58 protein-coding genes (2 of these 58 running past the window's edge) are annotated in these 54837 nt (G+C 66.8%); 32 read left to right on the forward strand and 26 right to left on the reverse strand.

Translation table 11 applies throughout. The features are described from left to right. From ACQKLX_RS14605 to ACQKLX_RS14620, 4 genes are all read left to right on the forward strand, one after another. Positions 1–201: the 3' portion of an AzlC family ABC transporter permease gene (locus ACQKLX_RS14605; RefSeq protein ID WP_427362285.1), read on the forward strand. It extends 528 nt beyond the left edge of the window; 201 of the gene's 729 nt are visible here — the last part of the coding sequence; its start codon lies off the left edge, out of view; it ends in the stop codon at positions 199–201. Continuing rightward, on the forward strand, positions 188–505 hold the full coding sequence (locus ACQKLX_RS14610) for an AzlD family protein (protein WP_427362286.1): 318 nt from the start codon (positions 188–190) through the stop codon (positions 503–505). The genes ACQKLX_RS14605 and ACQKLX_RS14610 overlap by 14 nt, the downstream gene beginning before the upstream one ends. Before the next feature lie 167 nt (positions 506–672). Then, on the forward strand, positions 673–1539 hold the full coding sequence (locus tag ACQKLX_RS14615) for a branched-chain amino acid aminotransferase (protein WP_427362287.1): 867 nt from the start codon (positions 673–675) through the stop codon (positions 1537–1539). A 6-nt stretch (positions 1540–1545) separates the two neighbouring features. Beyond that, positions 1546–2526, forward strand: coding sequence for an NAD(P)H-dependent flavin oxidoreductase (locus ACQKLX_RS14620; RefSeq protein ID WP_427362288.1), 981 nt, complete (start codon positions 1546–1548; stop codon positions 2524–2526). Between the two features lie 156 nt (positions 2527–2682). Here ACQKLX_RS14620 and murJ read toward each other — a convergent pair whose 3' ends face one another. Continuing rightward, positions 2683–4209, reverse strand: coding sequence for a murein biosynthesis integral membrane protein MurJ (murJ, locus tag ACQKLX_RS14625; protein ID WP_427362289.1), 1527 nt, complete (start codon positions 4207–4209; stop codon positions 2683–2685). A gap of 136 nt (positions 4210–4345) precedes the next feature. After that, complete coding sequence (locus tag ACQKLX_RS14630; protein ID WP_427362290.1) at positions 4346–5344, reverse strand: glycosyltransferase family 2 protein; 999 nt, start codon at positions 5342–5344, stop codon at positions 4346–4348. 127 nt (positions 5345–5471) lie between these two features. On the opposite strand from ACQKLX_RS14630, the gene ACQKLX_RS14635 reads away from it, so the two are divergent. Together ACQKLX_RS14635 and ACQKLX_RS14640 are read left to right on the forward strand one after the other, a co-directional pair. Next, entirely contained in the window at positions 5472–6299 is an 828-nt protein-coding gene (locus ACQKLX_RS14635) for a ChbG/HpnK family deacetylase (RefSeq protein ID WP_427362291.1), read from the forward strand. A 122-nt stretch (positions 6300–6421) separates the two neighbouring features. Next, positions 6422–8128, forward strand: a complete 1707-nt coding sequence (locus ACQKLX_RS14640; RefSeq protein ID WP_427362292.1) for a methyl-accepting chemotaxis protein — start codon at positions 6422–6424, stop codon at positions 8126–8128. Positions 8129–8194: 66 nt separating this feature from the next. On the opposite strand, the gene ACQKLX_RS14645 is transcribed toward ACQKLX_RS14640, so the two are convergent. After that, positions 8195–8794: a superoxide dismutase gene (locus ACQKLX_RS14645; protein ID WP_427362293.1), complete on the reverse strand. Its 600-nt coding sequence runs from the start codon at positions 8792–8794 to the stop codon at positions 8195–8197. Positions 8795–9078: 284 nt separating this feature from the next. Between ACQKLX_RS14645 and ACQKLX_RS14650 the strand changes: the two genes are divergently transcribed. Further along, on the forward strand, positions 9079–10512 hold the full coding sequence (locus ACQKLX_RS14650) for a hypothetical protein (protein WP_427362294.1): 1434 nt from the start codon (positions 9079–9081) through the stop codon (positions 10510–10512). A gap of 39 nt (positions 10513–10551) precedes the next feature. On the opposite strand, the gene ACQKLX_RS14655 is transcribed toward ACQKLX_RS14650, so the two are convergent. After that, positions 10552–12702 carry a S9 family peptidase gene (locus ACQKLX_RS14655; protein WP_427362295.1) on the reverse strand — a complete coding sequence of 717 codons (2151 nt, stop codon included), beginning with the start codon at positions 12700–12702 and terminating at the stop codon, positions 10552–10554. Between the two features lie 396 nt (positions 12703–13098). On the opposite strand from ACQKLX_RS14655, the gene ACQKLX_RS14660 reads away from it, so the two are divergent. From ACQKLX_RS14660 to ACQKLX_RS14670, 3 genes are all read left to right on the forward strand, one after another. Further along, on the forward strand, positions 13099–13515 hold the full coding sequence (locus ACQKLX_RS14660) for a Ros/MucR family transcriptional regulator (RefSeq protein ID WP_427362296.1): 417 nt from the start codon (positions 13099–13101) through the stop codon (positions 13513–13515). Positions 13516–13796: 281 nt separating this feature from the next. Further along, complete coding sequence (locus tag ACQKLX_RS14665; protein ID WP_427362297.1) at positions 13797–14165, forward strand: helix-turn-helix domain-containing protein; 369 nt, start codon at positions 13797–13799, stop codon at positions 14163–14165. Continuing rightward, on the forward strand, positions 14162–14971 hold the full coding sequence (locus ACQKLX_RS14670; RefSeq protein WP_427362298.1) for a DUF6456 domain-containing protein: 810 nt from the start codon (positions 14162–14164) through the stop codon (positions 14969–14971). The genes ACQKLX_RS14665 and ACQKLX_RS14670 overlap by 4 nt, the downstream gene beginning before the upstream one ends. Here the strand turns inward: ACQKLX_RS14670 and ACQKLX_RS14675 are convergent. Together ACQKLX_RS14675 and ACQKLX_RS14680 are read right to left on the reverse strand one after the other, a co-directional pair. Continuing rightward, the gene (locus tag ACQKLX_RS14675) at positions 14968–15393 is read right to left on the reverse strand and encodes a SufE family protein (RefSeq protein ID WP_427362299.1); all 426 of its coding nucleotides are present in this window, start codon (positions 15391–15393) and stop codon (positions 14968–14970) included. The two genes, ACQKLX_RS14670 and ACQKLX_RS14675, sit on opposite strands and share 4 nt — an antisense overlap. A gap of 92 nt (positions 15394–15485) precedes the next feature. Then, positions 15486–15767, reverse strand: coding sequence for a hypothetical protein (locus tag ACQKLX_RS14680; protein ID WP_427362300.1), 282 nt, complete (start codon positions 15765–15767; stop codon positions 15486–15488). A 350-nt stretch (positions 15768–16117) separates the two neighbouring features. Between ACQKLX_RS14680 and ACQKLX_RS14685 the strand changes: the two genes are divergently transcribed. The 3 genes from ACQKLX_RS14685 to ACQKLX_RS14695 are packed head-to-tail and all read left to right on the forward strand — an operon-like array spanning position 16118 to position 18831. Continuing rightward, on the forward strand, positions 16118–17923 hold the full coding sequence (locus ACQKLX_RS14685; protein ID WP_427362301.1) for a sensor histidine kinase: 1806 nt from the start codon (positions 16118–16120) through the stop codon (positions 17921–17923). 19 nt (positions 17924–17942) lie between these two features. Beyond that, a complete protein-coding gene (locus tag ACQKLX_RS14690) occupies positions 17943–18479 on the forward strand; it encodes a hypothetical protein (protein WP_427362302.1) in 537 nt (178 codons plus the stop codon). 16 nt (positions 18480–18495) lie between these two features. Beyond that, positions 18496–18831 (forward strand): DUF1491 family protein, encoded by a 336-nt coding sequence (locus ACQKLX_RS14695; RefSeq protein WP_427362303.1) that lies wholly within the window; start codon positions 18496–18498, stop codon positions 18829–18831. A 3-nt stretch (positions 18832–18834) separates the two neighbouring features. On the opposite strand, the gene ACQKLX_RS14700 is transcribed toward ACQKLX_RS14695, so the two are convergent. Next, entirely contained in the window at positions 18835–19962 is a 1128-nt protein-coding gene (locus tag ACQKLX_RS14700; protein WP_427362304.1) for a hypothetical protein, read from the reverse strand. 181 nt (positions 19963–20143) lie between these two features. Between ACQKLX_RS14700 and ACQKLX_RS14705 the strand changes: the two genes are divergently transcribed. The 4 genes from ACQKLX_RS14705 (at position 20144) to ACQKLX_RS14720 (ending at position 23006) form a co-directional block, all read left to right on the forward strand. Next, the gene (locus tag ACQKLX_RS14705; protein WP_057187747.1) at positions 20144–20344 is read left to right on the forward strand and encodes a hypothetical protein; all 201 of its coding nucleotides are present in this window, start codon (positions 20144–20146) and stop codon (positions 20342–20344) included. 95 nt (positions 20345–20439) lie between these two features. After that, on the forward strand, positions 20440–21210 hold the full coding sequence (locus ACQKLX_RS14710; RefSeq protein WP_427362305.1) for a hypothetical protein: 771 nt from the start codon (positions 20440–20442) through the stop codon (positions 21208–21210). A 134-nt stretch (positions 21211–21344) separates the two neighbouring features. Continuing rightward, positions 21345–22400, forward strand: coding sequence for a magnesium/cobalt transporter CorA (gene corA / locus ACQKLX_RS14715; protein WP_427362306.1), 1056 nt, complete (start codon positions 21345–21347; stop codon positions 22398–22400). Positions 22401–22685: 285 nt separating this feature from the next. Then, positions 22686–23006 (forward strand): type 2 periplasmic-binding domain-containing protein, encoded by a 321-nt coding sequence (locus tag ACQKLX_RS14720; RefSeq protein WP_427362307.1) that lies wholly within the window; start codon positions 22686–22688, stop codon positions 23004–23006. 41 nt (positions 23007–23047) lie between these two features. Here ACQKLX_RS14720 and ACQKLX_RS14725 read toward each other — a convergent pair whose 3' ends face one another. The 7 genes from ACQKLX_RS14725 to ACQKLX_RS14755 form a co-directional block, all read right to left on the reverse strand. Continuing rightward, the gene (locus tag ACQKLX_RS14725; RefSeq protein WP_427362308.1) at positions 23048–23698 is read right to left on the reverse strand and encodes a hypothetical protein; all 651 of its coding nucleotides are present in this window, start codon (positions 23696–23698) and stop codon (positions 23048–23050) included. Continuing rightward, positions 23695–24270 carry a DUF1214 domain-containing protein gene (locus ACQKLX_RS14730; protein ID WP_427362309.1) on the reverse strand — a complete coding sequence of 192 codons (576 nt, stop codon included), beginning with the start codon at positions 24268–24270 and terminating at the stop codon, positions 23695–23697. The genes ACQKLX_RS14725 and ACQKLX_RS14730 overlap by 4 nt, the downstream gene beginning before the upstream one ends. A gap of 30 nt (positions 24271–24300) precedes the next feature. Further along, a complete protein-coding gene (locus ACQKLX_RS14735; protein ID WP_427362348.1) occupies positions 24301–26508 on the reverse strand; it encodes a transglycosylase domain-containing protein in 2208 nt (735 codons plus the stop codon). A gap of 163 nt (positions 26509–26671) precedes the next feature. Beyond that, positions 26672–27466, reverse strand: coding sequence for a class I SAM-dependent methyltransferase (locus ACQKLX_RS14740; RefSeq protein ID WP_427362310.1), 795 nt, complete (start codon positions 27464–27466; stop codon positions 26672–26674). A 31-nt stretch (positions 27467–27497) separates the two neighbouring features. Further along, a complete protein-coding gene (locus ACQKLX_RS14745; protein ID WP_427362349.1) occupies positions 27498–28295 on the reverse strand; it encodes an ABC transporter ATP-binding protein in 798 nt (265 codons plus the stop codon). Then, complete coding sequence (locus ACQKLX_RS14750) at positions 28292–29362, reverse strand: FecCD family ABC transporter permease (RefSeq protein ID WP_427362311.1); 1071 nt, start codon at positions 29360–29362, stop codon at positions 28292–28294. Before ACQKLX_RS14750 ends, ACQKLX_RS14745 begins: the two co-directional genes overlap by 4 nt. A 29-nt stretch (positions 29363–29391) precedes the next feature. After that, on the reverse strand, positions 29392–30513 hold the full coding sequence (locus ACQKLX_RS14755) for an ABC transporter substrate-binding protein (protein WP_427362350.1): 1122 nt from the start codon (positions 30511–30513) through the stop codon (positions 29392–29394). A 203-nt stretch (positions 30514–30716) separates the two neighbouring features. On the opposite strand from ACQKLX_RS14755, the gene ACQKLX_RS14760 reads away from it, so the two are divergent. The 3 genes from ACQKLX_RS14760 to ACQKLX_RS14770 all read left to right on the forward strand — a co-directional run bounded on the left by ACQKLX_RS14760 (position 30717) and on the right by ACQKLX_RS14770 (position 31941). Then, positions 30717–31211, forward strand: a complete 495-nt coding sequence (locus tag ACQKLX_RS14760; protein ID WP_427362312.1) for a YcgN family cysteine cluster protein — start codon at positions 30717–30719, stop codon at positions 31209–31211. Positions 31212–31282: 71 nt separating this feature from the next. Then, on the forward strand, positions 31283–31522 hold the full coding sequence (locus ACQKLX_RS14765) for an AbrB/MazE/SpoVT family DNA-binding domain-containing protein (RefSeq protein WP_326873335.1): 240 nt from the start codon (positions 31283–31285) through the stop codon (positions 31520–31522). Next, entirely contained in the window at positions 31519–31941 is a 423-nt protein-coding gene (locus ACQKLX_RS14770; RefSeq protein WP_427362313.1) for a type II toxin-antitoxin system VapC family toxin, read from the forward strand. The genes ACQKLX_RS14765 and ACQKLX_RS14770 overlap by 4 nt, the downstream gene beginning before the upstream one ends. A gap of 18 nt (positions 31942–31959) precedes the next feature. On the opposite strand, the gene ACQKLX_RS14775 is transcribed toward ACQKLX_RS14770, so the two are convergent. Beyond that, a complete protein-coding gene (locus tag ACQKLX_RS14775) occupies positions 31960–33105 on the reverse strand; it encodes an alpha-hydroxy acid oxidase (protein ID WP_427362314.1) in 1146 nt (381 codons plus the stop codon). Between the two features lie 314 nt (positions 33106–33419). On the opposite strand from ACQKLX_RS14775, the gene ppdK reads away from it, so the two are divergent. The 8 genes from ppdK (at position 33420) to ACQKLX_RS14815 (ending at position 41223) form a co-directional block, all read left to right on the forward strand. Next, complete coding sequence (gene ppdK, locus ACQKLX_RS14780; protein ID WP_427362315.1) at positions 33420–36104, forward strand: pyruvate, phosphate dikinase; 2685 nt, start codon at positions 33420–33422, stop codon at positions 36102–36104. 77 nt (positions 36105–36181) lie between these two features. Continuing rightward, entirely contained in the window at positions 36182–36676 is a 495-nt protein-coding gene (locus tag ACQKLX_RS14785) for a cytochrome c oxidase subunit II (protein WP_427362316.1), read from the forward strand. Between the two features lie 58 nt (positions 36677–36734). Then, on the forward strand, positions 36735–37436 hold the full coding sequence (locus ACQKLX_RS14790) for an HAD family hydrolase (RefSeq protein WP_427362351.1): 702 nt from the start codon (positions 36735–36737) through the stop codon (positions 37434–37436). 55 nt (positions 37437–37491) lie between these two features. Continuing rightward, positions 37492–38361: an endonuclease/exonuclease/phosphatase family protein gene (locus ACQKLX_RS14795; RefSeq protein ID WP_427362317.1), complete on the forward strand. Its 870-nt coding sequence runs from the start codon at positions 37492–37494 to the stop codon at positions 38359–38361. Positions 38362–38579: 218 nt separating this feature from the next. Next, the gene (locus ACQKLX_RS14800; RefSeq protein WP_427362318.1) at positions 38580–38789 is read left to right on the forward strand and encodes a cold-shock protein; all 210 of its coding nucleotides are present in this window, start codon (positions 38580–38582) and stop codon (positions 38787–38789) included. 198 nt (positions 38790–38987) lie between these two features. Further along, complete coding sequence (locus ACQKLX_RS14805; protein ID WP_427362319.1) at positions 38988–40493, forward strand: DEAD/DEAH box helicase; 1506 nt, start codon at positions 38988–38990, stop codon at positions 40491–40493. A gap of 185 nt (positions 40494–40678) precedes the next feature. Beyond that, positions 40679–40948, forward strand: coding sequence for a translation initiation factor IF-1 (infA, locus tag ACQKLX_RS14810; RefSeq protein WP_057187732.1), 270 nt, complete (start codon positions 40679–40681; stop codon positions 40946–40948). Positions 40949–40953: 5 nt separating this feature from the next. Then, a complete protein-coding gene (locus ACQKLX_RS14815) occupies positions 40954–41223 on the forward strand; it encodes a hypothetical protein (RefSeq protein WP_427362320.1) in 270 nt (89 codons plus the stop codon). Positions 41224–41440: 217 nt separating this feature from the next. Here ACQKLX_RS14815 and ACQKLX_RS14820 read toward each other — a convergent pair whose 3' ends face one another. From ACQKLX_RS14820 to ACQKLX_RS14840, 5 genes are all read right to left on the reverse strand, one after another. Continuing rightward, positions 41441–42061 carry a hypothetical protein gene (locus tag ACQKLX_RS14820; protein WP_427362321.1) on the reverse strand — a complete coding sequence of 207 codons (621 nt, stop codon included), beginning with the start codon at positions 42059–42061 and terminating at the stop codon, positions 41441–41443. 245 nt (positions 42062–42306) lie between these two features. Next, positions 42307–42627 (reverse strand): hypothetical protein, encoded by a 321-nt coding sequence (locus tag ACQKLX_RS14825; protein WP_427362322.1) that lies wholly within the window; start codon positions 42625–42627, stop codon positions 42307–42309. Between the two features lie 123 nt (positions 42628–42750). Next, positions 42751–43794: a phosphate ABC transporter substrate-binding protein PstS gene (gene pstS / locus ACQKLX_RS14830; protein WP_427362323.1), complete on the reverse strand. Its 1044-nt coding sequence runs from the start codon at positions 43792–43794 to the stop codon at positions 42751–42753. Positions 43795–43973: 179 nt separating this feature from the next. Continuing rightward, positions 43974–44180, reverse strand: coding sequence for a CsbD family protein (locus tag ACQKLX_RS14835; RefSeq protein WP_284168656.1), 207 nt, complete (start codon positions 44178–44180; stop codon positions 43974–43976). Between the two features lie 104 nt (positions 44181–44284). Then, positions 44285–45199, reverse strand: a complete 915-nt coding sequence (locus ACQKLX_RS14840; RefSeq protein WP_427362324.1) for a LysR family transcriptional regulator — start codon at positions 45197–45199, stop codon at positions 44285–44287. A gap of 130 nt (positions 45200–45329) precedes the next feature. Here ACQKLX_RS14840 and ACQKLX_RS14845 point away from each other — a divergent pair, with 130 nt between their 5' ends. Both ACQKLX_RS14845 and ACQKLX_RS14850 read left to right on the forward strand, forming a co-directional pair. Next, positions 45330–46298 (forward strand): MBL fold metallo-hydrolase, encoded by a 969-nt coding sequence (locus ACQKLX_RS14845; RefSeq protein ID WP_427362325.1) that lies wholly within the window; start codon positions 45330–45332, stop codon positions 46296–46298. Between the two features lie 197 nt (positions 46299–46495). Then, entirely contained in the window at positions 46496–46777 is a 282-nt protein-coding gene (locus ACQKLX_RS14850) for a hypothetical protein (protein ID WP_427362326.1), read from the forward strand. A 22-nt stretch (positions 46778–46799) separates the two neighbouring features. On the opposite strand, the gene ACQKLX_RS14855 is transcribed toward ACQKLX_RS14850, so the two are convergent. Continuing rightward, the gene (locus tag ACQKLX_RS14855) at positions 46800–46991 is read right to left on the reverse strand and encodes a hypothetical protein (protein ID WP_427362327.1); all 192 of its coding nucleotides are present in this window, start codon (positions 46989–46991) and stop codon (positions 46800–46802) included. A 477-nt stretch (positions 46992–47468) separates the two neighbouring features. After that, positions 47469–48737: a cell wall hydrolase gene (locus tag ACQKLX_RS14860; RefSeq protein ID WP_427362328.1), complete on the reverse strand. Its 1269-nt coding sequence runs from the start codon at positions 48735–48737 to the stop codon at positions 47469–47471. A 232-nt stretch (positions 48738–48969) separates the two neighbouring features. Between ACQKLX_RS14860 and ACQKLX_RS14865 the strand changes: the two genes are divergently transcribed. Then, positions 48970–50643: an acyl-CoA dehydrogenase family protein gene (locus tag ACQKLX_RS14865; protein WP_427362329.1), complete on the forward strand. Its 1674-nt coding sequence runs from the start codon at positions 48970–48972 to the stop codon at positions 50641–50643. A gap of 13 nt (positions 50644–50656) precedes the next feature. Here the strand turns inward: ACQKLX_RS14865 and ACQKLX_RS14870 are convergent, their stop codons facing one another. The 4 genes from ACQKLX_RS14870 to ACQKLX_RS14885 form a co-directional block, all read right to left on the reverse strand. Next, positions 50657–51175 (reverse strand): winged helix DNA-binding protein, encoded by a 519-nt coding sequence (locus ACQKLX_RS14870; protein WP_427362330.1) that lies wholly within the window; start codon positions 51173–51175, stop codon positions 50657–50659. A gap of 204 nt (positions 51176–51379) precedes the next feature. Then, on the reverse strand, positions 51380–52366 hold the full coding sequence (locus ACQKLX_RS14875; protein ID WP_427362331.1) for a TRAP transporter substrate-binding protein: 987 nt from the start codon (positions 52364–52366) through the stop codon (positions 51380–51382). Between the two features lie 32 nt (positions 52367–52398). After that, on the reverse strand, positions 52399–53703 hold the full coding sequence (locus tag ACQKLX_RS14880; protein WP_427362332.1) for a TRAP transporter large permease: 1305 nt from the start codon (positions 53701–53703) through the stop codon (positions 52399–52401). Further along, positions 53703–54251, reverse strand: coding sequence for a TRAP transporter small permease (locus ACQKLX_RS14885; RefSeq protein ID WP_427362333.1), 549 nt, complete (start codon positions 54249–54251; stop codon positions 53703–53705). Before ACQKLX_RS14885 ends, ACQKLX_RS14880 begins: the two co-directional genes overlap by 1 nt. Before the next feature lie 234 nt (positions 54252–54485). Between ACQKLX_RS14885 and ACQKLX_RS14890 the strand changes: the two genes are divergently transcribed. Then, a protein-coding gene (locus ACQKLX_RS14890; RefSeq protein WP_427362334.1) for a hydantoinase B/oxoprolinase family protein crosses the window boundary here: on the forward strand, positions 54486–54837 show its 5' portion. It continues 3248 nt past the right edge of the window; only the first 352 of its 3600 coding nucleotides appear in the window; the start codon lies at positions 54486–54488; its stop codon lies beyond the right edge, outside the window.

Consider the following 54837-nt stretch of genomic DNA (forward strand, 5'->3'; position numbering starts at 1 on the left):
TACGGCATCGACATGGTCATGCCGATCTTCTTTGCGGCGATGATCGTGCCGCTCTGGCGCGGCAAGCGCGCGGCTCTGCCCTGGATCGTCGCCGGCATCGTTGCGCTGGTCACCGCGCGTCTCGTCGACGGCTACGCCTTCATCATCGTCGGTGCGCTCTCCGGCGCCGTGGCAGGAGCCTTCCTCGATGACCCCTCCTGAGCCTGGAAGCTGGGGCCCCTATCTCGCCATCCTCGGCATGGCGCTGGCGACCTATTTCTGTCGCATCTCCGGCGTCGTGCTGATGAGCTTCATCCCGCTGACGCCGCGGGTGCGGCGCGGGCTTGCGGCTCTGCCGGGCTCGATCGTGGTTGCGACCGTGCTGCCGCTGATCGAGCGGCTCGGCCTCGCCGCGGGCCTCGCTCTGCTGGCGGCGATCGCCAGCATGGTGATCAGGCGCAGCGAATTGCTTGCCTTGCTCGTCGGCATGGTGGTGGTCGCGCTGATGCGCGCTGCTGGCTTCTGAAGCCGGGGCGCGACCACGCAGGTCGCGTTGCGTATTTTGAGCCTGATACGGCGATCCATCACCGGCTGCGATCGCACCCATCACAGCAATCGTTCGCTGGCGTGTTGACGCGGCTTTGCCTGCGGCAGACGGTGCCGGCCAGCAACCCTCACCAATCGGAGCGCATGATGGCCTGGTATTCGCAGACGTGGACATGGTTCGACGGTGAGTGGCGCGAAGGCAACCCCGGCATCATGGGGCCGCGCACCCATGCCGCCTGGCAGGCCTCCCAGGTCTTCGACGGCGCCCGCCATTTCGACGGCGTCTCGCCCGATCTCGACCGGCATGCCGCACGCGTCAATCGCTCTGCCCTGGCGCTCGGCTTGAAGCCGACCATGTCGGCTGAAGAGATCATCGCCAAGACCGCCGAAGGCGTGAAGAAATTCGCAGGCGGCACCGCGCTCTATATCAAGCCGATGTACTGGGCCGAGGCCGACGGCCCCTCGACCATCATCGGTGATCCCGACTCGACCCAGTTCGCGCTCTGCCTGTTCGAGGCCGCGATGGGCGATCCCGGCAAGGGCTTCTCGGTGACCAAGGGCGCCTTCCGTCGCCCCACCCTGGAGAATGCGCCGACCGACGCCAAGGCCGGCTGCCTCTATCCCAACAACGCCCGCGTCCTGCGCGAGGCGAAGGCGAGGGGCTTCGACAACGCGCTCGTGCTCGACATGCTCGGCAATGTCGCGGAGACCGGCACCTCCAACATCTTCCTCGCCAAGGACGGCGTGGTGAAGACGCCGGCCCCGAACGGCACCTTCCTGAATGGCATCACCCGCCAGCGCACCATCGGCTTGCTGCGTCAGGCCGGCGTCCCGGTCGAGGAGACGACGCTGCGCTATGAGGATTTCGAGCAGGCCGACGAGATCTTCTCCTCCGGCAACTATTCGAAGGTGATGCCGATCTACAAGATCGACGATCGCGAGCTGCAGCCCGGCCCGATGTTCCGCAAGGCGCGCGAGCTCTACATGGACTTCGCCCACAGCAAGGGCGCCTGAGGCCCGATGGCCCGGCTCGCCACCCGTCTGACCGAGCGCCTCGGGATCGAGCATCCGATCCTCTCGGCGCCGATGGCTCTGGCGGGCGGCGGGGCGCTCGCCGCCGCCGTGACCCGCGCCGGCGGCCTTGGCCTGATCGGCGGTGGCTATGGCGACGCCGGCTGGCTCACGACGCAATATGCCGCTGCCGGCAATACCCGCACCGGCTGCGGCTTCATCACCTGGTCGCTGGCGAAGCGGCCGCATCTGCTCGGCGAAGTGCTGGCGCGCCAGCCGGCGGCGCTGATGCTCTCCTTCGGCGATCCCACGCCCTTCGCGAGCGAGATCGCAGCGGCTGGCGTGCCCCTGATCTGCCAGTGCCAGAGCTTGGCGCATGTCCAGACAGCGTTGGCAGCGGGGGCCGCGATCATCGTGGCGCAGGGCGCAGAAGCCGGCGGGCACGGTCATGCCCGAGGCACCCTGCCGCTCGTGCCGGAGGTCGCCGATCTGCTGGCGCGCGAGAGCCCGGACACATTGCTGCTCGCTGCCGGCGGTATCGCCGATGGGCGCGGTCTGGCCGCGGCGCTGATGCTGGGAGCCGACGGCGTGCTGGTCGGTACCCGCTTCTGGGCCAGCCGCGAGGCGTTGGTCCATCCCAACCACCACGCCGCAGCCGTCGCAGCGACGGGGGACCAGACGGTGCGCTCCGCGCTTCCCGACATCGCTCGCCGGCTCGACTGGCCGCACCCCTTCGACATCCGCGTCAGCGACAACGCCTTCATCGCCCGATGGCGCGGTCGCGACGCCGAGCTGCGGGCCGCGATCGAAGCGGAAGCACCCGCCTATCGCGAGGCCTTCATCGCTGGTGATCCGGACAAGGCGGCGGTGGTCTTCGGCGAGGCGGCCGGCCTGATCTCGGACATCCCCGCGGCCGGCGAGATCGTCGCACGCATGGTGGATGAGGCGGCCGGCCGGCTGAAGGCGGGCGCCGGGCTGGCTCGCGGCTGAGCCACGCCGTCTTTCCGGGGCAGGCCGAAGGCCTGAGCCCGGAACCCATGAACACCGTCCTTGCGGCCATTGCGCAATGACGGCGTTTTCCCCGGGCTGTCGTGGTCATGGGTTCCGGGCCTTTCGCTGCGCGAAATCCCGGAATGACGATCGCCCCTATCGCAGCAGCCGCCAGAGCCCCGCCGACCTCAATCCTCCAAGCGCCACCACGCCATAGATGCCGGCAGCCACCAGGCTGAGGATGGCGAGCGCGATCAGGCGCGGCTCGTAAGGGAAGCTGATCAGCAGGCTGTAGAGCGGCTCGGCCAGCAGGCGCGCGACCAGCGCGGCGAAGCCGGCGGCGACGCCGACGATCAGGATCAATAGCGGCAGGGCGCGATCGGGATTGGTCCAGCCGCGCTTCAGTGCGAGTCCGTAGAGCGCGCCGAGATTGATCCAGGCGCCGCAGGCCGTGGCGAAGGCGAGGCCGGGTGCGCCGTGGCTCCTCCACAGCAGGAGCTTCAGCCCGACATTGGCGGCGATGGCGGCGAGCGAGACCAGCATCGGCGTCGTCGTGTCGCCGCGCGCCTGGAAGCTAGAGACCTGGGCGCGAATCAGCACGATCGCCGGCAGGCCGATCGCATAGGCGAACAGCACCGCGCCGGCGGCCTGCGTCGCCGCGTCGTCGAAGCGGCCGCGCTCGAACAGCGCCGCGACGATCAGCTCGGGGATGGCAAGGAAGGCGGCGGCAAAAGGCGCGGCAGCGACGAGCGTCAGCGCGATGGCGCGGTTCTGCGCCGCTTCCGCCCTGGTTTCATTGCCGTTCGCGATGGCGCGGCTCATCGTCGGCAGCAGCACGGTGCCGACGCCGATCGCGATCACACCGAGCGGCAGCTGATAGAGGCGTTCGGCATAGTACAGAGCCGAATAGGCGCCGGCCGGCAGCAGCGACGCGATGATCGTGTCGGCGAAGAGGGCGATCTGCACGCCGGCCGAGCCGATCACTGCCGGCCCGAACGCCTTGAAGAAGCCTTTCACCTCGCCGTCGAGGCGGGGCCGGGTCAGAGCTGCCGAGACGCCCGCCTGCCGCGCAGCAATCCAGAGCAGTAGCCATTCCAGCACGCCGGCGATGGCGACGCCCCAGGCGGCGGCATGGGCCGCGCTTGGGAACAGGAAGGCGATGAAGAGCGCCCCGATCAGGCAGACATTCAGCAGGATCGGCGCTGCCGCTGCCGCCGCGAAGCGGTCGACGGCGTTGAGATTGGCCGAGAGCAGCGTCACCAGGGTGACGAAGAGCAGATAGGGGAAGGTGATCCGCGTCAGCGCTACGGCGAGGTCGAAGCGGACGGGATCGTTGGCGAATCCGGGCGCGAGCAGCCGCACCAGCTCCGGCATGAATGGGATGGCGAGTCCGAGCAGCACGAGCTGGACGATCAGGTTGAGCGAGAAGACGCGGTTCGAGAACTGCGTCGCGGCGACATCGCCCGATTTCTCGCGGATGCGGCTATAGGCCGGGATATAGGCCTGGTTGAAGGCGCCTTCGCCGAATATGGCGCGGAAATGGTTCGGCAGGCGCAGGGCCACCGAGAACGCGTCCATCAGCCCGCTCACGCCGAGCGTGGCTGCCAGTACGGTATCCCGCAGAAAGCCGGACAGCCGCGAGAGCAGCGTGAAGCCGCTGACGGAGAGGATCTTTCTCAGCATCGCGCCACTCGGGGCCGCCGGAGTCGGCAGGCCGGACCAGAGCCTAGCCGCATAGCTGCGTCGCGGGGGATGGTCCAGCGTGCGGGAAGCGTCGTCCCCGTCATTGCTTCACTATGCACCTCGCGATGGCGCTCGGTCAGCCGCCCCCCGGCGGCAGCGTCTCGCTACGCGGCGGGACCTCCTCGTTCGCGTCGAAGCCGACACGCTCGCCGACCAGATAGAGCGGCCGGCGCTTCACCTCGGCGAAGATGCGGCCGACATATTCGCCGATCATCCCGAGCGAGATCAGCTGGATGCCGGAAAAGAACATGATCGAGACGATCAGCGAGGGGAAGCCGGGCAGGTCGGTGCCGAAGAGCAGCGTCCGGACCATGAAGTAGAGGCCGGTGAGGGTCGCGACGATCGCGATCGCGACGCCGAGCCAGGTCGCGATCTTCAGCGGCACGGTCGAAAACGAGGAGATTCCGTCGAAGGCGAAGCTGAACAGCTTGCGGAAGCGGAACTTGCTCTCGCCATGGGCGCGGTCGGCGACCGCGAAGGGCACGCCCGTCGCCCGGAAACCGACCCAAGCATAAAGGCCCTTCGAGAAGCGCGCCCGCTCTGGCAGGGCCCGCAGCGCCTCGACGACGCGCCGGTCGAGCAGGCGGAAGTCGCCGGCGCCCTCCGGCAATTCGGTCTCGCCGAAGCTGGCGAAGAGCCGGTAGAAGGCCTTGGCGAAATTGCGCTTCAGCGGACTCTCACCCTCGCGATCGGTGCGCTGGCCGTAGACGTTGAGGAAGCCTTCGCGCCATTTCGCCAGGAAGGTGGGGATCACCTCCGGAGGATGTTGCAGGTCGGCGTCCATGATCACGACGGCGTCGCCGCTGGCGTGGTCGAGCCCGGCGGCGATCGCGACCTCCTTGCCGAAATTGCGGCTGAAGGAGATGGCGTGGATGCGGCTGTCCTGCGCGTTGAGAGCACGCAGCGCGGCCAGCGTCTCGTCGCGGCTGCCGTCGTCGACGCAGATGATCTCCCAGGACGTGGCGTTTGTATCGAGGATGGGTTCGAGCCGGGCGATCAGCGGCGCGAGATTGTCAGCCTCATTGTAGACCGGCACCACGATCGAGAGCTGCGGCCGCGGGGCAGCGGCCGGCATCGTGGCGGAGGCGGAACTGGGCGCAATCGCGGACAAGGCTTTCAGGACCCTCGTTGCTCGGCTAGGGCTGTGGAACCAGCCGCAGGCTGCATACACCAGCGCTGATGAATAGGGGGTAACAGCCGGCATGACCCGCAGCTTCGTGCTCTGCGCCGACGATTTCGCCATGACCGAGGGCGTCAGTCGCTCGATTCTGGAGCTGCTTGCCGCCGGCCGGCTATCGGCGACCGGGGCGATGACCAATCGGCCGCATTGGCCGCGCCTGTCCGGCGAGCTCGCGGCCTTCTCCGGCCGAGCCGATCTCGGCCTCCATCTCAACCTGACCTGCGCTACGCCGCTCTCCGCCATGCCTACGGTGGCTCCGGCCGGCGTCTTGCCGAAGCTCGGCGAGCTCGCGCCGCTGGCGCTGCGTTCCAGCGCCGCGCGTGCCGAGATTGCCGCTGAGATCGTCCGCCAGCTCGACGCTTTCGAGCAGCATCTCGGCCGGACACCCGATTTCGTCGACGGCCACCAGCATGTCCACGTCCTGCCCGGTATCCGCCATCAGGTGCTCGATGCGCTGGCGGCTCGGTACCCGGCCGGTTCTGTCTATCTGCGCGACCCGTCCGATTCCCTCGCTGCGATCCGGGCGCGTGGTGTCGCCATCGGCAAGGCTCTGACAGTCGCTGGGCTCGCCACCGGCCTGCGCCGCGCCGCGGCCCGGCGCGGTATCCCGACCAATCGGGGCTTCTCGGGTTTCTCGCCCTTCGATCCCCGGCGCGATTTCGCCGACGATCTCACGGCCTTCCTCGTCCAGCCGGGGCCGGCGCATCTGGTGATGTGCCACCCCGGCCATGTCGATGACGAACTGATCGCGCTCGATCCGGTCGTCGCGACGCGGCCGTTCGAACATGCGGCCTTGCTGGCTTTCGCACCACAGGGGTTGCGGATCGGCCGTTTTGCTCCCGCTGGCTAGCTTCGCCCTGTCGCCTTGCGTGCAGGCCTGTTCGTACGCAATCGAAAATTTACCCCGTTCGTTCACTTTGCGCAGTGGCAGTCCCGACATCTGGGGATGTCGGTGTCTGGAGTCCGCGGAATATGAGCGTGATGGCCTGGTTTCAGTCGCGGGCGCAGCGATCGCAGGCGACCACGCCGCAGATCGGCCAGGTCGAGCGGGTGATGCGCTCGCTCAGCAGCCAGATCGCCGGGGCCGCAGTCGCCATCGTCGCCGTGGCGATCGTCTTCGTCGTCATCGCCGCCGCTCGCTATAACGAGGCCAAGACGCGCGGCGATCTCGAGCAGAAGATGATGTCGCTGACGGCGATGATCGCCCATGCCGCGCCGCCGCTGATCCTGGCGCGCGACACCATCACCTTGAGCTACATTCTGGAATCGCTGAAGCGCGATCCCGATTTCGATGCCGGCTTCGTCGCCGATGATCTCGTCGCTCTGGCCACCGCCGGCCGCACCGACGAGGCGCGGCTGTCGTTCACGCCGAACAGGCTCGCCCGGGCGCTCGGGCGGGAGGCCTGGGATCTGCTCGCCGAGCAGGACACGCTGCGGCTCGAGGACAAGACCTATGTGACGCAGTTGCTCTCGGTGAAGGTCGGTGGCTTCAAGAAGCAGATCGGCTATGTCGCCCTGCGCTTCGACAAGACCAGGCTGACCGCGCGTTCGGCCTGGGAGCAGTTCCTGACGATCGGGATCGGCATCGTCCTGCTCGTCGTGCTCGGGCCATTGCTCTGGATCTCGCTGTCCCGGACGATGCGGCCGCTGAAGAGCATGACCCGGGCAATCGTCGGCATCTCGGACGGCAAGCTCGACACGCCGATCGACGCGGCCGGCAGGCAGGACGAGATCGGGGCGATCGCGCGGGCGCTCGGTGTGCTCAAGCTGCGCCTCGCCGAGCGGGCCAGCCTGCAACAGCAGCAGTTGACGACGGAAGCGGAACGCCATCGCCAGCAGAAGCGCACCGAGGAGGCGATCGCCCTGTTCCGCGGCGAGGTCGGCGTCGCGCTCGAAGCCTTCAAGAGCAATGCCGACCGGATGGGCGAGGCGTCGGACGGGCTGGCCCGTGTGGCGGCGGAATCCTCGGAGCGCGCAGCCCGCGCCGCCGAGAATTCGCAGGGTGCTTCGGTCAATGTCGAGAACGCCGCCCAGGCGGCCGAGGAGATGGGAGCGGCGATCCGCGAGGTCGAGTTCCAGGTGCGCCGTGTCCGCACCGAGATCGTCGAGGCGGCCTCCGCCTCCCGCGACACGGCGGGCTCCGTCCAGGCGTTGGACGAGACGGCGCGGGCGATCGGCGAGGTGGTGAATCTGATCCGCGATATCGCCGCGCAGACCAATCTGTTGGCGCTCAACGCAACGATCGAGGCGGCGCGCGCCGGCGAGGCCGGTCGCGGCTTCGCCGTCGTCGCAGCCGAGGTCAAGAGCCTGGCTTCCCAGACAGCCGACGCGACCGACCGCATCGTCAGCCAGGTCGGCGCCATCCAGGGCGCGACGACCGAGGTCGTCGACGCGATCCAGAACATCGCCAGCCGCATGGGCGCGATCGAGAGCTTCGCCAATTCGGTCGCGACTTCGATCGAGCAACAGGCGATCGCGACCGGCGAGATCGCGAGCGGCGTCGCCATGGCGAGCACCTCGGCCCTCTCTGTCTCCAGCGACCTCAGCGTGCTGGCCGACAGTGTCGAGGAGACCGGGCGCTCGGCCGAGCAGGTCCGCCATGCCGCGGGTGAGGTCTCCGCCCAGGCGATGCGGCTCGATTCGACCGTCGATCAGTTCCTCAAGCGTGTCGCCGCCTGATATCTCCCACAAACGAAACAGGGCCCTTTCGGGCCCCGTCCATTGTCATCGATTGGAACGCAGCGATCAGGCCTTGGCGCCGTCATACATCTCGGCGACATAGTCCCAGTTCACCAGGCTCTCGAGGAAGGCCTTGAGATAGTCCGGGCGGCGGTTGCGGTAATCGATGTAGTAGGAGTGCTCCCAGACGTCGACGCCGAGGATCGGCGCGCCGCCATGGACCAGCGGACTCTCGCCGTTCGGGGTCTTGCTGACGGCGAGCTTGCCGCCCTTGACCTCGAGCCAGGCCCAGCCCGAGCCGAACTGGCCGACGCCGGCGGCGACGAAGTCTTCCTTGAACTTGTCGACCGAACCGAAGGAATCGACGATCGCCTTCTCCAGCGCGCCCGGCAGCTTGCCGCCGCCATTCGGCTTCATCCACTTCCAGAAGTGGAGGTGGTTGTAGTGCTGGCCGGCATTGTTGAACACGGCCGGGTTCTTGCCGTAGGAGCCCTTGACGATCTCCTCGAGCGATTTGCCCTCGAATTCGGTGCCCTTGATCGCGTTGTTGCCGTTGTTGACGTAGGCGAGATGGTGCTTGTCGTGGTGGTATTCCAGCGTCTCCTTCGACATGTAGGGCTGGAGGGCGTCATGCGCATAAGGAAGATCGGGCAGGGTAAAGGACATGGGGCCTCTCCTTGGGCTGTCGAAATCGCGACGTGAGAATGGCTGCGATGACGCAACGCTTGGGCAATGATTGCCCGGCGGAACACCCCGCCATTCGCCTGTTAGTTAAGCCCCTCGGCCGGCAGCGGCAACCGCTGGCGCCTGAGAAATCCGGCACGGTAGCCTTGCACCGTCAGCGGGAGTGCCGCCAGGGTCCGTTTGGTTGGCAATACCGGATGGTATCGATAGGTTAACCGCCGAGGCGGCAAGCTGTCGCAGCTCGTTCGGCCTCAAAGGAGCAAGCGTTGGTCAGGCTTTTCGTGGTTCTCGGGTTCGCCCTTCTGGCGGGCGGCGCCTATGCCATCTTCGATGGCTGGCCATATCGCGTCCTGGAACGCGGCTTCACCGAAGTCATCCTCGGAGGACTGTCGGTGGTCGCCGGCTTGATCCTGCTCGCGCTCGCGGTTGTGCTCGCCGAAATTCGTCGGCTCAAGGGGCTGGTCAGCGGCGCCATGGCGGTGGCGGCGCTATCCGAGTCGCGCGCCGACGCACGCCTCCTCCCGAGCGAGGCGCCCGCGGAACCGATGCTCGAGAAGGCGCCTGCGACCGGGACGAGCTCCATCGGCATCGCGACCACGCTGGCGGCTGGCGCGGGGGCTGCCGTTGCCACCGGGGCGCTCATCGGTTTGGCAAAGACCCGGGACGAGCCGCAGGCAAAGGCCGACGACAAGGTGGGTGAGGCCGACGAGACGGAGGGGGATGGCGGCGCTGACGTCGATCGGCCCGAGACTATCGCCGCGGAGCCGTCACAAGCGCCCCCGGTCACGGCAGGTGACCTCGACGACTGGCTGCTGCCTCCGGCCTCTCCGGTGCTCGACGCCGCGCCCTCGGACGTCCGCCCGGACGAGCGGGGCGCGGGTAACGAAGCCGAGGAAAAGGTCGACAAGCCGCATGACGAGCCGGAGCTGCCGCTCTCTATCGACACTGAAGAGGTGCAGCAATCGGCTGATGAAAAGGCCGACGAGGTCGAAACCGCTGCCGGCTCCGTGACTGAGTCTGAGGCCAAGCCAGCGGAAGACGAGCCAGGTACCGAGAAGCAGGAGCCAGCGCTCGTCCCGGCACGGGACGACCAGCTTTGGTGGCCGCGCATCGACCGCTCGGCGCGCGAGGAAACCGCCTCGGTCGATGACGAGTTCAACGCGCTGCGTGACCAGCTCGTCGGCGTCGTCAATGCGCCCGAGATCGAGCCGCCGCGCCGCGACCGCGATACCCTCGACACGGCGGAGAACTGGATGGCACCACGGCCCTGGCCGCCGGTGACGCAGCCACGCGATCCCGGCGCTCTGGGCGAGGCCGAGACCGAGGCCGCCGACAAGGTCTCGTTGGATGAGGCGAAGACCGTGTCCGCTCCGACGGAAGAGGTCGAAGCCAAAGCGGCGGAGTCCGAGTCAGCCCCCCTAGAGGAGGAGGTCCCGGAACCGGCTTCCAGCACGGTGGACGCACCGCCGGTGGAGAAGGCAGGGCCGCCGATGGCTGAGCCCAAGCCCGGCGAGGAGCCGGCGGCCTCGGACGAGGGCGTGATCGGCGCCTATCAGGTCGGCGAGACGCAGTTCACGATGTTCGCCGACGGCTCGATCCATGCCCGCACGCCGGATGGCGACTATGTCTTCGCCTCGATGGACGAGCTGAAGACCTATCTTGCCAATGAGAAGGACAAGCTGGAATCCGGCGCGAACTGATCGGTAAAGCGGTCCCTATCCAAAATCGAGACGTACCGATCAGCTTGCTTCGCGCTGGTCCGATCCTGCTGTCACCGCATTCCAGCCGTCGCCCGCGGCTGTGATGGCGAAGGCGTAGGCGAGGGCGGTTTCCTTGAGCGAATCGAAGCGCCCGGCAGCGCCTGCGTGCCCTGCGTCCATGTTGGTGTGCAGCATGATCGGCCCGCCGCCGGTCATGGTCGCGCGCAGGCGCGCCACCCATTTCGCCGGCTCCCAATAGGTCACGCGCGGATCGGCCAGCCCGCCGGTCGCCAGAATCGGCGGATAGACCTGCGCCTTGACGTTGTCATAGGGCGAGTAGCTCAGGATGGTGTGAAAGGCTGCCTCGTCTCGGATCGGGTCGCCCCATTCCGGCCACTCCATCGGGGTCAGCGGCAGGCTCTCGTCGAGGATCGTGTTGAGCACGTCGACGAAGGGCACCTCGGCTATGACGCCCGCGAACAGCTCCGGCGCGAGATTGACGACCGCGCCCATCAGCATGCCGCCGGCACTGCCGCCTTCCGCGACGATGCGGCCGCGACTGGTGAAGCCCCTATCCGCCAACATCTCGGCGGCGGCGATGAAATCGGTGAAGCTGTTGGGTTTGTTCTGGCGTTTGCCGTCGAGATACCAGCCCCAGCCCTTGTCGGTGCCGCCGCGGATATGGGCGATGGCGTAGACGAAGCCGCGATCGACCAGGCTGAGCGGACGCGTCCGGAACGAGGCCGACATCGCCGCGCCATAGGAGCCGTAGCCGTAGAGCAGGCAGGGCGCCGAGCCGTCCAGTTCCAGGTCGCGCCGATGCAGCAGCGAGACCGGCACTCTGGCGCCGTCCTTTGCCGTCGCGAAGATGCGGCGAACGACATAGGCCTCGGGGTCGTGGCCGGACGGGACCTCCTGGCGCTTCACCAGGGTGCGCTCGCCAGTGGCGAGGTCATAGTCATAGGTCTCGGCCGGCCGAGCCATGGAGGCGTAGATGAAGCGCAGGCGATCAGTCTCGAACTCGTAGCCGGCATCGATGCCGAGCCCATAGGCCTCCTCGTCGAAGGCTATGCTGCTCTCTGCGCCGCTCTTCAGGTCGCGGATGACGATGCGCGGCAAGCCTTCCTCGCGCTCCAGCCGGATCAGCCGGTCGGCGAGGCAGATATGACTCAGGACCAGCCGGCCGCGCTTGTGCGGCACGAGATCGGTCCAGTTCGATGGCGAGGGATCGGCCAGCGGCGCCCGAACGATCTTGAAGTCTTCGGCGTCATCGGCATTGGTCAGGATCAACAACTCGTCGCCGTGATGCTCGACACTATACTGTCGTCCCGCCAGTCGTGGCGCGATCAGCTTGGGCCTGCCGGTCTTGTCGGCAAGGTCGACCAGACTGACCTCCGAGGTCTCGTGATCACTGCTCGAGATCAGCAGGAAACGGCGCGACTGGGTCTGGTCGATATCGGCGAACAGGCCGGGATCGGTCTCTTCGTAAAGCAACTCGTCCTCGCTCTGTGGCGTGCCGAGCCGGTGGCGCAGCACGCGCGTCGGACGATGGTCGTCATCGAGCGCGACATAGACGAAAGCGCTGGAATCGGCGGCCCAGATCATCTCCCCAGAGGTGTCGGCGATCGCATCCGGCAAATCCTTGCCAGTGGCGAGATCGCGGATGCGGATCAGAAAGAGCTCGGAACCCGCCTCGTCGGCGCTCCAGGCGAGCAGGCGGTGGTCGGGGCTGTGTTCGGCATCGCCGAGATCGAAGAACTCCTTGCCCTCGGCGAGCGCATCGGTGTCGAGCATGACCTGCTCGACACCGGCCTTGTCGCTCTCGTTCGCACGCGGCTTGCGGCAGATCAGCGGATGCTCGCCGCCGCGCCGGTAGCGGCTGTAATAGAGGAAGGGGCCGTCCGGCTGGGGCGGTTCGCTGTCGTCTTCCTTGATCCGCCCGCGCATTTCCTTGATCAGTGTGCGCTGCAGCGCCTTCGTCGGCGCCATCAACGTATCGCACCAGGCGTTCTCCGCCTCGATATGCGCCCGGATTTCGGCCGGCAGGGTGTCCGGGTCGCGCAACACGTCGCGCCAGTTCTCGGCCCTGAGCCAGGCATAGTCATCGCTCAAGGTGACGCCGTGGACTATGCGGTTCTGCGGGCGGATGGCGGCAGCCGGCGGAGAGGCGATCCTGCGCGGGCTAGTCATGCTTCGTCTCCAAGCTCGGTTAGACCGCCTCTAAGCGGAATCTAGATCGGGATCGTTTTGTCTATGCCGATGACGACAGGTAGAGGTCGGTGCAGACACTGACAAGGACAACCTTTTGGCGCAAATGCTGCAGCGCAAAGCGCGATGGTTACGATCTGAGCCCATAAAATCAGCAATAATATGTCTCGGCGAATGTATTCGAATCCTTGTTCGGCCACTTGCGATATTGATCTGCATGGCTTAGACGAGTGCCGGCTGGTCCGTTTTGCATGATTCTATTCCGGCGGAAATTCGACCGTTCGTCGGCGGAGATGAGAGAGGGCGCTCGCGCCTGGAAACAGATCTGGGCGCAGTCACCGCTATGACCGGTCAATATAACAATGGAGCAACGCCATCATGGCTGACCAAGACGGTTCCGATTTCATCGAGCTCACGGCAGATATCGTTTCCGCCTACGTGTCGAACAATTCTGTTCCTGCCTCTGAACTTCCGGCGCTGATCAGCGATGTTCACGCCGCGCTCAACCGTGTCGTTGGCGGCGTTGCACCGGTTGTTCCGGTCGAGGCACCCAAGCCTGCCGTCGCGGTGAAGAAGTCGATCACGGCCGATTATCTGATCTGCCTGGAGGACGGAAAGAAGTTCAAGTCGCTGAAGCGCCATCTGCGCACGCAGTACAACATGTCGCCGGAGCAGTATCGCGAGAAGTGGGGTCTGCCGCCCGACTACCCGATGGTCGCGCCGAACTATGCCGAGGCGCGCTCGCAGCTCGCCAAGAAGATGGGTCTCGGCCAGCAGCGCCGCAAGCGCCGCTGATCCGTCTGTTCCCGACCAAGCTGCATCATCGCCGATGTAGTGAAGCCGCCGGTTCGCCCGGCGGCTTTTTTTGTTGGGGCGCCTCAGGCAAAGGCCGACAGGTGAGTTGCTCGACGAGCGATCGTGCTGGCAGCAGCGTCCCGGGAGGCCGCGCAAACCCGAAACTGTCAGGAGCCTGTCGGGATGGCCGCTTCTGTGCTTGCGGCGTGATTGTATAGGAATATATACCTTATGGCGTCGCGGTTGAATTCGGGGAGGCGATGCCCGTAATGGAACATATCATGAACACAATGATTGCCAAGCGGCCAGACCCGATGCGGCGGAGCGGCCGGGCCCAGCTCGCCGAGGCTGCCGTCTGCGGCGCCTTGCAATTGCCGGCGGGTGCTTTGCGCAGCGGGCGCGGGCCACGCAGGATCGCCTTCGCCCGCCAGCTTGCGATGTATCTGACGCATGTCGGCTTCGGTCTGACGCTGACCGAAGTCGGCGCCTGTTTCGAGCGTGATCGCACGACCGTGCGTCACGCCTGCGCCCAGGTCGAGGATCGGCGCGAGCAGCCGGCCTTCGACCTGGCCGTCTCGGCGCTGGAGACCGGTGTGATGCAGCTGGCCTGCGGTTTGCAGCTCGGATGCGGCGGGGAGGCAGCACGATGAGCGCTTGTGAAGCCCGCCCCCAATCGTCGTCCCGCTTGCTGCGGCATCTGAGCGAAGCCGGCGCCTATGCGATCGATTCGCCGTTGGGCTGCGGACGTATCGCGCTTTACCGGCGCGGCGCGGGCGGAGCCACGCTCGGGGCGGGTTATGTCCCAGCCGCCGAGGCGGACGCTCTCGTTGCGGCTGGCTTCGCCGCCTGGTCGACGGAAGCAGGGAGACGGCGGTTGCGTCTTGCCGGCATCGAGATCGAAAGGCCGCGTGCAACAATGACGGTCACGGTCGATGGCGCGGTGCAAGAGGTCATCGTGGACGAGCGCGAGAGCCCGCTGCTCTGGCTCCATCGCCGCCCGGGAAAGGACGGAGCGCCGCAGATTTCCACGTCCGAGTTCGCTGCCGGCGAGCGCTTCCGTGCCGATCTGACATTGGCGCAAATGCTGCCGCGAGTGACGGTCAACTGGGATGCGGGCCTCGCTGCCGGAACCCATGCGCCGGCGCGCGGACCCGCCGAGGCGTCCGATTCCGGCCTGGCGGCACGCCAGCGCGTCAGACTCGCCTGCAAGCGCCTCGGCCCGGAACTGTCGGGCCTGGCGATCGACGTCTGCGGCTTCCTCAAGGGGCTCGACCAGGTCGAGCGCGAACGCAAATGGCCGGCGCGTTCGGCCAAGGTCGTGCTGCGGTTGGCGCTGTCGGCGCTGGTCGAACACTATGGGCTGGGCGGAAGAGAGGATCCTTCGGCTCGCCGGGCTGTCTGGCGCGCACCCGATGCGCGCCCGTCCATCCCGTTCTCTCCGGGCTCTGGGAGCTAGACGAGCGCAGCCCGTGCGTCGTTCTTGATCCGCTCCATCATGGCGCGCACGCCGTTCGAGCGCTGCGGCGTCAGGTGCGCCGCCAGACCGAGCCGCTCGTAGATGGCGAAGGCGTCGGTCGTCAGGATCTCCTGCGCCGTATGGCCGGAATGGATGGCGATGGCGAGCGCGACCAGCCCGCGCACGATATGCGCGTCGCTGTCGCCTTGGAAAAACAGGCGCGTGGTCTCGCCGGGGCCGCCCTCGGTGCGGGTCTCGAGCCAGACCTGGCTGGCGCAGCCGCGCACCTTGTTGGCGTCGCTATGCGCTTCCTCGGGCAAAGGAGCGAGCGTGCGCCCGAGCTCGATCAGATAGCGGTAGCGATCGTCCCACTCGTCGAGCAGCTCGAAATTGGCGACGATCTCGTCGAGGCTCTCGCTCATGAACTCCGCAATCGGCCTCCGCCTCATCCCGCCGCTGATAATGCGACGGCGATGGCGAGCGTCTTCGGCTTCCCGCGCGGGGAGGTCAAGTCTCAGCGCTGTCGCGGCTGGGGTTCGGTGGCGCGGGTCGCGGCGTTCGCCGCCAGTGCAAGGACCCGGGCGCGGGTCTCGGGCTCCAGCCCGGCCAGGACTTCCGCCGCTTCGCGCAGGCTGGTCGCGCCCTGCAGCGCCGCCTTGGGGTCGATCTTGGCGAGGATCGCGATTGCCGCCTTGGCATCGACTGCGAGCGCATCGGGCTCGCTCTTCGTGCCATGCACGGGCGAGTTCAGCGCGATCACGCCGACGATCGCCAGGCTGCGCAGAAGATAGGCCATCTGTCGTCCCCGTCCGGTTCCAGGCTCCCCAGCCCGTGAATGACGTGACGATAGCGCGGGGATCGAAAGATCGCGTGTCGCGGAAAGCCTCGATTTGAATCAAAGGCGGCGCATCGTCTTCAGCTTCCGTTCACCTTGCCGCCAACAACCGCTTGGCATGGCACGGAGTGTCTCGATCCGCGCAATTTGTTGAAAAACAAAAGCTATTTCACCGAGCGCCAAAATGTTGCCTCGTTTCGAGCCGCCTCGCTTTAAGCCCCGCTTAAACGGCAGCCGCGAGGATCGGGACAACAAGGCGAGGCGAAAGCGCCGAGGCCGGCAGAGGTGCGCGTTTGCGGTTTTCCAGTTTGATGACGGCGGTGAGGGCGCAGGTCGCGGCGATGGTCCACCCATCGGCGCTGGCCGACTCGCTCGAGCGCATGCGTCATGAGCGCTTCATGCTGAGCAGGCTTGCCGCCTCGATCGCGGCGCTCAGCCTGATGCCGGCCTACATTGCCTGGCGCGGCCGCATCGGTGCGCTCGAACTGCTCGTCCTCGTCGCGCTGGCCCTGCCGCTGCTCGCGGTGTTCCTGCTCTCGCGCACCGGCCGTCTCGATCTCGCGCACTGCATTTCCGGCGCTGCCCTGACCTTGCTGATCACCACGCTCGCCTGCCTGACCGGCGGGGCGTCCTCGCCCCTGCTCATCTGGCTCGCGGCGGTCCCGGCCGAGGCGATGTTCTTCGGCTCACGGCCTTATGTGGCGCGCGCCAGCGCGCTCGCGGTGATTGGTCTCGGCACCGTCGTCGCCCTGCAAGGGACGGGCGCGATCGCGGAGCCGGCGGCCTGGACCTGGCAGGCGATGCCGGTATTCGCCGCGGTGGCGGTGCTGCACGCCGCGCTGATCACGATCGGCTTCCTCTACCGCCGCGACGACGAATTGCGCGAGCACCGCGCCTCCGATGCGCGGGCGCAATTGATGCTCGAACATGTCGGCGATCTCGTCACCTGGCATGATGCGGCCGGCTCCGTCGTCTTCGCCAATGAGGCCGCGCGCGGCCTGACCGGGGCCGAACCGGCCCAGCTCTTCGGCCGTGGCCTGTTCGAGCGCGTCCACATCGCCGACAGGCCGCTCTTCCTCAAGGCGTTGAGCGATGCCGCGCATGGCGGCGGCCGGGCCAGCGCCTGCTTCCGCGTCCTCTTTGTCCCGGCGGGCGTCGATGGCCAGGCTGCCGCGAGCCCGGTCGTGCGCTGGCTCGATCTCAGCGCCCGGCGCATCGAGCAAACCGGCCCGCGCGCCGGCGCCGCCGTCGTCTGCGTCAGTCGCGATGTCACCGATCGCCACGCGATCGACGAGGAGCGCGAGCGCGATCGCGTCGAGGCGGTGAAGGCGAGCGACGTCAAGGGCCAGTTCCTGGCGACGGTCAGTCATGAGCTGCGCACGCCGCTCAACGCCATCATCGGCTTCTCCGAGATGCTGAGTGGCGAGATCGGCGCCTCCTTCAGCCCGGCGCAGCGGCAGGAATACGCCAGGATCATCCATGATTCCGGCCATCACCTGCTCGACGTCGTCAACACGCTGCTCGATGTCTCGAAAATCGAGAGCGGGGCGATGACCATCGAGCAGGATGCGCTCGACATGGCCGAGCTCGCCGAGGATTGCTGCAACGTCGTCGCGCTCAAGGCGAGCAGCGGCACGGTCGCGCTCGAACGGATCGTCGGCCCGGATCTGCCGCAATTGCTTGGCGACCGCCGCGCCCTGAAGCAGGTGATGCTCAACCTGCTCTCGAACGCGATCAAGTTCACGCCGCCGGGTGGGCGCGTCACGCTCGCTCTGGTGCGAGATGGCGGGATGATCGACCTCTCGGTCTCCGATACCGGCATCGGCATTGCCGCCGCAGATCTGCCGCGGCTGGGCGATCCCTTCTTCCAGGCCAAGTCGTCCTATGACCGTGCTCATGACGGAACCGGGCTCGGCCTCTCGGTGGTGCGCGGTCTGGTCGGCCTGCATGGCGGCACGCTCACCATCGAGAGCGCGCCTGGTATCGGCACCCGCGTCGGCGTCCGCCTGCCGATCGGCGGGGTCGCCGCCGCGAGCGAGCCGGCCCGCATCGCGACCTTCGCCCGCGCCCCACGCCGGGGCCTCGAGACCAAGCAACCCATTCGCCTGACCGCCTGACCCTGAGAGTTCAAGACCCATGTCAGCCACGCTCGCCGCCCGTGCCCGTTCCGATGCGACGCTGTCGATGCCTGTGCGCCGCCCTGCCGGCCGGCGCGCCGCGCCGTCGATGCCGGCCCGGATGCTGCGCTGGCTCGCCCGCCGCCCGGGCCGCGGCCTGCTCGTACTGCTCTTTGCGGCCGTATCGGTGCTGATCGTCCTGAACGCCGTGCTGTTCCAGAAGGGCCGTCATCCCGCGCCGATGCTGTCGCCGCCCTCGCAATCTGCGGCGCGGACGGCCGAGCCGCGCCGGGCCGAGCCTCCTGCGCTCGCCGAGCCCGCGCCCGCCCCGCAGGCGGTGATGCCGCCGGCACGGCCCGGCACCCTGGCGCCGGCCACTCGTGATGCGGCGCCACGCCCGCCGGCGCCGGTTGCGCCCGCCCAGCCGCGCCAGGCGCAGGCGGCTCCGGCTCGCACGGCCTCGGCCGCCCCGCCGGCGGTGCGTGATCCGATCGCCGACCTGATCAACGGCTCCGACATCCGCCCGCCGGCGGATATCCGCGGGCCGCGGCGCTGAGGTCCGGGCGCCTGCTTTGCCGCGCCTGACCAGCGATTTCTGGGTTTCGGCCTATCTGCGTCGGGCCGCGCATGACGGGCTTGTCGCGGTGCTGCGCCGGCGCGGCGCCCGCGAGGCCGGCGCGATCTTCGTCAAGCTCGATCGTCTCGACGGCACGGCCGCGCTCTACGGTCCGGCGCCGCAGGCGCTGGCGGACGAGAAGGGCGAACGGCGGTTCCAGCTCGTGCTCGATGCCGATCCGCTTGCAATCGAGGACAGGGTCGAACGCGAGCTTCGCTTCGACAGCGATCTCTGGCTGGTCGAGATCGAGAACCGCGCCGGCGATCCACGACTGGACGTCGTCGAGAGCTAGCTTTCAGTCGCTGCTGCCGCCGCCGAGCCTGCGCCTGACCTCCTGGACGATGCCGCGGGACGGCGTCCGCTCGGCGCCGGGGCGTGCCGGCGTTCCGCTCGGATCCATGGCGGGCTGCAGCGTTCCCGACCGGGTGCTGCGCGGCGCTACTCCACCGATCTGCTGGGCCAGCCGCCGTGCCACCGCCGGCTGCAGCGAGCGCATCAGCTCGACCAGAGCGAAGATGCGCTCGACCGAGCGAGCCGCGTCATCGCCCAGGCCGATCAGGAAGCGCGTCGCATCCTCAGGGCTCGCCCCGCAGCCGACCAGCGCCAGCGCCGCAAGCTGGCGCGATGGATCGTTCGCCAGCGCTTTGGCGAAACGGGCATCGCCGCCGAAGGCAGTTGCCAGCGCTGCGAAAGCACTGGGACGGTCGGTGAGCGCCGTCGCGATCAGGCCGGAGATCTGGTCGCCGTCGAGCGTCGTTGGTCGCTGCGAGGGCGCCAGCGCTTCATGTCCCTTGGCCGCATCGATCATGGCGAGGCGTTTTTCCAGGCTCGCCTGCAGGAAGAGAGGTGTCAGCTCCGACACCGGCAGATCGGCCCGCGCCAGCAGGCTCGCGCCGAGTTCCGGCGCGAGGGCAGCGCGCGGCAGCAAAAGGTCGAGCGCGGCGTGCGGCAGCGACGCTGCCGTGTTTGCGGCCAGTGCCGCGTCGATCTCCGCATAGTCGTGGCCGGCGAGCGTGATGCTGGCGCTGCTGGTGAGGTCGTGCCGGCCGGCGAGGGCGACTTTCGCTTCGCCATCGCCTTCGGCCGCGATCTCCTCGATCTCCGTTGCACTGAGCGGCATGCCATGGCTGATCAGGGCAGCCAGCACCTCGCCGCCGCGAGCGCGCAGGCCCATGAGCATCTCGCGCGGAGCATGCGGCCAGCTTGCGAGCTTGCGTGCGAGGATCGTCGCAGTCGTCTCGTCGATCACCGGGACCAAGGCTTCCGCCATGGCGCGGAAGGCCTCCATGTCCTCGGGCGAGGGGCTCGGCGTCGCCAGCAGCAGATCGGTCTTCACCCGCAGCGCGACCTGGCGCAGGTCGAGCCCGCCGTCGCTGGCCAGCCTGGCGAGTTCGGCAAGGTCTGAGGCGATGCGGGACGGCATGGGCGATTCTCGTCGGGCGAACTTCACTTTTTCGAAACTTATCTCCGATGCGTTAGCACGGCGTTAACCATGATGGCCCCTTGATGGTCTTGAGGATGGACGACGCGATTTGAGCGCTCGGCTATCCGGGCTTCCGCGTTGTTTGCGAATTGGGTGCAGGCGCCAGCAAGGGAGGCGCATTATGGCAGACGTCATTCCTTTCGCGCCGCGCAGGCGCTTCGCCAGCCAGGCCCCTCTGGCCGAGGGGCCGTTCGGCCAGATCCTGTTCTTCACCGGCGTGCGCTACGAGCGCCAGCACGAGCCGGCCGCGAGCAAGCCGCCGCGGCGTCCGCGCCCTGCCGGTCGTGGTGAACGCGAGACGCGGCGCAGGCGTCCGGGGTGAGAACTGACGGATCAGGATGATTTTGGATCGGTCCTGATCATTGCGTTCCGTTCTTGAGAGTTCGAGTGGGATTCATGCGAAAAACCGGTTCCCACTTGTTCGCGTCACACGCTCTCGCCGCGATGGCGCTGTCCTGCCTCCTGCTCGCCGGCTGCTCGACCACCGGCGATCTCGGCCGGCCCCGTCCCAACATCTTCGCCGACCAGATCGCGCCGGCGGTCGGCGACTGGAGCGCCCGCTTTCGCGGCGAGGCTTCGTCCTGGTTTCATCTGACCGATGACGAAGAACGATTGCGCGACCGCGCCTGGCGGCTCGTGCTGCCGGCGCATGAGCGCAGCGATTTCGACCGTGAGGTCTCCAAGCTCGCCCATGCCCGCATCCTGCCGGTGGAGGCCCAGTCGAACGACATCGCTGCCTATCATCGCGCCCTGACCTCGGGCTCCTTCGCCTCGCAGGCCTCGCGCTACAACCGGCTGAGCGAGGACGCCAATGGCGACCGGCTGCTGCTCGGCCAGTTCCGCGCCAACGCTTTGCGCGTCATCAATGCCGACCGCGCCCGTCTGCGCACCCTCGACGCATCGCAGCTTGTGCCGCCAGAGCAGCGCGACCCGGCCACCCAGCGCGTCACCGAGAACGAGGGGTTGATGCTCTGGGTCTGCGAACGGGCCCGCTTCCGGCTGAAGAGCTACCGCTTCTCGCTCGACAATCTGATGGTCGAGATGCCGTCGCGCGAGGCGGTCCGGGCCGAGCGCGCGATCATGGCGCTGGAGAGCGAACTGGGCACGGCCTGCAATCTGCCGCTGATCGGCGTCTTCAGCGGCGCAGGCGCGCCGGCGAGCCGTGGGCCTGTGGTCTACAAGGGGTAGCGGACGCTCCCGCGAGAAAGCGCTCCCCGGCAAGTCGAAGTCGCCGCTGAGCCGCACTGCGAAAAATGGTTCCCATCGCCGCTGGATTGGGTCTAGCCTGCCGATCATGAGCCGGCGATCGGTGAGGTGATCGCATGTCAGTCACGCAAGTCAGGTTCGCTGCCTCGACACCAGTGGAGGCGCCCTCCGATCCACCCGTCGATCAGGGGCACCGTCATGAGGCCGGCGTCGTCGCCTCGAGCGTCTATGCCCATGGCGTGCGCATCGCCGATATCCCGATCGAGAAGGCCGGCGAATGGTCCCGCAAGGACGGCCACGTCGTCTGGATCGGGCTGCTCGAGCCCGATGCGGCGCTGCTCAAATGCGTGCAGGAGCAGTTCAACCTGCATCCCCTGGCGGTCGAGGACGCGACCAACGCCCATCAGCGGCCCAAGCTCGAACAGTATGGCGATGCGCTGTTCGTCGTCGCCCGCACCGCGCAGATGATCGACAAGCGCATCGCGTTCGGCGAGACGCATATCTTCATCGGGCACGGCTACATCGTCAGCGTCCGGCACGGCGCCTCGACCTCGTATACCTCGGTCCGGCAGCATTGGGAGACTTGCCCGACCTCGCTGGCCAAGGGCGAGGACTTCATCCTCTACGCCATCCTCGATTTCATCGTCGACAACTACATGCCCGTGCTCGAATCGATCCATGACGAGGTCGAGGAGATCGAGGACAAGGTTCTCGCCAAGCCGATGGCGCGCTCCGACATCGAGCGACTCTACATGCTCAGGCGCGACCTCCTGCGCCTGCGCAATGCGGTCGGCCCGCTCGTCGAGGTCTGCCAGCGCCTGACCAACGGCAGCGTGCCGCAGGTGCGCCCGACGCTGGCGGCGATGTTCCGCGACGTGACCGACCATATCCGCACCGTGCAGGAGAAGATCGACAGCCTGCGCGAGGTGCTCGCCTTCGCCTTCGAGGCGAGCCTGCTCGTCGGCCAGAGCCAGGAGAACTCGATCACCAAGCGGCTCGCCTCCTGGGCGGCCATTCTCGCGGTGCCGACGGCGGTCGCCGGCATCTACGGCATGAACTTCAAGAACATGCCGGAACTGGAAATGCATTACGGCTATTACGTCGTGCTGGCGTTCATCGTCAGCGCCTGCCTGACGCTCTACTGGCGCTTCAGGCGCAATGGCTGGCTCTGATGGGGGCCGCTAGGCTCGCGCAATCTCGCTGCCGGCTCGACGCCGGCCTGCAGGTCATTGACGTCGGATAATATAGATTGACCCTTTTGGTTGTGGTCCGTCGGTTTCGTCCACGGGCGAGCTGGCAGAAATGGCATCGCTGACCCAGAGGCACGAGGGGGAAACAATGGCAGCCGCGGCGGAAACCAATAAGCGACCACCGATTACCCTCTACGTGCTGATCGCTTCAAGACCGGCGCCACCCTGATCACCACGCCGGACCATGACCAGTCCTTCGCGCTGTTCATGGCCGGCAAGGCCGATGCCTATGCCGGCGACGACATCCTGCTCTACGGCATGGTCGCGCGCGCCAAGGCCGAGGACAAGGTGATGGTCGTCGGCGACTTTCTGTCCTACGACCCCTACGGCATCATGTTTCGCCGCGACGATCCCGCCATGGCCGCGCTGGTCGACAGGGTGTTCCGGACCATCGGCGAGAGCCGCGAGCTCGAGCACACCTATAACCGCTGGTTCATGCACAAGCTGCCGGGCGGCGAGCGCCTGCGCCTGCCGATGAGCGCGCAGCTCGAATCGATCTTCGGAACGCTGAGCGCGAAGCCGGATTAGGGCGCGATTCGATCAGGTCGAGCCGTCATCCCGGTGCAGCCCTAATCCGCCAGCCCGCAGGCGACACCGGTTGCCAGTGCCTCCGCCTCGCTGCGGTCGAAGGTGCGGCGGACCACCACCCTGGCGACGACGAGCCCCTGCAGCGAGGGCGAGACCACGCGTAGTTCCCGCGAGGTCTCGCCCTCCTCGTCATTGGCCAGGCGCTCGTCGAGCTGCTCCTGCGTCATCACCACGAATTCGAGCACGCCGCGGATCGCTGCCCGGTCGGTGATCGCATAGGCGACGCCGCCACCGCGACGGTGGACTGTGAGGCCGAGCGGCAGGGAGCCGGTGCGGGCCACCACGCGCAGCGGCCCGGCCGCAAGGTCGTAGCTGCACACCGCCGCGACGCTGTTGGGGGCGCCGTCGAGGATGGCGGGCAGTCCCGCCGGCGGTGGCGTCACCAGCTCGGCATGGCCGTTCGCGCCCAGCGCCGCGTAGACGGTGGCCGCGTCGTGCGTGGCCAGGACCGGGATACGCAGCACGGTGACGATGTGGACGATGCCGGCGAGCAGCAGGCCCGCCAGGGTCAGTATCGCGAGCCGCAGCAGGCCGCTTCCCAGCCGCGACAGGAAGCGGTGCGGCCATGTCCGCGGGCGGGAGGGGCGCTGCTCCGCGGGCGGCACCGACCGGCTGTCGTCGATCGCGCTCATCGGCAATCGATTCTGGCGATGCGGGGCAGGGCGTCCGGCCTGAGCTCGCCGGCATGGCTCGATATCGGCGTATCGTAGAGACGCAGGCGCAGCTGGAAGCGGCCCGCGGCCGACAGGGGCAGCCAATTGCCGGTCTCGGGCGTGGTCGCCAGCACGATGCGCATGCCGCCGCGCTCGCCGCGAACGATCTCGGCATCGGTGAAGCTCTCGCGCTCGGTCGGCAATTGCAGGGAGCGTCCGCTTGGATCGGCGACGCCGAGCGACCAGCCGCGCGCCTGCGGCGTCACGCCGGTGATCAGATAGCGGCAGCGCGCGTCGAGTGCCTGTCCGGCATCGTCTTGCTTGGCGATCAGTTCCAACCCTTCGCCGGCGCCGAGTGGCAGGTGGACGCCACGCGCCAGATAGGCCCGCATATAGGGATCGATGTCGCGCGCGCCGCTGTTCGGCCAGCTCGTCCAGGCGCCGATCTGGGCACGGCCGAACCAGGGCCTCTCCGCCACCGCATAACGGGCGGAGACGAGGCCAAGGCCGGCGCCGAGCGCGATCACATAAGCCAGCGGAAGGACGCGCATGGGGCGATCTCGGTCCGCACCGGCGGCACGCTAGCGGATGGCGGAAAGGCCGGGCGCTGCATCGCGAGCCCCGACCTGCACCGAAGCCCGGGCGGCTCGCGGCGCCTCGACCGCCTTGAACATCGCGCCGACAGAGGAAAGCACCTCGAAGGACTTGCGCGGCATGTGCCCGGCGCCGGCTGCGGCAGTCGGATCGGGCGCCTTCGCCACCGCCGCCTTGACGTCGCCGGGCTGTGGCGTCACGCCCGGAATCGGCTTCAGCTCGATGCCCTGATGGGCGAAGGCCATGATCTCCTTCCAGGTCATTGCCGGCAGCGAGCCGCCGGTCATGTTGTTTGTCTCGGAGGAATCGTCGTTGCCGAACCAGACCGCGCCGACGAGATTGCCGGTATAGCCGACATACCAGGCATCCTTGTAACCGTTCGTCGTGCCGGTCTTGCCGGCGCTGACGACGCCGTCGAGCGCCGCGCGCCGGCCGGTGCCTGCAGTCGGCACGGTGGAGAGCATCTGGTTCATCTCGAACGCGACCTGAGTGCTCAGCACCTGGGCCGGAGCGGGTTCGTCGCGATCGTGGCGGTAGATCTCCTCGCCCATCGAGTTGCGGATGTCGAAGGCGGCATAGGGCTTGGCCCGCTTGCCGCCGCTGGCGAAGACGGCATAGCCGGCTGCCTGCTCGATCACCGTGACCTCGCCGGCGCCGATCGGCAGCGAGACCGTGTCGGTCAGCGGCGTGGTCAGGCCCATGGCGCGGCAGGTCTCGACGATCTTCGTTCGGCCGATGCGGGCGGCGCGGGCCTCGTGCGTCTCGCCGGTCGCCTTGCCGATCGCGATCGACATCTGCACCGGGATCGTGTTGATCGATTTCGCCAGCGCCACCGTCAGCGGCATCGAGCCGGCATAGGAGCGCCCGTAATTGTTCGGGCACCAGTTGCCGATGCAGACCGGCCGGTCGGTGACGATCGTCGTCGGCTTGTAGAGCCCGGCGCTCATCGCCGCCGCATAGACGTAAGGCTTGAAGGAGGAGCCGGGCTGGCGCAGGCTCGCCGTGGCGCGGTTGAACTGGCTCGCACCATAGTCGCGCCCGCCGACGATGGCGCGCACCGCCCCGTCCGGGTCCATGATAACCGCCGCCGCCTGTCGGGCGCGGTAAGCCGGACCGTGCTGGCGCAGGATCGACTCGACTGCCTCGTCGGCGCGCTTCTGGATTGCCGGATCGTGCGGAGTCTTGACCGTCAGGACCCGCTCCGGTCCGAGCTTGCCGTCCTCGGCGAGCTTGCGGATCTCGTCGAAGGCCCAGTCGAGATAGTAGTCGGGGCTGGAATCGCGCTTGCGGTCGATCGGCGTCGCCGGGTTGCGCCGGGCGGAATCGACCTGGCCGGCCGTCATGAAGCCGGCATCGACCATGGCGCCCAGCACGTCGTTGGCGCGCGCCCGCGCCGCGGGCAGGTTGACGTGCGGGGCGAACTTGGTCGGCGCCTTGAACAGGCCGGCGAGCATCGCCGCTTCCGCCAGCGTGACGTTCTTCACCGACTTGCCGAAATAGTACTCGGCCGCCGCCGCGACGCCGAAGGTGCCGCCGCCCATATAGGCGCGGTCGAGGTAGAGCTTGAGGATCTCGTTCTTGGTCAGCCGGTATTCCAGCCAGAGCGAGAGGAAGGCTTCCTTGATCTTGCGGTCGAGCGAGCGTTCGTTGTTGAGGAAGAGGTTCTTCGCCAGCTGCTGGGTGATCGAGGACCCGCCCTGCACCACGCCCGAGGCGCGGGCGTTGACGGTGAGCGCTCGGAAGGTGCCGATCACGTCGATGCCGAAATGGTCGTAGAAGCGCCGGTCCTCGGTCGCTAGCACCGCCTTGAGCAGGTGGTCAGGGAATTCCTCGAGCTTCAGCGAGTCGTCATGGCGGGCGCCGCGATGGCCGATCTCGGAGCCGTAGCGGTCGAGGAAGGTGACGGCGAAGACCTGATTCTTCAGCGCTTCCTCGCGCCCCTCTCGGAAAGCGGGGATGGCAAGCATCAGCATGACGATCGCGCCGGCGATGCCGACATTGAGGCCTTCGCTGGCGAATTCGGCGGCGAGCCGCTTCGGGCCGCTGACGCTCAGCCGGTCGGTCGCGCTGCGGATGCGTTCATAGATATCGCCGGCGCGGTGGCCCGCGGAATAGAGCGAGGCGTCGATCCATGAATCGACGCTCAGCGCGAAGCGCTTGAGACGGGTCGTCCAGCTCGCTTTCCTGAACTCCATCACGGCGGTCGGGCATCCTGAACCTGCCGCGGGCGCGCGTCCGCGGTATCCCGGACCGGCCGGCGAAGACCTGGCCCGATTTCAGAAGGTAAGTGCTCCGAGCCCGCAACGGAAGTATGCGAAAGTGTGGTTGCCCGACAAAAAAGGCGGTGTTGCCGGTGGGTCAGTCCTTGGTCGCCAGCACCGCGAAGCGGGTTGAGGAGGCCAGCCGGAGCGCGTCGTGCAGGGCGGCATGGCGCTGCTGCGCCCTGACCACCTGCGCGTAATCGGCCGCCTCGATGCTGGCGAAGCCGGCCTGGCGCAGCATGGTCCCGAGCCGCTCGAAACTCAGGCCATCGCGGAAGAAGAAGCGCTTGGTGATCGAGTCGAAGGCGTCGCGGTCGGAGCCGTGCGGGGCTGAGCCGGCGCGCTCGCGCAGGAAGGTCGCTGCGCGGTTGATGAGGCCTTGCAGCCAGGAGCGGTTGATCCAGTCTCCATCGATGACGAGCAGCTTGCCGCCGGGCTTCAGCACCCGGAACCATTCGGCGAAGGCTGCCTCGGGATCGGTCAGCGTCCAGACCAGATGGCGCGTCACCAGCGCGTCGTAGGTGCCATCGTCGTCGAGCAGGCGCTCGGCATCGCCGGCCAGGATCCGGGCCTTGTCGCCGTGCTTGGCGCGGGCGCGCGTCAGCATCTCGTCGGAGAAATCGATCGCAGTGACCTTGTGGCCGAGCGAGAGCAGCGCCCTGGTGATCTCGCCGGTGCCGCAGGCGAGATCGAGCACCTCGCGCGACTCCGCGCCGAAAGACTGGCGCAGCAGCGACTGGAAGGCAGCGAGCTCGGCGTCCGACTTGATGGCGTGGCCGACCTGCTGATCGAAGGTGGCGGCCCGCCCGGACCAATAGGACCGGATCTCCTCCTTGAGGGAGAAGTTGGCGCCGGGAGTGGAAAGACCGGTGGGGAGGCTGCTGTCTGACATCGGCGGGTCGCCAAGCTGAACTGGGATGGGATTATTCCGCTGCCCGGGCGTGCGCAAGCTGCGCATCGTCGCGGCTGCGCCTGCGGGCAGACCCATGCACGACCACGAAGGGTGTCTCGCCCTCGGCTGCCTCGACCCGGGCAACGACGCCGTAGACGTCTTCCAGCAGGGCTGGCGTGATGATCTCGCGCGGATCGCCGAAGGCGGCGAGGCGCCCCTGCGACAGCACCATCACCTTGTCGGCGATGCGCAATGCCTGGTTGAGGTCATGGATCGCGATCAGCACGCAGATCTGCCGTTCGCGCGCGAGGCGGCCGACGAGGCTCAGAACCTCGAACTGGCGGTGCAGGTCGAGCGCGCTGGTCGGCTCGTCGAGCAGCATGATCTCGGGCCGGCGCACCAGTGTCTGGGCGATCGAGACGAGCTGGCGCTGGCCGCCGGAGAGCTCGCCGAGACCGCGGAAGGCGAGGTCGGCGATGTCCAGTGCGTGCAGGGCCTCGTCGATCGCGGCGAGCTCGTCGTCGCCGACGCCCCAGGAGCCACCCTGCTTGCGGGCGAGCAGGATCGATTCATAGACGGTCAGCACCGCGTTCACCGCGGTGTCCTGCGGCAGATAGCAGGGCGACTTGCCGGTCGTGCTGTCGACATGGACCGAGCCGGCGCCTCCGAGCAGTCCGGCGATGCGACGGAACAGGCTCGACTTGCCGGCCGCGTTCGGGCCGATCACGGCGACGACCTCGCCGCCCTTCATCTCGGGCGTGGTGATTCCCGAGAGGATCTGGCGCTTGCCATAGGCTACGCCGACCTCGCTGAGAGTCAGGCGCTTCACCATGAGCGCCTCCGGCTGGTCAGGATCAGGCTGAAGAAGAAGGGCACGCCGACCAGCGCGGTGACGATGCTGATCGGGAAGATCAGGCCGGGGATCAGCGACTTTGAGACCACCGAGGAGGCCGAGAGGACGGCGGCGCCCGCCAGCGCCGAGGCCGGCATGAAGAAGCGCTGGTCCTCGCCGATCACCATGCGGGCGATGTGCGGGCCGACCAGGCCGATGAAGCCGATCGTGCCGACGAAGGCGACCGGAACCGCCGCGAGCAGGGCGACGAGCAACATGGTCTCGAGCCGCAGATAGCGGACGTCGATGCCGAAGCTCGCCGCCTTCTCGTCACCGAGGCGCAAGGTCGTCAGCGCCCAGGCCCGGCGGGCGAATAGCGGGATGCAGATCAGCAGCACGGCCGAGGTGATGGCGAGCTTGTGCCAGTTCGCCTTGGTCAGCGAGCCCATCATCCAGAACACGACCGCGCCGAGCGCCTGCTCCGAGGCAAAGAACTGCAGCAGCGCCAGCAGGGCGTTGAAGGTGAAGACCAGCGCGATACCGAGCAGCACCACCGTCTCGGTGGTGACGCCGCGGCGCTGGCTCAAAAGATGGATCAATAGCGAGGCGCCCATCGCCATCACGAAGGCGTTGAGCGGCACGACATAGTCGATGGCGAGCGGCACGATGGCGACGCCGAAAACCAACGCCAGCGCTGCCCCGAAGCTCGCTGCGGCCGAGATGCCGAGCGTGAACGGGCTGGCGAGCGGGTTGTTCAGCACGGTCTGCATCTGCGCGCCGGCGATGGCGAGCGCGGCGCCGGTGACGACCGCCATCAGCGCGATGGGCAGGCGGATGTCCCAGATCACCACCCGGACGGCTGCCGGTGCGGTCGAGGGCGAGATCAACGCGTTGACGACTTCCGTGACGCTGTAGCGGGCCGGCCCGAGCATCAGGTCGACGATCAGGCAGGCCATCAGCACGGCAGCGAACCCCGTCAGGATCAGCTTGCGGCGTAGCGCCAATGCCCGGTAGGCGTCGCGGCCCTGCGCAGAGCGCAGCGCGGCTTCCACTGGTTGCGTCACGATCTCATCCGCGCTGGCGGGGGCTAGGCTCACTTGGCGGCCTCGAGCGAGACCCACAGCCCGGGCTCGTAAGGCAGCGGCAGGAAGCGCTCGTGCAGCACCTTCATCGTCGCGCCCGGATCGACGTCCTTGAACAGCTCCGGATGCAGCCACTTGGCGATCTCCTGGATCGCCACGAACTGGTAGGGGCTGTTGTAGAACTGGTGCCAGATGCCGTGGACGCGGCCGTTCTTGACCGCGGCGGTCTGGCTGAAGGCTGGGCGCTTCATCAGATTGGTCAGCTTGCGGCGCGCCTCGGTCATGTCGGCGCCGTAGCCGAGGCCCACCCAGTTGCCGCCCGGGACATAGCCGTCCCAATTGCTGCCGGTGACGATCACGACATCGGGATTGGAGGCGACGATCTGCTCGGCGTTGACGGTGCCGAAGGTGCCGGGAATCAGCGGCGTCGCCAGGTTCCGGCCGCCGGCGAAGTCCACCATCTTGCCGAAGTTCTCGTTGCCGAAGGACATGCAGCAATCGTCGGAATAGCCGCCGGCGCGCTCGACCATGACGAGCGGGCGCTTCAGGTCCTTGGCGGCGGCGAGACGATCGGTCACGACCTTGATCTGCTCGGCGCGGAACTTGATGAAGTCCTCGGCGACCTGCTCCTGGCCGAAAAGCTTGCCGATCAGGCGCATCGACGGCTCGGTGTGCTCGAACGGCTTCTCGCGGAAGTCGACATAGACGACTGGGATGCCGACAGAGGCGAGCTTCTCGACCAGCTTGGCCTCGTCGCTGGCGATCTTGGCCTCGATGTTGAGGAAGAGCACGTCGGGCTTCAGCGCGATCGCCTGTTCGACGTCGAAGGCGCCTTCCTTCATGCCGCCGAAAGTCGGCAGCTTGGCGATCTCGGGATAGCGCTTCGCATAGGCGCGGAAGGTCTCGGGATCGGCCTTGCCGAGATCGTCGCGCCAGCCGACGACGCGCTTGAACGGCTCGTCCTTGTCGAGCGCGCCGACGAAATACATCTGACGGCCTTCGCCGAGGATGATCCGCTTGACCGGAGCCTCGACCTCGACCTTGCGCCCGACGATATCGGTGACCGTGACCTTGTCGGCCAGTGCGGGCAGGGCGGTGAGCGCCAGGCCGGCGGTGACGGTAAAGGCGCGCAGCAGATAGCGACGGTTCAGCATCGGAGAGCTCGTGAACGAGGGAATTCTTTCTCCCGTTAGGCCGATCCGAGTATTCGGTCAATTTTCATAGATTATAACCTCTCTAAACAAAGCTTAGAATGAATGTAAGATATGCGGCCGAGTCTCGCGCGATGCGACGGCAGCGCGCTTCCCTCTGCCGCCCTGCCGGGGCATAAGCGGCCATGGCCGACCGGATGATCGACACAGCGCCCTTCTGGCGCAGCAAGACGCTCGAGGAGATGACCGAGGCGGAGTGGGAATCGCTCTGCGACGGCTGCGGCCGCTGCTGCCTGGTCAAGCTGGAGGACGAGGATACCGGCAGGATCCACGCGACCGATATCGGCTGCCGCCTGTTCGACGCGGCAACCTGCCGTTGCCATGACTACGCCAATCGCTCGAAGACGGTGCCCGACTGCGTCACGCTGACGCCGGAGGCGGTGCGCACCCTGCCTTGGCTGCCGCCGACCTGCGCCTATCGGCTGATCGGGGAGGGCCGGGACCTGCCCTGGTGGCATCCTTTGGTTTCCGGCGATCCTCAGACTGTCATCGCCGCGGGCGTGTCCGTCCGGGGCAAGGTCCACGCCAACGAGGACGAGGTCGCCGAGGAGGAGATCGTCGAGCGCATCGTCGCCTGGCCGCTGCGCTGGCCGAAGGCGGCGCGAGGGCCACAGCGCTAGATGCGCGTCAGGGCAACTTGTAGCGCCACGGCCAAAGTCTTACTCTTACAGGTAAGAGTAAGGAGGTGCCGATGCGGATCACGTCCAAAGGCCAGGTGACTATTCCCGCCGATATTCGCGAACGGGCCGGGCTCCTGCCCGAGACCGAGGTGGATTTCGAGTTCGACGGCAAGGTCGTGCGGATTGTGCCAGCCGTGGCGCGCCGTAAGATGGGACGCGGCGACAGGCTCGTCGCGCATCTGCGTCGGAGCAAGGGCGATATCGCCATGACGACCGATGAGATCATGGCGCTGACGCGCGAGCCCGAATGAGTGCAGTCCTCGTCGACAGCAATGTCCTGCTCGACATTCTGACGCAGGACGCCCGCTGGTGCGCTTGGTCGGCGCGGGCCCTGTCCGAGGCCGCTGATCGGCAGCGGCTTGTGATCAACGCGATGGTCTATGCCGAAATCTCGACCCATTATTCACGGGTCGAGGATTTGGACGCGGCCCTCCCCACGACGATGCTGGAGCGGGAGCCGATTCCATTCGCCGCTGCATTTCTGGCCGGCAAGTGCTTCCTTGCTTACAAGCGCCGAGGCGGTGTGAAGCAATCGCCACTCCCGGATTTCTTCATCGGCGCGCATGCGGCGGTGGCCAGCTATACGTTGATCACGCGCGACGCCTCCCGCTATCGGACCTATTTCCCCGGCTTGTCGCTGATCGCTCCCGACGCAGCGCCTCAAAAGTGAGACGTCATTGAGCCGGCTCTACCGGAACCGCAGATTCTCGCGCGACAGCTGGTCGAGACTGGTGACGCCCATCAGCTTCATGCCGCGCTCGACCTCGGTCTTGAGTCGATCGAGCGCCCGTTCGACGCCGGGCTGGCCGGCCGCCGCGAGCGGGTAGAGATAATAGCGTCCGACACCGACGGCCTTGGCGCCGAGCGACAGGGCCTTCAGCACATGCGTGCCGCGCTGGATGCCGCCGTCCATGATCACGTCGATCTTGTCGCCGACCGCGTCGACGATCTCGGCGAGTTGGTCGAAAGCGGCGCGGGAGCCGTCAAGCTGCCGGCCGCCATGATTGGAGAGGATGATGCCGGTGCAGCCGATCTCGACGGCGCGCTTCGCATCGGCGACGGACATGATCCCCTTCAGGCAGAACTGCCCCGACCACAGCTTGACCATCTCGGCGACGTCGTCCCAGGTCATCGACGGGTCGAGCATTTCGGTGAAATAGCGGCTGATCGACATCACGCCGCCGCCCATGTCGACATGGCTGTCGAGCTGCGGCAGGCTGAATTTCTCGTGAGTGAGATAGTTCAGCGCCCATTGCGGCTTGATCGCGAACTGGGTGATGCCAGCGAGGTTGAGCCGGAACGGAATCGAGAAGCCAGTGCGCAGGTCGCGCTCGCGGTTGCCGCCGGTGATGCTGTCGACGGTCAGCATCATCACGTCGACGCCCGCCGCCTTGGCGCGCTCCATCATCGCCCGGTTCAGGCCGCGGTCCTTGTGGAAATAGAACTGGTAGACCTGCGGGCCGCTATGGGTCTTGCGCAGCTCCTCGAGGCTGACGGTGCCCAGCGAGGAGACGCCGAACATCGTGCCATGGCGGGCTGCCGCCGCCGCGACCGCGCGCTCGCCCTGGTGATGGAAGAGCCTCTGCAGGGCCGTGGGCGAGCAGTAGAACGGCACTGCGAGTTTTTGCCCCATCACGGTGACGGAGGTATCGACGCTGGTGACGCCGCGCAGGACATTGGGAACGAGGTCGCAATGCTCGAAGCTCTCGGAGTTGCGCCGGAGCGTGACCTCGTCGTCGGCCGCGCCGTCGATATAGTTGAAGATCGGGCCCGGCAGCCGCTTCCTGGCGAGGGTCCGGAAGTCGTGGAAGTTGTGGCAGTCGCTCAGGCGCATCGTTTGCTTCGGCGTCGTTCTGGCTAGGCGAGCATGGCGCTGGCGACCATTGGGTCGGTCTAGGTCGCCGCTGCTCCGGGCGGGAGCGCCACCCTATCGCGCAGCGCCGACCTTGGCCATATTGCGCGGCCAGTCACCGGGATCAGGGATTGCCGGGCGGCGAGCCCGTTCCCGCCGCATGCTCATTGATTGTTCATCCGGTTTTCGGCATGACCACCGCGCACCGGTGCGCTGCAACAAGCGGGCACCGCAAATGCGAAACCAGGCGGACCCGCCGGCGTTGATGTCGGCGACAACGTTGGGAAAGGCAGGCTATGGCAGGGCAGAAGTGGGTCTACACCTTCGGCGACGGCAAGGCCGAGGGCGAGGCAGGCATGAAGAACCTGCTCGGCGGCAAGGGTGCGAACCTGGCCGAGATGAGCAATCTGGGGCTTCCGGTGCCTCCGGGCTTTACCATCACCACGCAGGTCTGCACCTGGTATTACGACAACGGCAAGAGCTTCCCGGCCGAACTCGATGGTGAGGTCAAGGATGCGCTCGCCGGCATGGCGAAGCTCACCGGCAAGACCTTCGGCGACCCGGCCAATCCGCTGCTGGTCTCGGTCCGCTCCGGTGCTCGCGCCTCGATGCCGGGCATGATGGACACCGTCCTCAATCTCGGCCTCAACGACGTTACCGTCGAGGCGGTCGCCAAGGCCTCGGGTGATGCCCGTTTCGCCTATGACAGCTACCGCCGCTTCATCACCATGTACTCGAACGTCGTGCTCGACATCGATCACGGTCATTTCGAGGAGGCGCTCGAGGACTACAAGGAGCGCAAGGGTCTCCATCTCGACACCGACCTCTCGGCCGATGACTGGAAGATTCTGGTTGGCAAGTACAAGGACATCGTCAGGAAGGAGCTCGGCTCCGACTTCCCGCAGGACCCGCAGCAGCAGCTCTGGGGCGCGGTCGGCGCTGTCTTCTCGTCCTGGATGAACGCCCGCGCCATCAAGTACCGCGAGCTCAACAGCATCCCGGCCTCCTGGGGCACGGCGGTCAACGTCCAGTCGATGGTCTTCGGCAATATGGGCGAGACCTCGGCGACCGGCGTCGCCTTCACCCGCAATCCCTCGACCGGCGAGAACGCGCTCTATGGCGAGTTCCTGATCAACGCCCAGGGTGAGGACGTCGTCGCCGGCATCCGCACCCCGCAGGACATCACCGAGGCGGCCAAGATCGCCGCCAAATCCGACAAGCCTTCGATGGAGAAGGCGATGCCGGAGGCTTATGCCGAGCTCTGCCGCATCTACGGCATCCTGGAAAAGCACTACCGCGACATGCAGGACATGGAGTTCACCATCCAGGAGGGCAAGCTCTGGATGCTGCAGACGAGATCCGGCAAGCGCACCGCCAAGGCGGCGCTGAGGATCGCGGTCGAGCTCGCCCGCGAGGGGCTGATCACCGAGACCGAAGCGGTCGGCCGCGTCGAGCCCGGTGCGCTCGACCAGCTCCTGCACCCGACCATCGACACCAAGGCCGAGCGGCGCGTGCTCACCGCTGGCCTGCCGGCCTCGCCCGGCGCCGCAGCCGGCGAGGTGGTCTTCACCTCGGAGGCCGCCGAGGCGGCCAAGAAGGCCGGCAAGAAGGTCATCCTCGTCCGCGTCGAGACCAGCCCTGAGGACATTCACGGCATGCATGCCGCCGAGGGCATCCTGACCACGCGCGGCGGCATGACCTCGCATGCCGCGGTCGTGGCACGCGGCATGGGCAAGCCTTGCGTCTCCGGCGCCGGCCAGATCCGCGTCGACTACGCCAAAGGCACCATGACCGTCGGCCCGACCACGCTGAAGGCCGGCGATTTCGTCACCATCGACGGCAGCAACGGCCAGGTGTTGCTCGGCGAGGTCAAGATGCAGCAGCCGGAGCTCTCCGGCGATTTCCGGACGCTGATGGGCTGGGCCGACAAGGTGCGGCGCCTCAAGATCCGCGCCAATGCCGAGACCCCGCGTGACGCCAAGGCTGCGCGCGAGTTCGGCGCCGAAGGTATCGGCCTCTGCCGTACCGAGCACATGTTCTTCGATGCTGGCCGCATCCTCGCCGTGCGCGAGATGATCCTGGCCGAGGAGGAGAAAGGCCGTCGCGCCGCGCTCGCCAAGCTCCTGCCGATGCAGCGCCAGGACTTTGTCGAACTCTTCACCATCATGCAGGGCCTGCCGGTGACGATCCGCCTGCTCGATCCGCCGCTGCACGAGTTCCTGCCGCATACCGACGACGAGATCGCCGAGGTTGCCGCCGCGATGGGGGCGACCGCCGACAAGCTGAAGCGCCGCGCTGCCGAGTTGCACGAGTTCAACCCGATGCTCGGCTTCCGTGGCGTGCGCCTTGCCGTCGCCTATCCCGAGATCGCCGAGATGCAGGCGCGGGCGATCTTCGAGGCGGCCGTGATCGCGGCCAAGGAGACAGGCCACCCGGTCATCCCGGAGGTGATGGTGCCGCTGGTCATGGGCTCGCCCGAGCTCGACCTCGTCAAGGGCCGGATCGATGCGATGGCGGAAGCCGTGCGCAAGGAGAGCGGCGACGATCTCGCCTATCAGGTCGGTACCATGATCGAGCTGCCGCGCGCCGCGCTGCGGGCGGAGGAGATCGCGGGGAGTGCCGAATTCTTCTCCTTTGGCACCAACGATCTGACGCAGACCACGCTCGGCATCAGCCGCGACGACGCCGGCTCCTTCCTCGGCTCCTATACCGCGCGCGGCCTGCTCGAAGCCGATCCCTTCGTCACGATCGACCAGGATGGTGTCGGCGAGCTCGTCAGGCTCGCTGCAGAGCGCGGTCGTAAGGCCCGCCCGAACATCAAGCTCGGCATCTGCGGCGAGCATGGCGGTGACCCGGCCTCGATCGGCTTCTGCGAGAGCGTCGGCCTCGACTACGTCTCTTGCTCGCCCTTCCGCGTGCCGATCGCGCGCCTCGCTGCCGCGCAGGCGGCGCTGGGGGCGATCAAGGCCAAGGACGCGTGATCGACGGATGGCGGGCACGGCGCGCGGCTTGCCGCGCGTTTGCGCTTGCCGTCGTCGCCAGTCCGGGCCAGCCAGCGATGGCGCACGCGCCGGAGCCGTCGCCCCCGCCGACATTCTGCGACGCTCGGCCGGCGCCCGCACGCGAGGCCTGCGAGAAGGCGCAGGAGCTTTTCCTGCGTCCGCTGGCTGCCCAGCCCGCGCGGACCATCCTCGTCACCGGGCGGCAATTTGCCTGGCATTATCAGTACCGCTTGCCGGGTGATGGCGCTCAGCCGTGTAAGGTCGCAGGTCCGCTTGTCTTGCCGGCCGGCGAGCGTGCGCGCCTGCAGTTCACCTCGGACGACATCATCCATGAATGGACCGTTCCCGAGCTGAAGCTGCAGGTCTCGGCGATTCCGGGCTTGCTCGATGTCACCGATATCGAACCGGCCAGGCCCGGAACCTTCCATGGCGGTGCGACGCGGATTTCGGGGCAGCGTTTCGACGAGATGACGATCGAGTTGCAGGTGCTGGAGCCGGCGGCCTATGCGGCCTGGGAACGATCGGTGCTGCCAACCCGCTGCATGCGCTAGAATAGGGATTGCTGTCTGCGCCCGATCGCGCGACGCATGGAGTTTCTGAGCGATGGCGATGCGCGCCCTCACCACCATCGGCTTCGATGCCGACGACACGCTCTGGCAGAACGAGCAGTTCTTCCGGCTGACGGAGGACCGCTTCGTCGCGCTGCTCGGCGAGCATGGCGAGGCGGCCGAAATCTCCGGCAAGCTGCTCGAGGCCGAGAAGCGCAACCTCGCCTTCTACGGATTCGGCATCAAGGGCTTCACCCTCTCGATGATCGAGACCGCGCTCGAGATCACGCGTGGCCAGGTCCCGCCGGCAGTGATCGGTGAGATCCTCGCCGCCGGCCGCGAGATGCTGACCCACCCGGTCGAGACCCTGCCGCATGCGCAGGACACGCTCTCCGCGCTCGCTGGCCGCTACCGGCTGGTGCTGATCACCAAGGGCGACCTCTTCGATCAGGAGCGCAAGCTGGCGCAGTCGGGCCTCGGCGACTTCTTCGACGCGGTCGAGATCGTCAGCGACAAGAGCGCTGCGACCTATGAGAAGCTCTTCGCCCGCCATGGCGACGGGCCGGGACGCGCCATGATGGTCGGCAATTCGCTGAAATCCGATATCGTCCCGGCGCTCGCCGCCGGAGCCTGGGCCGTGCATGTGCCGCACGAGTTGACCTGGGTGCTGGAGCATGCCGAGGAGCCAGACGGGCATGAGCGATATCGCTCGCTGCCTGACCTCGGGGGGTTGATGGCCATACTGGGCGAGATCGACGTTTGATCCGATGAGGTTTCGTCGTGCCGCTGGATATGTCGCTGCTCCAGCCGTTGCCGCGGTGCTGCTCGCCACGATGCTTGGCGCAATGGCCGGCCTCTTTCCCTATCTGGAGCTGATCAACCACTTCAGATGGTTGCTGCTCGCGGGCTCGGCCGTCGTGGCGTTGGCGGCGTTCTGGACCGGCGGACGAGTGCTTTTTCGCCTCGGCGCGGCGGTGCTGGTGGCCAATGTGATGCTGGCGGCCTTGCCGCTCATGTCCCGGGCATCCACGTCGGCGCGGTCGACGCTGCGCGTGACGACGTTCAATGTCTGGATCGGCAATCATGAGCCGCAAGCGGTCGTCGGCTTTCTGCGCGAGGAAGATGCCGACGTCGTCGTGCTGCAGGAGGTCGGCAGCAGGCTTGAGCAGGAAATCGTCCCATGGCTCAGGGACAAGTATCCGCATGTCATATCTTGTGCCCGGCGCAATTGCGGGCTGGTCCTGCTGTCGAAGGCGGCGTGGCTCGATGCCGGTTCCTCGGATCGGACACGCTCCAGCCCGCCTGTCGTGTGGGCGCGCTTTGCCGGAACGAGCAAGCCCTATGTGATCACGGGCCTGCATCTGGCCTATCCGTTCCAGCCGGCGATGCAGGTAGATCATATCGATTGGCTCGCCGATCGCCTCCGGCAGGGGGCGGAACCTCAGATACTGGTCGGCGATTTCAATCTCACTCCGTTTTCGCTCAAGCTCAACGTCCTCGCATTCAAGGCAAATTTGCGCCGCCACGCGACCTTGGGCGCATCATGGCCCGCAGGCCGTTTCGTCCCGGTCGTCTTGCTCGACAATCTGCTTGCCAGTCCCGAGGTCAGGGCGGTCAATGTAAGCTATGGCGCCGCCAGTCATGGCTCGGATCATTATCCGGTGACCTTCGATATCGCGCTGGACTGACGCCAGGGCGGCGCAAACTGGACCCGCCTTGCAATTTGTGCTAGCTCCACCGATGTAAGACGAGATGCGGCCGGTTCTGGCCAATCCTCCGCGCGGGTATTCCGACCGGCGGGCCACTTCAGATCCACCACACGTCGATACAAGGCCATGGCGGGGCGTCCGCGCGTCCGGTCTGGGTTTCACGATTACGCGGATCTGAAGAACTGGGACTGCATTCCATGAACAAGGGCACCGTCAAGTGGTTCAACGCCACCAAGGGCTACGGCTTCATCACTCCTGAGGCTGGCGGCCCGGACATTTTCGTCCACATCAGCGCTGTCGAGCGCGCTGGCCTGCGCGAGCTGCGCGAAGGCCAGGTCGTCTCCTACGAGCTGATCGCCGACCGCAAGACCGGCAAGTCTTCGGCTGGCAACCTCGTCGTCAGCTGAGCTGACGACGTTCTTCGGTGGGCCTGCGGGCCCGCCGGCTTTCCAGATGCGGGCTGCTTGCCCGCCACACGACATCCCCCGGCGCAGTGGCTAGCGGTTCGCCGGGCGGAAAGAGACCATGCGTAGACCGCGTTCGCATGCCGAGGCGCTTCCGTTCACCACGTGCGCCCCATGTCGTCCGGTTCAGAAAGACCTGATTTGACCAAATTTACCGACCTCGGCCTGGCCGAGCCGCTTCTCAAAGCGCTCGCCGCCGAAGGTTATGAGACGCCGACGCCGATCCAGGCGCAGGCGATCCCTTCCATTCGCGATGGCCGTGACCTGCTCGGCGCCGCACAGACCGGCACCGGCAAGACTGCCGCGTTCTCGCTGCCCATGCTGCACCGGCTGCTGAACCAGCCGCGGCGCATGCAGCCACGTTCCGTGCGTGCTTTGATCCTGTCGCCGACGCGCGAGCTCTCGGCCCAGATCGAGGCGAGCATTCGCACCTACGCCCAGTTCACCTCGCTGAAGTCGACGGTGATCTTCGGCGGCGTGCCGGTCGGCAAGCAGATCCGCGCGCTCGGCCAGCATGTCGATATCCTCGTCGCTACGCCCGGCCGCCTGCTCGACCTCGTCGACCAGCGCGCCGTCTCGCTGCGCGAGATCGAGTTCCTGGTGCTGGACGAGGCCGACCAGATGCTTGACCTCGGCTTCATCCATGCGCTGCGCAAGATCGCGACGCTGATCCCGAAGCAGCGCCAGACGCTGCTGTTCTCGGCGACCATGCCGAAGGCGATCCGCGAAATCGCCCAGGCCTATCTGACCGATCCGGTCGAGGTCGCGGTCGCGCCGGTGGCGACCACCGCCGAGAAGATCGAGCAGCGCGTCATCTTCACCGAGCAAGGCCAGAAACCGGCGTTGCTGGCAAAGACGCTCGGCGTTCCCGAGATGGAGCGCGCCATCGTCTTCACCCGTACCAAGCACGGTGCCGACAAGGTCGTGCGCCAGCTCGAGCAGGCCGGCATCAAGTCCGCCGCGATCCATGGCAACAAGAGCCAGGGCCAGCGCGAGCGGGCGCTCGGCGCCTTCCGTGACGGCGAATTGCGCATCCTTGTCGCGACCGACATCGCCGCGCGCGGCATCGATGTCGACGGCATCAGCCATGTCGTCAACTTCGACCTGCCGAACGTGCCCGAGACCTATGTCCACCGCATCGGCCGCACTGCGCGCGCCGGCGCCTCGGGCCTCGCCATCGCCTTCTGCACGCCGGAGGAGCGGGGCGATCTCGCCGCGATCGAGAAGCTGACCAAGGTCGCGCTCACCCCGATCGGCGACGTGCCGTATTGGGATGGCCGTACCCCGAAGAAGCCGCCGCAGAACCGTGGCGGCCGTGGCCAGGGGCGTCCGCAGAACGGGCAGCAGCCTGGGCAGGGGCAGCGTCGTGACGGCAGGGGTGCTCCGTCCCACGGCCGGGGCGGCCAGCGTCCGGAACAAGGCGAGCGTCAGGGCCAGCCGCATCGCGAGCAGTCCCGTCCGAACCAGCCGCGCCAGCAGCAGGCGCGTCCGGAGCAGCAGCGTCACGAGCGTCCGGCCCAGCGCCATGAGGCGGGCGGTGCACGAAAAGACGCTGCTTCCGGCAAGGAAGGGCTTGGCGGCGTCGCGTTCTTGCAGCAAAGAACGGGACAACGACGCACCGGCGGCGGCGGGCGGCGCCCGAACTGACAGGCGCCGCAACCGCTAGAGCCCGTTCCGACCAGCTTGCTTTGCAAGCTGGTCGGCAAAACGGTCTCTAACTAAAAGTAAGAGACGGATTCACCGATCAGGTCGATACGACCTGATCGGATCCGGCTCTGGGCTGGGCCTATCCGGCCTGGCCCCGCGCCGATGACAAGACGAAGGATCAGCGAATGGCGAAAGAAGAACTGCTCGAATTCGACGGCACCGTGGTCGAGGTGCTCCCGGACGGCAACTACCGGGTCAAGCTCGACAATGACCACGTCATCCTGGCTTACGCGGCTGGCAAGATGAAGAAGAACCGCATCCGCACCATCGCCGGCGACCGCGTGGTCGTGGAGATGTCGCCCTACGATCTCGATCGTGGCCGCATCAATTTCCGCCAGAAGACCGCCAGCCCCGGCCCGATGCCGCCGCGGCCCCAGAACTTCCGCCGGCGCTGACGCCCGTGAAGTTCAGCCGGCCCGAGCAATTCTTCGTCGCGGCCGGCATCGGGCTCGGCGCGCTCGCCTCGCTCGCGGTCAATACCGGCTGGATCGCCAGAGGCGGCACCTTCCCGCCCTTCGTCTATGTGCTGCTGGCTCTTGCCTTGGTCGAGGTCGTCGCCGGCATCGCGCTGAAGCAGCCGCCCGGCACACTGTTTTCGATGCCGGCCCGTATCCTCGCCTTCGCGCTCGGTGTCGGCGTGCTGATCCTGCTGACCGGCAGCGTGGCCTGAGCCACCGCCGTCATTCTCGGCCGCAGCGAATCGGAGAGCCGGGAATCTCCCGATGAGAACGCACTGGCCAGAGTCTCATCCGGCCTGAGATGCTCGGGTCAAGCCCGAGCATGACGTGCCATTTCGCATGCGCGTGCAAAGAAAAAGCCCCGGCCGAAGCCGGGGCGTGAGGTGCTTGTTACGTGGTGACAGGTACTACGAAGAAAACTTGGAAAACTCAGTAGCCGCCCTTGGCCCAGTATTGCGAGCCGGGGCTGACCATGACCTGGCGCTGGCGCGTCGCATACTCGGCCGGCACAGTCTCGTGCACGACCCGCGAGGCGCTGACCATGACGCGGCGGGTACGCTCGCCATAGACGGCCGGAACGACATCATAATCGACCGAAGCCGGTGACACCTCGACGGTGCGCTGCTGATAGCCATAGCGCGCGGGGACATCGACCCAGCAGCCGGTGGTCTGGCCATAGGCATCACGGCTGACTTCCCAGCGCCGGGTGGCCGGCGAGATCAGGACCTTCTCGGAGACGGTCTTGTACTGGGCCGGGATCTGGCGGGCGATGCGGCGCTCCGGCTGGACCACCACCTTCTCGATGACGGTCTCGTATTGCGCCGGGATGACCTTGGAGAAGGTGCGCTCGGGGCGCACGACATAGCTCTCGCTGACGGTGTCGTAGACCGGCGGTGCCGTCACCAGCTTGTAGCAGGAGCCGCCGCCGCAAGTGCTGACCGGGGCCCGGTAGCAGGAAGAAGTGGTGCAGCCGCCGGCAACCGCCGGAGCGGCGAGGCCCATCAATGCCGTGGCGGCGAGACCGGAAAGCGAAAGAAGCCTGAACGTCATAGCTGACCCCAACCCTGCGTTGCGCAACGCTGCCGCTGCGTCGTTGGGGAAAGAAAGCCGGAACCAGCGGGTAAAGACAAGGTTAACTGCAAAACAAGGTAAAATTAACCAGTTCCGTTCAGCTGAAAGCGCTCCTTCGGCTACTGATCTGCCGGTGGATTGTCTTGTTCGATGTTGTTCGAGCGGACTGGTGGGCGGCCCGCCGAGGGCGGGCCCTGCCAGCTACAGGGCGCTTCCGCCTCGCCTCACTCGATCGCGCCCCGCTTCATGCCGAAGCCTTCGATATAGCAGCTGCAGGACGAGTTCCGCGGCGCCGGCTCGGCGGCGCACGAGCCGCGCGAAGTCAGGCAGACATCGCCGAAGCGGCGGCGGTGGGGCCGGTCATAGCCATAACGTGGACCGTCATCGCGATAGCGCGGGCGGTCATAGCCATAGGGCGGTGGCGGCCTGTCGTAGTCGTAGCGCGGCGCCGGCCGGTAATAGGGGTCGTAATACTGGGCGTGCGCGCTGCTGGCGGAGGAGATGGTTACGCCGATGAGCGCAGCGAGAGCGAGCGTCCTGATCATGCCTGTCCTCCTGGTCGCCCGGCCGGAGCCGGGTGCGATTCCTTTGGAGACCAGAATAAGGGCCGCTCTATGAACGGGGCCTGAGTGCGGTGTTCGCGGCCGGTCGCGAACCGAATGAATGGCTCAGCTGCCGGCCTTCATGGTGCTGGCCCAGTAATCCTTGACCTGCTTCACCAGCGCCTCCGGCAGCGGCACATAACCGAGCGTGGTGGCATCGCCTGCGCCGGTCTCGAAGGAGAGCCGGAAGAAGTCGAGCACCTCCTGCGTGCGGCGCGTGCGCGGCTTCGGCACCAGGGCGAAGGTGGTGGCGACGATCGGATAGGCCTCGGCACCGGGCGCGTCGTTCAGCATCAGCGAGAAATCCCTGGCCTTGGCCCATTCGGCGCTGGCCGCGGCTGCCGAGAAGCTCGCCGGATCCGGCTTGACGAAGGCACCGGCCTTGTTCTGCACCTGGGCATAGGCGAGGCCGGCGCGCATGACCTGGCCGAACTCGACATAGCCGATCGCATTCTTCGTCCGCTTGACCGCCTCGGCTATTCCCTGCGTGCGCTCGGCCCCCGCGCCGACCGGCCAGGGAACCTGCGTATTGACGCCGACCTTGTCGCGCCATTCCGGGCTGGCCTTGGCGAGATAGTCGGTCCAGTTGAAGGTCGTGCCCGAGCCGTCCGAGCGATAGATCACGCTGATCGGGGCTTCGGGCAGCTTGAGCTCGGGATTGACCGCCTTGATCGCCGGATCGGACCAGAGCTTGACCTTGCCGAGATAGATATCGGCGAGGAGGGCGCCAGTGAACCTGATCTGGCCGGGGCCGATGCCGTCGATGTTCACCACCGGCACGATGCCGCCCATCACGATCGGGAACTGGATCAGGGTCGAGCGCTGCAACTCCTCGGAGGAGAGCGGCCGGTCGGAGGCTCCGAATTCGGCGGCGCGCTGGGTGACGCGGACCTCGCCGCCGAGCGAGCCGATCGGCTCATAGTCGACGCCGATGTCGAGCGGGGTCATCTCGGCGCCGTCCGATTTGGCGACGCGATAGTTCTGCGCCCACTTGCCGATGATCGGGAAGGCGAAGCTCGAGCCCGCGCCGGTGATCGGCTCGGCCGAGACAGGCGCCGCGAAGGCGGCGAGAAGAGCGCCGGCCACGGCCAGCCTGGTCAGGAGCTTCATGCGTCCACCCACCCTGTCGAGGCCCGAGAGGGCCAAGGTCAACGAGGTGACGCTAGGGCGGGGCGGTGACGTTGCGATGACGTCCATGCTCCGGCAAACGAAAGGCCCCGCCGATGTGAGTCGGCGGGGCTTTCCTCAGCGGTCAGGCCTGTTTTGCAGCGTGCCTTGACCGCCGGTCGTCAGTGCCAGGTCTGGCGGCCGTACCAGGCGTCGACATCGGTCCGGACCTTGTCCTTCTCGATGCCGTAGCGCTCCTGGATCTTGCCTTCGAGCTGGTCGCGCTTGCCGGCGATGACGTCGAGATCGTCATCGGTCAGCTTGCCCCATTGCTCCTTGACCTTGCCCTTGAGCTGCTTCCAGTTTCCTTCGACGCGGTTCCAGTCCATCGGACGCTCCTCGTGTTCGTGAATGGAGTACTGAAGGAACGCGCGGGCGACGGAATTGTTCGGCGGAAAAACGCGGCGCCGGCGAATGCCGGCCCTGCCAATCGTCAAGCACGCCGGGGGCCGCGCCCAGCCAGCCGCGCGCGCAGGCGCGGCGTCGCCCAATCCAGGAAGGCGCGGACCTTCTGGCTGCGCAAGCCGCCCTCGGCATAGGCCAGGCTGATCGGCAGCGGCGTCGGCGCGAAATCCTCCAGAACCGCTTCGAGGGCGCCGTGCCGGAGCTGCTCTTCGACCTGATAGGACAGCACGCGCACGAGGCCGAACCCGGCGAGGGCCGCATCGATGGCCGCCGCCGTCGAATTCACCGACAGGCGCGCCCTGGGCTCCTCGCCAAGGGCCGGATTGTCGCCGCGATAGCGCCATTCCGGCGTGACGGCAAAGCCGCGGAACGAGATGCCGTCATGATCCTTGAGATCATCCGGCATTCGCGGCCGGCCGCGGCGGGCGAGATAGGCCGGGCTGGCGCAGATCACGCGGCGGACCTCGCCGACCTTCGCCGCGATCAATCCGCCGCTGTCGAGATGGCCGATCCGCACCGCGACATCGATATGCTCGTCCACGAGGCTGATCTGCCTGTCCTCGAGATGCAGCTTGAGCGAGATCTCCGGGTTCTGCTCCAGGAAGGCGAGGGCGACCGGCAGGACATGACGCTGGCCGAACAATGTCGGCGCCGTGACGCGCAGTTCGCCGCGAGGCGCGCTGTATTCGCCGGCGGCGATGCGCTCGGCTTCCTCGACCTGTTCGAGAATCCGCCGGCTGGCTTCGAGATAGGCAAGGCCCGCTTCGGTCAGCTCCGCCCCGCGACGGGTGCGCAGCATCAATTTCGCCCGTAGATGCGCTTCGAGATCGGCGATCTTTCGGCTGACGGTCGCGAGCGGCATGTGCAGCTTGCGCGCCGCCGCCGACAGGCTCCCGGCCTCCACCACCGCGAGCAGCACCGCCATGGCGTCGAGACGATCCATCAGCCTTCCATAATTTGGGAGGGTATCTCCATGAGATGTCCATAGCACTATAATAACGGGAGGAATACGTCGCTCTCCATGGAGGCGCTGCTTGTGGCGTCTCGCGCTCGGATGAGTTCAGGAGCTGGCGATGACCGGTCTTTCACGCAGGGGATTTTCGTTCGGCCTCCCGGCCTTGGCGGCCGCCGGCGCGGCCTTGCCGTCGACCGGCCTGGCGCAAGCGCCGGCCGCAGCCGGGCGCTCCGTGGATCAGCTGCCGCTGGCGCAGATCAGCATCGGGCGCTTCAAGGTGACGGCGCTGAGCGACGGCTATGTCGACATGCCCTACGAATACTTCCCCGGCCGCTCTGCAGCCGAGGTCGAAGCCCTGGCCAAGGCGCAGTTCTCGGTACGGGCTGGCGGTGTGCGGTTCATGTTCAACCAGTACCTGATCGAGGATGGCCGTAGCCGCATCCTGATTGACGCCGGCCCGGGCGGCACGATCGGCCAGTCGGGCAAGCTGCCGGCGGGGCTCGGGGCGCTCGGTCTCGACCGCGGCGGGATCGACGCGGTGATCGTTACCCATATGCATCAGGACCATATTGGCGGCCTCGTCGCCGGCGGGCAGGCCAATTTCGCCAAGGCCGAGATCTATGTCGACCGGCGCGAGCTGGCGCACTGGACCGATCCGGCAACACGCTCAGCTTCGCCTGCCTATCTCCAGAACGGCATCAAGCTCGCAGGTGAGGTCGCTCGGCTCTATCCCAAGGTCCAGGCGATCGACGGCGAACGCGAGATCGTCCCCGGCGTCTCGATCGTCGATCTCGCCGGCCACACCCCCGGCCATATCGGCGTGCGCATCGCCGATGCCGACCAGAGCCTGATCATGGCCGGCGATATGCTCTTCCCGGTCGTCCACCCAGCCGGGCTCAACGTGAACTTCCTGTTCGAGCAGGACCGCCCGGCGGCGCAGGCGATGCGCCGGCGCTTCTTCCAGCGCGCGGCCGGCGAAGGCGCCTTGATCGCCGCGACCCATATGCCGTTCCCGGGCCTCGGCCGCGTCGTCGCCGAGCAGGGCCAATATCGCTGGCTGCCGGCGGCTTGGGCTTTCCAGGACTAGAGGCGGGCGATCGACCTTCATGCACGGATGGCAGGCGAGGCCGGGTTCAGTCCCGGCCTTGCTTTTTCCACCGGTCTGCGGCGCGATTTCAGGGCTGCGGGCGGGAAATCGGCAAACCGCTAAAATGCCAGCCAAATCCGTATCGGTCGGCAAACGGGCAGCGGGCTAGGGAGGGATATCACAGCCCAGAACAGGCCATGACGTACTCAGCGCAAGACATCACGAACGCCCTCCTGCGGATCAAGGAGGACGGTTTCGTCCTCGATAACGACGCCTTCGGCTACGCCGCGATCAGATGGGATTCACGCCGGCTCCGGCGCGACCTTCGCGAAGCCGGCTATGCCGGCCCCCAGCTCCTCCAGGGCCGGATGACGAACGAGGGCGAGGACATCTGCTGGCTCTACGATCCCGACAAGGTCGCGAAGGGCGAGGTCGACAGCCTTGCAGCAGCGCGGCACTCGGCACTCTACGGCGAATAATCGCTGCATAGAGGCTGGGCGGCTATCGTCCCCGCTGCGTTCGGCCGAGCGCGGCGACTTCTTGCTCGAGCGCTGCCGCCTGGCCGTCATAATCGCTCGCCATCGCGGTCAGGCGGGCTGCGGCTTCGCTATCGCAGGCCGTATCGGCCCAGCGGCGGCACATGAACGCCTTCACACGCAAGGCCTGAGCCTGCCGAACTCTGTCGTGGTCCATGATGCGCTCCAACACACCAGATCGCCATGCAGCTTGCGAGCGTCAGAGACGAAAACGCTTCTGTCGCGGGAGTGATCACGCGAGCTTGCACCGCTTGAAACAGTTTACTGTCCAAGTTGGCTTTCGGATGCACAGGCCGAAATCAAAAAGCTTCGATCTACCCTGACGCGGCTGCTTGTCGCCTTTGACCTCACCTTACTATTCGACCAAAAAAGCGCTACGGCATGTTATTGGTAGCGTTAATTGCGGGCCTAGGAAATAAATTCTGGCGAATATTAATCATATTTAATAATGAAATATATGATTGGCTCACCTTTGGTGTGCGGATGTCACAACGAAATAGTGATCGAGTCGATTTGACGAGCAGAATCTGCGTTTGCCACGTACAGATCGTCGATGGAAGGTCAATGAGTGCGCTTGGTCACTCGTTGTAGCAGTCAATGATTGTCGTGTCTGCCGGTTAGACCGAGGTGTCAGCTATGTCTGACCCGGCCGCAGCTTGTAGAAGACATGCCGGCCGATCGTGTCCATCTTCTTCAGCTTGCGGGCCCAGTAGGGCCGGACATAGTCGGCGTGGTAGTGGGTCGAGGCGCCGACATCGGCGAGGTAAGTCGTGCCGTCATAGACCTCGCGGGCGATGCGGACCGCGTCGCGCCATGGGCCGGGCTCGGTGATGCGCAGCGACTTGCCCTCGCAGGCGAAGGTGAACTGGCAGGCGAGGTGGCGGCTGGCGTTCTGGTAGACCGCGCCGCAGACCGTGTTCGGGTAGAGCCCGCTCTTGACCCGGTTGAGCACCACCTGCGCCACTGCGGCGCGGCCCTGCTCGCCCTCCGAGCGCGCCTCGAAATAGACGGCCTCGGCCAGGCAGCGCTGCTCCTTGGCCATGTTCTCCGGCGCGATCAGGCTGGTGTAGATCTGCTTCTCGGCGGGGTCGACGGTGCGCAGATCGGTGGTCGGCGCGCGTTCCGCCTTGGCGACGCGGCTGCGCGATTTCGGCTCGGCGGCGACGGGCGCCATCTGCATCGGCGTCGAGGAGGCCGACCCGGCGCGGCCGGTGGCTGCCGGCGTGCCGGAGGACTGGCCGAGCGCAGCGGGGACGGCAGGTGTTGCGCCGTCGGGGTTGCTCAGGGCGAGTTCGCCATGGCGCGGCGAGCCGGTGCCCTTCGGCATGGCCGTCGGCGATGAATCGGACAGGGCCGGGTCGGTGACGCCCTCGTCGCGCAGGAAGGGCTCGAAGCCGAGCGGCGGCTCGTCCTGGCTCTCCAGCGCCTCGAGCGAGAACCCCCCCGAGATCAGCCCGGGCTGGGTGTCGCCGAAGACGACGCTTTCAAGCTCGCCGGGCGGGCCGTTGCGGGTAATGGTCGGGCGAAGGCCGACGAGCGGGTCGCCCTTGCTGCTGCGGTCGACCTGCGGGAAGGCGCTGGCCGAGCGCTTCATATCCTCGCGCGGCTGGCGCGGATCAATCGCGAAGGTCCGCTCGGGCGTCTCGAAGGAGAGACGCGCCGGCTGGATCAGGCGGGCATAGGCGCGCTCGGGCATATGGAAGGCGCTGGCCGCCACGAGCAGGGACGGGCCCTCGGCGAGATCGGAGAGCGCGCCGGGGGCGGTGCGCGCGATCAGCGAGCCCGGCGGGCCGAGCGTATCCGGCTTCTGGCCGGCCGAGGCGGTGAAGGAGACCAGCATGCCGGCCGAAAGCGCCCAGGGCGCGACCGTCGCCAGCGCCCAGCGCAGACGGTGCCAGCTCATTCGCTTCGATCGCCGACGCAGACGCAACTGACCAGAGCCCTCGTATCCGAAAGACCAGAGATGAGTGGCCGCGACTATGGATGATGCAAATTCGCGACAGTTCGATAATCCCTTGTCAGGGTTGAAGGGGGGTTAACGCGCAGGCTCCTGCCGTCGCGCCTCTCCGCCAAAAGACGGCTTTCGCGATCGGCGATTCTTCCCTTATGCTGCGCCGCAACAAAGGGAGAGAGACATGACCGCCACCGCCCTCAAGGCCGATTCCGAAGCGAATGCCGTCGCGTTGATCGCTGCCGCCTTGCCCGGTTTCGAGGCCTTGCTGGAGGAGGCCATCGCTGCCGTCCGGCAGAAGGTGCTGGTCGAGGGCCGCATCTCCTCGGCCAAGCTGGAGCAGGAGCAGCACGCCGCCCATGGCCTCTCCTGGCTCGCCACTTATGTGATGGCGCTGCGCGAGCTGAAAGCCTATGGCGAGCGCCTGCAGGCCGAGGATCGCTACGGCGCGATCGAGGATTACGCCATACGGATCGGCGCCGGCGAATATGCGGCCCAGATCTTCGGCGGTATCCCGATGAGCCAGGGCGAGATCGTTCGCCTGCCGACGCTCGGCCTCTCCGCCAAGGCCGTCGCCGCAGCCTGCTCGGACGCGGCCGAGCAACTGATCGCCGAGGGCAATACGCCGGAGAACCGCGCCCGTTTCGTCGCCCTGTTCAGCCAGAGTCAGGGCCTCGCCAGCGTCGGAGATCCCGGCCTCGACGAGACGCTCGAGGCGATCCGCTCCGAGATGCGCCGCTTCTGCGAGCAGCAGGTGACGCCGCATGCGCATGAATGGCACCTGCAGAACGAATACATCCCGCTGCCGGTGGTCGAGCAGATGGCCGAGCTTGGCGTCTTCGGCCTGACCATCCCCGAGGAATTCGGCGGCATGGGCCTCAGCAAGGTCTCGATGTGCGTCGTTTCCGAGGAGCTGTCGCGCGGCTATATCGGCGTCGGCTCGCTCGGCACCCGCTCCGAGATCGCCGCCGAGCTGATCCTCAACGGCGGCACCGACGAGCAGAAGGCCTATTGGTTGCCGAAGATCGCTTCGGGCGAGATCCTGCCGACCGCTGTCTTCACCGAGCCGAACACTGGTTCCGACCTCGCATCGCTGCGCACCAAGGCGGTGAAGGACGGTGACGTCTGGAAGGTCTATGGCAACAAGACCTGGATCACCCATCCCGTCCGCGCCGACATCATGACGCTGCTGGTCCGCACCGATCCCGACGCACCGGGATATCGCGGCCTCTCCATGCTGATCGCCGAGAAGCCGCGCGGCACCGATGCCGAGCCGTTCCCGGTCGAGGGGCTGACCGGCGGCGAGATCGAGGTGCTCGGCTATCGCGGCATGAAGGAATACGAGCTTGCCTTCGACGGCTTCGAGGTCAAGGGCGAGAACCTGCTCGGCGGTGTCGAGGGCCAGGGCTTCAAGCAGCTGATGCAGACCTTCGAGGCGGCCCGCATCCAGACCGCGGCGCGCGCGCTCGGCGTCGCACAATCGGCCTTCGATCTCGGTCTGCGCTATGCCCAGGAGCGCATCCAGTTCGGCAAGCCGTTGATCGCCTTCCCGCGTGTCGCCGACAAGCTCGCCATGATGGCGGCCGAACTCGTCATCGCCCGCCAGCTCACCTATTTCGCCGCGCGCGAGAAGGATGCCGACCGGCGCTGCGATCTGGAAGCGGGCATGGCCAAGCTCTTGGGCGCCCGTGTCGCCTGGGCGGCGGCCGACAACGCCCTGCAGATCCATGGCGGCAACGGCTTTGCGCTGGAATACCCGGTCAGCCGTGTGCTCTGCGACGCCCGCATCCTCAACATCTTCGAGGGCGCGGCCGAGATCCAGGCGCAGGTGATCGCACGACGGTTGGTGGAGGGGTGAGGAAAGGTCTCGCCTAGAGACTAGCTGCCGCCCGTGCCGCCTGGTCGTATTGGCCCGACAGCGAGCGCATCGCAGCGGCGATCTCCGAGAGGCGGGCCGGGTCGAGGCCCGTCGCCAGCACCGATCTGACCAGGAGCTGCTCGCGGATCTGGGCGTAGCGCTTGCAGGCGTCCTCGCCAGCCGGGGTGATCGCGACGGTCTTCTCCTTGCCCTTGCGCCCGCTCTTCAGGAGTTTCAGGCGCTCGAGCTTCTTCAGCGAATAGTTCACCAAATGCGTGTCCTCGATGTTGAGGACGAGGCAGATGTCGGCGAGGCGCTTGGCCTTGCCGCGATGGTTGACGTTGTGCAGGACGAGCACGTCCATCGGCGTCAGCTCGGGAACGCCGGCAGCGGTCATGCAGCGCAGCATCCAGCGCTGGAAGGCATGCACCGTCATCGTCAGCGCGAACTCGAACTCCGACAGCGCCGGCATCGCGCCCGAGGCGAGATGGCCGGAGGAGACGATCGGGCCGAGGTCGTCGGAAGGGTGCATGGTCGCGTTCACCGAAGGGCGCGGGGAACCCTCTCCTGTAAGGAGAGGGTAGGGTGAGGTGTAGACGATTGGACCAGCTCCGCGAGGCCTGACCGCGCGGTCAGGTTCCTGCCAACGTTTCCAGTCCGAACACCTCACCCCTGCCCCTCTCCTTTCAGGAGAGGGGTTCTGTTGTGGTTCCCGCACTGACGCGGGAGCCCGCCTTCACATCTTCTTGTAGGCGTCGACGATCGCCTGGCCGTCGGCGCCGGCCTTCTTCAGCCAGTCGGCGGTCAGGCTCTCGCCCGCCTTCTTGAAACCGGCGGCGAGCGCGGCGGAGGGGGCCTGCACCTTCATGCCCTTGGCCTTGAGCTGGTCGAGATACCAGTTGGTCTTCTCTTCCCACATCTTCCAGCCGCGCGCCTCGGCCGTCGCGGCGGCCTTCAGGATCGCCTCCTGCGTCGGCTTGTCGAGCGCGTCGAAGGCGGCCTTGTTGACGAAGGTGGCGTCCTTCGGGATCCAGGCCTGGACGTCGTAGAAATGCGTCAACGTCTCCCAGGCCTTGGAATCGTAGCCGGTGCCGCCCGACGACATGAAGGAGTTGACCACGCCGGTCGCCAGCGCCTGCGGTAGCTCGGCCGCCTGGATCGTCACCGACTGCATGCCGAGGAGCTCGCCGAGGCGGGCGGTGCCGACATTATAGGCGCGCCATTTCAGGCCCTTCATGTCCTCGATCGTGTTGAGCTCCTTCTTGGTGTAGACGCCCTGCGGCGCCCACGGGACCATGAACAGCAGCTTGACGCCCTGGCTGTCGAGCTTCTTCTCGACCGCCGCCTTCGAGGCCTTGTAGAGCTTCAGCGAGTCCGCGAACGACGTCGCGAGGAACGGCACGACGTCGATGCCGAAGACCGGGTCCTCGTTCTCGTGCAGCGAGATCAGAACTTCGCCCATCTGGGCCTGGCCGCTGGCGACCGCGCGCTTGATCTCCGGCGCCTTGAATAGGGCCGCGCCGGGATGGACGGTGATCTGCAGCTTTCCGCCGGTCGCGGTCTCGACGTCCTTGGCGAACAGGACGAGGTTTTCCGAGTGCGGATTGTCGGCAGGGTAGGCCGCCGGCAGGTTCCACTTGGTCTGGGCGGAAGCCGGGGCGGCGAGCGCGAAGGCGCTGCAGCCCAAAGCGAAGGCGGCGATGACGTTTCTGCGGTTGAACATGCGTTGTCCCTCTCTCTTGCTTGGTCTTGAACTCAATCTGGGAAAGCGAGCTTGGGCAGATACAGCACGATCTGCGGGAAGGTCGTGATGATCAGCACCGCGATGTTGAGCAGAATGAAGAATGGAAATGCTGCTTTCGCAACTGTCCAGGTGTCCTTGCCGCTCATGTTCTGCAGCACGAACAGGTTGAAGCCGACCGGCGGGGTGATCTGCGCCATCTCGACATGGATGACGAGGTAGACGCCGAACCAGACGAGGTCGAACCCGGCCTCCTTCACCATCGGCAGCACGATCACGGCCGTCAGCACGATCATCGAGATGCCGTCGATCAGGCAGCCGAGGATGATGTACATCACGGTCAGCGCCAGAACGAGCATGTGCGGCGAGAGCTGCTGGCCCTTGACCCATTCGGCCAGCGCGGCGGGAATGCCGGTGAAGCCCATTGCCGCCGTGCAGAAGGCCGCGCCTGCCAGGATCAGCATGATCATGCAAGTGAGGCGGGTCGCGCTCATGATGCTTTCGAGCAAGGCCGCCCAGGTCAGCGTGCCGCTCCACCAGGCGAGAAAGAGCGCGCCGGTGACGCCGAAGGCGGCGCATTCGGTCGCCGTGGCGAAGCCGAGGATCAGCGACAGGAAGACCGCAGCGATCAGCAGCAGGCAGGGAGCGAGCTTGGCTGACTGGCGCAGCTTCTCGCGGAACGGGATGGAAGGGTCACGCGGCGGCGTCTTGCCCGGGTTGAGCCACGACCAGATGATGACATAGCCCATATAGAGCGCCATCACGAGCAGGCCGGGCAGGAAGCCGCCAAGGAATACCTGCAGCACCGAGACGTTGGCGGTGACCGCGTAGACCACCATCGGAATCGACGGCGGGATCAGCAGGCCGAGCGTGCCGGAGCCGGCGAGCGTGCCGAGGCTGAGGCGCTCGTCATAGCCGCGCTTCTTGAGCTCCGGCAGGGCGATCTTGCCGATCGTGGCGACCGTCGCGGCCGACGAGCCCGACACCGCCGCGAAGATGCCGCAGCCGACGATGTTGGTGTGGATCAAACGGCCGGGCAGCCATTGCAGCCAGGGCGACAGGCCCTGGAACATCTGCTCGGACAGCCTCGTCCGGAACAGGATCTCGCCCATCCAGATGAACAGCGGCAGGGCGGCGAGCGTCCACGAGGCGGTCGCGCTCCAGACGGTGGTCGCCAGCACCTGTCCGATCGGGACATTGGTGACGAGGTTCATGGCCAGCAGGCCGACCAGGCCGAGGCCCACGGCGATCCAGACGCCGCTCGCCAGGATGCCGACGAGGAAGAGCAGCAGGACGAGCGAGAGTTCGGGCAGGGACATCAGACGCCTCCACCCTGCGCGACGCGCTCGACCAGTTCCTCGACCGATTTCGGCGGCTCGGGCTGGTAGGTCGGCCGTCCGCCGCGGGCGACGATGATTAACTCGTCGAGCAGCGCGATCAGCAGGATACCGAGCCCGATCACCATGGCGAGCTGTGGGATCCAGAGCGGAACCGAGACGACGCCGGTCGACATGTCGTCGAAGCGCCAGGAATCATGGGCGAGACGCCCGGTCTGCCAGGTGAAGTAGCCGATGAAGGCTGATGCGACTGTGAGCGAGACCAGTTCGGCGACCTGCCGGCTCCTGCCGTGGAGCCGCTCGATCAGCAGGCCGACGCGGATCATCTCGCCGCGTTTGAAAGTGTGGGCGAGGCCGAAAAAGGCCATTCCAACCAAGGCCCAGGAGGCGAAATCGTCGCCGGAGGGAATGTTGAAATTGATCTCGCGGCCGATCGACAGGAACATCATCAGCAGGAAGATCGCGACGAGGCTGATGCCGGAGAGCCAGCCGGAGATCAGATAGAGCGCGTCGAGGAAGCGGCGGATCATGCGCACGCCTCCGGACGACGTGCCGCCACGCCAGCCGATTGCGCCATGCGCAAAGCAGCGGTTGCCAGGACCGGTCCCGTCATGAAAGCCTCCCCTATGATCGGCCCGGCCCCTCAGCCATGTCCCGATCTCTAACATCGATCCTAATCGTCGAAATGGGCTTGTCAACGTTTCATCGACGATTTATCGATGAATTGTCAAAAAGCCTTCCTGGCCAATAAATCGGGGGATCGGATGATGAGCGGCCGTTGGGACTTCTGGATCGACCGTGGCGGCACCTTCACCGACGTGATCGGCCGTGATCCTGCAGGCAAACTTTATGCCCGCAAGCTGCTTTCCGAGAATCCCGGCGCCTACCGCGACGCCGCGGTGCAGGGCATCCGCGATCATCTGAGCCTGAAGACCGGCGAGCCGATCCCGGCCGGCACCGTCGGCGAGGTCCGCATGGGCACGACGGTCGCGACCAATGCGCTGCTCGAGCGCAAGGGTGACCGCACCCTGCTCGTGACCACCAAGGGGTTCCGCGATGCGCTGCGCATCGGCTACCAGGCCCGGCCCGACATCTTCGCCAAGGAGATCATCAAGC

Origin of the sequence: Allobosea sp. NPDC003192, assembly GCF_050275675.1 — a bacterium.
Lineage (GTDB): Bacteria > Pseudomonadota > Alphaproteobacteria > Rhizobiales > Beijerinckiaceae > Allobosea.

Excerpts from the sequence above, each read along its gene's own strand:
- ACQKLX_RS14610 (WP_427362286.1), top strand. The coding sequence starts at position 188 with ATGACCCCTCCTGAGCCTGGAAGCTGGGGCCCCTATCTCGCCATCCTC.
- ACQKLX_RS14615 (WP_427362287.1), top strand. The coding sequence starts at position 673 with ATGGCCTGGTATTCGCAGACGTGGACATGGTTCGACGGTGAGTGGCGC.
- ACQKLX_RS14620 (WP_427362288.1), top strand. The coding sequence starts at position 1,546 with ATGGCCCGGCTCGCCACCCGTCTGACCGAGCGCCTCGGGATCGAGCAT.
- murJ (WP_427362289.1), bottom strand. The coding sequence starts at position 4,209 with ATGCTGAGAAAGATCCTCTCCGTCAGCGGCTTCACGCTGCTCTCGCGG.
- ACQKLX_RS14630 (WP_427362290.1), bottom strand. The coding sequence starts at position 5,344 with ATGCCGGCCGCTGCCCCGCGGCCGCAGCTCTCGATCGTGGTGCCGGTC.
- ACQKLX_RS14635 (WP_427362291.1), top strand. The coding sequence starts at position 5,472 with ATGACCCGCAGCTTCGTGCTCTGCGCCGACGATTTCGCCATGACCGAG.
- ACQKLX_RS14640 (WP_427362292.1), top strand. The coding sequence starts at position 6,422 with ATGAGCGTGATGGCCTGGTTTCAGTCGCGGGCGCAGCGATCGCAGGCG.
- ACQKLX_RS14645 (WP_427362293.1), bottom strand. The coding sequence starts at position 8,794 with ATGTCCTTTACCCTGCCCGATCTTCCTTATGCGCATGACGCCCTCCAG.
- ACQKLX_RS14655 (WP_427362295.1), bottom strand. The coding sequence starts at position 12,702 with ATGACTAGCCCGCGCAGGATCGCCTCTCCGCCGGCTGCCGCCATCCGC.
- ACQKLX_RS14660 (WP_427362296.1), top strand. The coding sequence starts at position 13,099 with ATGGCTGACCAAGACGGTTCCGATTTCATCGAGCTCACGGCAGATATC.
- ACQKLX_RS14665 (WP_427362297.1), top strand. The coding sequence starts at position 13,797 with ATGAACACAATGATTGCCAAGCGGCCAGACCCGATGCGGCGGAGCGGC.
- ACQKLX_RS14670 (WP_427362298.1), top strand. The coding sequence starts at position 14,162 with ATGAGCGCTTGTGAAGCCCGCCCCCAATCGTCGTCCCGCTTGCTGCGG.
- ACQKLX_RS14675 (WP_427362299.1), bottom strand. The coding sequence starts at position 15,393 with ATGAGCGAGAGCCTCGACGAGATCGTCGCCAATTTCGAGCTGCTCGAC.
- ACQKLX_RS14680 (WP_427362300.1), bottom strand. The coding sequence starts at position 15,767 with ATGGCCTATCTTCTGCGCAGCCTGGCGATCGTCGGCGTGATCGCGCTG.
- ACQKLX_RS14685 (WP_427362301.1), top strand. The coding sequence starts at position 16,118 with ATGACGGCGGTGAGGGCGCAGGTCGCGGCGATGGTCCACCCATCGGCG.
- ACQKLX_RS14690 (WP_427362302.1), top strand. The coding sequence starts at position 17,943 with ATGTCAGCCACGCTCGCCGCCCGTGCCCGTTCCGATGCGACGCTGTCG.
- ACQKLX_RS14700 (WP_427362304.1), bottom strand. The coding sequence starts at position 19,962 with ATGCCGTCCCGCATCGCCTCAGACCTTGCCGAACTCGCCAGGCTGGCC.
- ACQKLX_RS14705 (WP_057187747.1), top strand. The coding sequence starts at position 20,144 with ATGGCAGACGTCATTCCTTTCGCGCCGCGCAGGCGCTTCGCCAGCCAG.
- corA (WP_427362306.1), top strand. The coding sequence starts at position 21,345 with ATGTCAGTCACGCAAGTCAGGTTCGCTGCCTCGACACCAGTGGAGGCG.
- ACQKLX_RS14720 (WP_427362307.1), top strand. The coding sequence starts at position 22,686 with ATGGCCGGCAAGGCCGATGCCTATGCCGGCGACGACATCCTGCTCTAC.
- ACQKLX_RS14725 (WP_427362308.1), bottom strand. The coding sequence starts at position 23,698 with ATGAGCGCGATCGACGACAGCCGGTCGGTGCCGCCCGCGGAGCAGCGC.
- ACQKLX_RS14730 (WP_427362309.1), bottom strand. The coding sequence starts at position 24,270 with ATGCGCGTCCTTCCGCTGGCTTATGTGATCGCGCTCGGCGCCGGCCTT.
- ACQKLX_RS14735 (WP_427362348.1), bottom strand. The coding sequence starts at position 26,508 with ATGGAGTTCAGGAAAGCGAGCTGGACGACCCGTCTCAAGCGCTTCGCG.
- ACQKLX_RS14740 (WP_427362310.1), bottom strand. The coding sequence starts at position 27,466 with ATGTCAGACAGCAGCCTCCCCACCGGTCTTTCCACTCCCGGCGCCAAC.
- ACQKLX_RS14760 (WP_427362312.1), top strand. The coding sequence starts at position 30,717 with ATGGCCGACCGGATGATCGACACAGCGCCCTTCTGGCGCAGCAAGACG.
- ACQKLX_RS14765 (WP_326873335.1), top strand. The coding sequence starts at position 31,283 with ATGCGGATCACGTCCAAAGGCCAGGTGACTATTCCCGCCGATATTCGC.
- ACQKLX_RS14770 (WP_427362313.1), top strand. The coding sequence starts at position 31,519 with ATGAGTGCAGTCCTCGTCGACAGCAATGTCCTGCTCGACATTCTGACG.
- ACQKLX_RS14775 (WP_427362314.1), bottom strand. The coding sequence starts at position 33,105 with ATGCGCCTGAGCGACTGCCACAACTTCCACGACTTCCGGACCCTCGCC.
- ppdK (WP_427362315.1), top strand. The coding sequence starts at position 33,420 with ATGGCAGGGCAGAAGTGGGTCTACACCTTCGGCGACGGCAAGGCCGAG.
- ACQKLX_RS14785 (WP_427362316.1), top strand. The coding sequence starts at position 36,182 with ATGGCGCACGCGCCGGAGCCGTCGCCCCCGCCGACATTCTGCGACGCT.
- ACQKLX_RS14790 (WP_427362351.1), top strand. The coding sequence starts at position 36,735 with ATGCGCGCCCTCACCACCATCGGCTTCGATGCCGACGACACGCTCTGG.
- ACQKLX_RS14800 (WP_427362318.1), top strand. The coding sequence starts at position 38,580 with ATGAACAAGGGCACCGTCAAGTGGTTCAACGCCACCAAGGGCTACGGC.
- infA (WP_057187732.1), top strand. The coding sequence starts at position 40,679 with ATGGCGAAAGAAGAACTGCTCGAATTCGACGGCACCGTGGTCGAGGTG.
- ACQKLX_RS14820 (WP_427362321.1), bottom strand. The coding sequence starts at position 42,061 with ATGACGTTCAGGCTTCTTTCGCTTTCCGGTCTCGCCGCCACGGCATTG.
- ACQKLX_RS14825 (WP_427362322.1), bottom strand. The coding sequence starts at position 42,627 with ATGATCAGGACGCTCGCTCTCGCTGCGCTCATCGGCGTAACCATCTCC.
- pstS (WP_427362323.1), bottom strand. The coding sequence starts at position 43,794 with ATGAAGCTCCTGACCAGGCTGGCCGTGGCCGGCGCTCTTCTCGCCGCC.
- ACQKLX_RS14835 (WP_284168656.1), bottom strand. The coding sequence starts at position 44,180 with ATGGACTGGAACCGCGTCGAAGGAAACTGGAAGCAGCTCAAGGGCAAG.
- ACQKLX_RS14840 (WP_427362324.1), bottom strand. The coding sequence starts at position 45,199 with ATGGATCGTCTCGACGCCATGGCGGTGCTGCTCGCGGTGGTGGAGGCC.
- ACQKLX_RS14845 (WP_427362325.1), top strand. The coding sequence starts at position 45,330 with ATGACCGGTCTTTCACGCAGGGGATTTTCGTTCGGCCTCCCGGCCTTG.
- ACQKLX_RS14850 (WP_427362326.1), top strand. The coding sequence starts at position 46,496 with ATGACGTACTCAGCGCAAGACATCACGAACGCCCTCCTGCGGATCAAG.
- ACQKLX_RS14855 (WP_427362327.1), bottom strand. The coding sequence starts at position 46,991 with ATGGACCACGACAGAGTTCGGCAGGCTCAGGCCTTGCGTGTGAAGGCG.
- ACQKLX_RS14860 (WP_427362328.1), bottom strand. The coding sequence starts at position 48,737 with ATGAGCTGGCACCGTCTGCGCTGGGCGCTGGCGACGGTCGCGCCCTGG.
- ACQKLX_RS14865 (WP_427362329.1), top strand. The coding sequence starts at position 48,970 with ATGACCGCCACCGCCCTCAAGGCCGATTCCGAAGCGAATGCCGTCGCG.
- ACQKLX_RS14870 (WP_427362330.1), bottom strand. The coding sequence starts at position 51,175 with ATGCACCCTTCCGACGACCTCGGCCCGATCGTCTCCTCCGGCCATCTC.
- ACQKLX_RS14875 (WP_427362331.1), bottom strand. The coding sequence starts at position 52,366 with ATGTTCAACCGCAGAAACGTCATCGCCGCCTTCGCTTTGGGCTGCAGC.
- ACQKLX_RS14880 (WP_427362332.1), bottom strand. The coding sequence starts at position 53,703 with ATGTCCCTGCCCGAACTCTCGCTCGTCCTGCTGCTCTTCCTCGTCGGC.
- ACQKLX_RS14885 (WP_427362333.1), bottom strand. The coding sequence starts at position 54,251 with ATGATCCGCCGCTTCCTCGACGCGCTCTATCTGATCTCCGGCTGGCTC.